Annotated in this window: 40 protein-coding genes; 16 read left to right on the top strand and 24 right to left on the bottom strand. The window is 46.7% G+C overall.

The window, feature by feature from the left end; all coding sequences use genetic code 11:
• Both H164_RS14525 and H164_RS14520 read left to right on the top strand, forming a co-directional pair.
• Positions 1–578, top strand: a 578-nt coding sequence (locus H164_RS14525) for an IS4 family transposase (RefSeq protein ID WP_019968497.1), incomplete at its 5' end; no start/stop codon positions are given.
• A 24-nt stretch (positions 579–602) separates the two neighbouring features.
• Positions 603–1,304 (top strand): CPBP family intramembrane glutamic endopeptidase, encoded by a 702-nt coding sequence (locus H164_RS14520; protein ID WP_019968496.1) that lies wholly within the window; start codon positions 603–605, stop codon positions 1,302–1,304.
• A 212-nt stretch (positions 1,305–1,516) separates the two neighbouring features.
• On the opposite strand, the gene H164_RS0110010 is transcribed toward H164_RS14520, so the two are convergent.
• From H164_RS0110010 to H164_RS0109950, 12 genes are all read right to left on the bottom strand, one after another.
• Entirely contained in the window at positions 1,517–2,572 is a 1,056-nt protein-coding gene (locus H164_RS0110010) for an IS5 family transposase (protein WP_019968495.1), read from the bottom strand.
• A gap of 350 nt (positions 2,573–2,922) precedes the next feature.
• Positions 2,923–3,513 (bottom strand): P-loop NTPase family protein, encoded by a 591-nt coding sequence (locus tag H164_RS0110005; protein ID WP_019968494.1) that lies wholly within the window; start codon positions 3,511–3,513, stop codon positions 2,923–2,925.
• A complete protein-coding gene (locus tag H164_RS0110000) occupies positions 3,507–4,205 on the bottom strand; it encodes a DUF6291 domain-containing protein (RefSeq protein WP_019968493.1) in 699 nt (232 codons plus the stop codon). The genes H164_RS0110005 and H164_RS0110000 overlap by 7 nt, the downstream gene beginning before the upstream one ends.
• Before the next feature lie 6 nt (positions 4,206–4,211).
• Positions 4,212–4,523, bottom strand: coding sequence for a helix-turn-helix transcriptional regulator (locus tag H164_RS14515; protein ID WP_154652141.1), 312 nt, complete (start codon positions 4,521–4,523; stop codon positions 4,212–4,214).
• A gap of 304 nt (positions 4,524–4,827) precedes the next feature.
• Positions 4,828–5,499, bottom strand: a complete 672-nt coding sequence (locus H164_RS0109990) for a hypothetical protein (RefSeq protein ID WP_019968491.1) — start codon at positions 5,497–5,499, stop codon at positions 4,828–4,830.
• 307 nt (positions 5,500–5,806) lie between these two features.
• Positions 5,807–7,381, bottom strand: coding sequence for an RNA-binding domain-containing protein (locus H164_RS0109980; RefSeq protein ID WP_019968490.1), 1,575 nt, complete (start codon positions 7,379–7,381; stop codon positions 5,807–5,809).
• A gap of 80 nt (positions 7,382–7,461) precedes the next feature.
• On the bottom strand, positions 7,462–8,910 hold the full coding sequence (locus H164_RS0109975) for a tyrosine-type recombinase/integrase (RefSeq protein WP_026356337.1): 1,449 nt from the start codon (positions 8,908–8,910) through the stop codon (positions 7,462–7,464).
• 423 nt (positions 8,911–9,333) lie between these two features.
• Positions 9,334–9,903, bottom strand: a complete 570-nt coding sequence (locus tag H164_RS0109970; RefSeq protein WP_019968488.1) for a metallophosphatase domain-containing protein — start codon at positions 9,901–9,903, stop codon at positions 9,334–9,336.
• Positions 9,900–10,709 (bottom strand): PGN_0703 family putative restriction endonuclease, encoded by an 810-nt coding sequence (locus H164_RS0109965; RefSeq protein WP_019968487.1) that lies wholly within the window; start codon positions 10,707–10,709, stop codon positions 9,900–9,902. Before H164_RS0109965 ends, H164_RS0109970 begins: the two co-directional genes overlap by 4 nt.
• Positions 10,710–10,715: 6 nt before the next feature.
• A complete protein-coding gene (locus H164_RS0109960; RefSeq protein WP_026356336.1) occupies positions 10,716–11,972 on the bottom strand; it encodes an MBL fold metallo-hydrolase in 1,257 nt (418 codons plus the stop codon).
• Between the two features lie 2 nt (positions 11,973–11,974).
• Positions 11,975–12,694, bottom strand: a complete 720-nt coding sequence (locus H164_RS0109955) for a hypothetical protein (RefSeq protein WP_019968485.1) — start codon at positions 12,692–12,694, stop codon at positions 11,975–11,977.
• Positions 12,695–12,700: 6 nt separating this feature from the next.
• Positions 12,701–13,600 (bottom strand): helix-turn-helix transcriptional regulator, encoded by a 900-nt coding sequence (locus H164_RS0109950; RefSeq protein ID WP_019968484.1) that lies wholly within the window; start codon positions 13,598–13,600, stop codon positions 12,701–12,703.
• A gap of 207 nt (positions 13,601–13,807) precedes the next feature.
• Here H164_RS0109950 and H164_RS0109945 point away from each other — a divergent pair, with 207 nt between their 5' ends.
• On the top strand, positions 13,808–14,323 hold the full coding sequence (locus tag H164_RS0109945; protein ID WP_019968483.1) for a hypothetical protein: 516 nt from the start codon (positions 13,808–13,810) through the stop codon (positions 14,321–14,323).
• Between the two features lie 293 nt (positions 14,324–14,616).
• Here the strand turns inward: H164_RS0109945 and H164_RS15795 are convergent, their stop codons facing one another.
• The 9 genes from H164_RS15795 to H164_RS0109895 form a co-directional block, all read right to left on the bottom strand.
• The gene (locus H164_RS15795; RefSeq protein WP_019968482.1) at positions 14,617–16,038 is read right to left on the bottom strand and encodes a hypothetical protein; all 1,422 of its coding nucleotides are present in this window, start codon (positions 16,036–16,038) and stop codon (positions 14,617–14,619) included.
• 256 nt (positions 16,039–16,294) lie between these two features.
• The gene (locus H164_RS0109935; RefSeq protein ID WP_019968481.1) at positions 16,295–17,014 is read right to left on the bottom strand and encodes a DUF6371 domain-containing protein; all 720 of its coding nucleotides are present in this window, start codon (positions 17,012–17,014) and stop codon (positions 16,295–16,297) included.
• Positions 17,015–17,071: 57 nt separating this feature from the next.
• A complete protein-coding gene (locus H164_RS0109930; RefSeq protein WP_019968480.1) occupies positions 17,072–18,016 on the bottom strand; it encodes an AAA family ATPase in 945 nt (314 codons plus the stop codon).
• 10 nt (positions 18,017–18,026) lie between these two features.
• Positions 18,027–18,323: a helix-turn-helix transcriptional regulator gene (locus tag H164_RS0109925; RefSeq protein ID WP_019968479.1), complete on the bottom strand. Its 297-nt coding sequence runs from the start codon at positions 18,321–18,323 to the stop codon at positions 18,027–18,029.
• Between the two features lie 193 nt (positions 18,324–18,516).
• Positions 18,517–19,341: a DUF6043 family protein gene (locus tag H164_RS0109920; RefSeq protein ID WP_019968478.1), complete on the bottom strand. Its 825-nt coding sequence runs from the start codon at positions 19,339–19,341 to the stop codon at positions 18,517–18,519.
• A 3-nt stretch (positions 19,342–19,344) separates the two neighbouring features.
• A complete protein-coding gene (locus tag H164_RS0109915; protein ID WP_019968477.1) occupies positions 19,345–20,598 on the bottom strand; it encodes an ATP-binding protein in 1,254 nt (417 codons plus the stop codon).
• Positions 20,599–20,722: 124 nt separating this feature from the next.
• A complete protein-coding gene (locus tag H164_RS0109910; RefSeq protein WP_019968476.1) occupies positions 20,723–22,318 on the bottom strand; it encodes a phage integrase SAM-like domain-containing protein in 1,596 nt (531 codons plus the stop codon).
• Positions 22,319–22,365: 47 nt separating this feature from the next.
• On the bottom strand, positions 22,366–22,560 hold the full coding sequence (locus tag H164_RS0109905; RefSeq protein WP_019968475.1) for a hypothetical protein: 195 nt from the start codon (positions 22,558–22,560) through the stop codon (positions 22,366–22,368).
• 397 nt (positions 22,561–22,957) lie between these two features.
• On the bottom strand, positions 22,958–25,078 hold the full coding sequence (locus tag H164_RS0109895; RefSeq protein ID WP_019968473.1) for a glycoside hydrolase family 3 N-terminal domain-containing protein: 2,121 nt from the start codon (positions 25,076–25,078) through the stop codon (positions 22,958–22,960).
• Positions 25,079–25,293: 215 nt separating this feature from the next.
• Here H164_RS0109895 and H164_RS0109890 point away from each other — a divergent pair, with 215 nt between their 5' ends.
• From H164_RS0109890 to H164_RS0109835, 11 genes are all read left to right on the top strand, one after another.
• Positions 25,294–26,067: a glycerophosphodiester phosphodiesterase gene (locus tag H164_RS0109890; RefSeq protein WP_019968472.1), complete on the top strand. Its 774-nt coding sequence runs from the start codon at positions 25,294–25,296 to the stop codon at positions 26,065–26,067.
• A 219-nt stretch (positions 26,068–26,286) separates the two neighbouring features.
• The gene (locus tag H164_RS0109880; RefSeq protein ID WP_019968470.1) at positions 26,287–27,174 is read left to right on the top strand and encodes a DMT family transporter; all 888 of its coding nucleotides are present in this window, start codon (positions 26,287–26,289) and stop codon (positions 27,172–27,174) included.
• Positions 27,175–27,327: 153 nt separating this feature from the next.
• Positions 27,328–28,029 carry an SIMPL domain-containing protein gene (locus H164_RS0109875; protein ID WP_008564265.1) on the top strand — a complete coding sequence of 234 codons (702 nt, stop codon included), beginning with the start codon at positions 27,328–27,330 and terminating at the stop codon, positions 28,027–28,029.
• Positions 28,030–28,126: 97 nt separating this feature from the next.
• Positions 28,127–30,262, top strand: coding sequence for a cation:proton antiporter (locus H164_RS0109870; protein WP_026356334.1), 2,136 nt, complete (start codon positions 28,127–28,129; stop codon positions 30,260–30,262).
• Between the two features lie 4 nt (positions 30,263–30,266).
• Positions 30,267–30,980 carry an ABC transporter ATP-binding protein gene (locus H164_RS0109865; RefSeq protein WP_008564263.1) on the top strand — a complete coding sequence of 238 codons (714 nt, stop codon included), beginning with the start codon at positions 30,267–30,269 and terminating at the stop codon, positions 30,978–30,980.
• A 281-nt stretch (positions 30,981–31,261) separates the two neighbouring features.
• Positions 31,262–32,605: an adenylosuccinate lyase gene (gene purB, locus H164_RS0109860; protein WP_019968468.1), complete on the top strand. Its 1,344-nt coding sequence runs from the start codon at positions 31,262–31,264 to the stop codon at positions 32,603–32,605.
• Positions 32,606–32,792: 187 nt separating this feature from the next.
• Positions 32,793–34,259 carry a pseudouridine synthase gene (locus H164_RS0109855; RefSeq protein WP_019968467.1) on the top strand — a complete coding sequence of 489 codons (1,467 nt, stop codon included), beginning with the start codon at positions 32,793–32,795 and terminating at the stop codon, positions 34,257–34,259.
• Between the two features lie 14 nt (positions 34,260–34,273).
• Positions 34,274–35,662 (top strand): asparagine--tRNA ligase, encoded by a 1,389-nt coding sequence (gene asnS / locus H164_RS0109850; RefSeq protein ID WP_019968466.1) that lies wholly within the window; start codon positions 34,274–34,276, stop codon positions 35,660–35,662.
• A 1-nt stretch (position 35,663) separates the two neighbouring features.
• Positions 35,664–36,749 carry a tryptophan--tRNA ligase gene (gene trpS / locus H164_RS0109845; protein WP_019968465.1) on the top strand — a complete coding sequence of 362 codons (1,086 nt, stop codon included), beginning with the start codon at positions 35,664–35,666 and terminating at the stop codon, positions 36,747–36,749.
• A gap of 1,031 nt (positions 36,750–37,780) precedes the next feature.
• Positions 37,781–38,710: a hypothetical protein gene (locus tag H164_RS0109840; RefSeq protein ID WP_019968464.1), complete on the top strand. Its 930-nt coding sequence runs from the start codon at positions 37,781–37,783 to the stop codon at positions 38,708–38,710.
• Positions 38,685–40,814 (top strand): hypothetical protein, encoded by a 2,130-nt coding sequence (locus tag H164_RS0109835; RefSeq protein ID WP_019968463.1) that lies wholly within the window; start codon positions 38,685–38,687, stop codon positions 40,812–40,814. Before H164_RS0109840 ends, H164_RS0109835 begins: the two co-directional genes overlap by 26 nt.
• On the opposite strand, the gene H164_RS0109830 is transcribed toward H164_RS0109835, so the two are convergent.
• The 3 genes from H164_RS0109830 to H164_RS0109820 are packed head-to-tail and all read right to left on the bottom strand — an operon-like array spanning position 40,802 to position 43,426.
• On the bottom strand, positions 40,802–41,560 hold the full coding sequence (locus tag H164_RS0109830; protein ID WP_019968462.1) for a sigma-70 family RNA polymerase sigma factor: 759 nt from the start codon (positions 41,558–41,560) through the stop codon (positions 40,802–40,804). The two genes, H164_RS0109835 and H164_RS0109830, sit on opposite strands and share 13 nt — an antisense overlap.
• A gap of 15 nt (positions 41,561–41,575) precedes the next feature.
• Positions 41,576–42,601: a DUF4435 domain-containing protein gene (locus tag H164_RS0109825; RefSeq protein ID WP_019968461.1), complete on the bottom strand. Its 1,026-nt coding sequence runs from the start codon at positions 42,599–42,601 to the stop codon at positions 41,576–41,578.
• 15 nt (positions 42,602–42,616) lie between these two features.
• A complete protein-coding gene (locus H164_RS0109820) occupies positions 42,617–43,426 on the bottom strand; it encodes an AAA family ATPase (protein WP_026356333.1) in 810 nt (269 codons plus the stop codon).
• Positions 43,427–43,611: 185 nt separating this feature from the next.
• Between H164_RS0109820 and H164_RS0109815 the strand changes: the two genes are divergently transcribed.
• Complete coding sequence (locus H164_RS0109815; RefSeq protein ID WP_025829911.1) at positions 43,612–44,901, top strand: O-acetylhomoserine aminocarboxypropyltransferase/cysteine synthase family protein; 1,290 nt, start codon at positions 43,612–43,614, stop codon at positions 44,899–44,901.
• A gap of 38 nt (positions 44,902–44,939) precedes the next feature.
• Positions 44,940–45,887 (top strand): cysteine synthase A, encoded by a 948-nt coding sequence (cysK, locus tag H164_RS0109810; RefSeq protein ID WP_019968458.1) that lies wholly within the window; start codon positions 44,940–44,942, stop codon positions 45,885–45,887.
• Positions 45,888–46,989: the final 1,102 nt, after the last annotated feature.

Here is a 46,989-nt window from a genome sequence, read left to right as displayed (position 1 = left end):
GATATGTCGATTTTGATCGGCTGTTCCGAATCTTTCAACAACAACATGCATACTTTGTTACCCGAGCAAAGGATAATATGAAGTACAATGTTTTCGAGACAAGAGTGGTTGATAGGCAGACTGGTGTCATCTCTGATGAAACTATCAGTCTCACTGGTCTCTTGACTGCCAAGAAATATCCAGACGTGTTGCGATTGGTTACATATGAAGACTATGCTCAGAACGTTGTGTATCGATTCTTGACGAATGACTTCATCCTTCCAGCAATTACCATTGCAGAACTCTACCGAGAGCGTTGGACTATCGAGACGTTCTTCAAATGGATCAAGCAGCACTTGCATATCAAGTCATTCTATGGAACAACCCAGAATGCAGTCTTTACGCAAATATGGATAGCTATCTGCGATTATCTGCTTCTTATTATTGCTTTGAAGATGTATCATATTAAGCAAAATCTTTACATATTCTCTAACGTCATCGGACAAGTTCTCTTTGAGAGGACTCCGTTGAATGAACTATTTGATAAAACAATTATTAATCAAAACCCAGAAAATGACCGCCAACTTTCGCTTTGGTGAAATTTAACCGGACAGTAGTGCAAAATGAATACAAAAACACCAGGAATCAAATGGAAGGCAATCGCTTTATTCTATGTAATTGCAGTACTCATCCGAGCAATTGTGTTGAGGTATTGGGACTTTGTTGCCAGCCCTTTTATTGGCTGGCTTCGGGTGTGGGCACAAGGCATCGGGCCTTGTCTGGGAGCCCTGGTAGCTGTATTGATATTCAAGCGCAAATTATATTGCACCCTCACGGGCAAGTCGGTCATAAAGTCTGTCTTCACGTTTGCCATTCCCCTCGTCATATGCTTCTTGCTTGACCGAAACCTGAGCCTTATTCTGATGGGTACGCTCATTTATTCGCTGCTTGAAGAAGTCGGATGGAGAGGTTATCTGCAAGGAGAACTGATGGACATGAACCGCGTCTCAAGCAATTTTCTCATTGCCACCATGTGGTTTTTCTGGCACATTGCCATAAGGTTCGATATAGGAGGCCTAATCTTCTTCGGCGTGTTGCTTCTCGGAGCTTGGGGTATTGGCAATATTGCCCGCGACACAAGAAGCCTAACGGCCTGTGCGTGTTTCCATACCCTGTTCAATTTTTCAAACCAAGGTTATTTCAGTTTCTCTCCAGACATTATTGCCATTTATGTAGTGGTGTTTGTCTCCTGGCTCGTCATCTGGTATATACCGTGGAAGGAAACAGTTCTGCGCTTGACACGTTTGAACAATAAGCACTCATAATTATCTTTCTGCGTGATGATGTTAGGACTAACAGTGTTCCCTAAAAAGTTCAGCTATGGCCAGGTAGGAGTGAGTGAAGTCGTTGATTGAGACCTCTGCAATACCTTACCTCATTCTCTATCATTCTTGTTTTTGAGCACTATTGGCTCACCTGCAGTCTATATTTTTGATTTTTAGGCTGTATATGCTCTATTTCATCTCATATTCTCCCCTTATTTGAGAGAATTAGACACAATTATCCCTGGAGTTCGATATAAATTGTAGGCAATAGCCTCCATGATGTGTTGTGCGTGAGTCTTAGCTAAACCTACATATCTGGCTATCCCACCATGAAACCATCTGTGAATAGAACCAAAGGTACGTTCCACTTTGTACCGTGTCTTGCTGATGGCTACATTAACATGCTGCTCTCTTTCCGTTAGCTTACGTCCCCTTACTCCTTTGTGCATGATACGACTCTTGAGTTTCATACGTTTGAGTACATCCTTGTTTGCTGTGGAATCATAACCCTTGTCGGCATAAACAGGTGTAACTTGTGGAAGTTTGGCTTTTTCTAATGGCTTTTCCAAATGTTTGATGTCACTTTCGTTAGCCGGTGTGGTTTCCTCGGCTATCACCAAACCGTTCTCATCTGTAACCGAATGTCGCTTGTAACCGAAGTGTAGCTTCCCCATCTTCTTTACCCAACGTGCTTCACCATCAACATTGGGCTTGACGATCTCTTTAACCATTGCCTTTTCTGCAACATCCCTGCCTGATTCCTCATTGCGATCCTCAACTACTTCGTATTCCTTACGGCCGCGAGGTCGACGAGGACTATCCGTGATACTTGCATCAACGATGGCACCACGCTTAACCAAAACACCAGCCAACTCTAACTGGCGATTTATCTCTTGCAGCACATTGTCGTAAAGGTCGGCTTCAACCAAAATATTACGGAAACGGCATACGGTTGTACTATCTGGAGCACAGTCATCCAATCCTAAACCAACAAAGCGACTGAAGGACAGACGGTCATTTACCTGCTCTTCGACCTCGCCGTCACTCAAGCCATACCATGTACGAAGAAGCTCGGTCTTGAACAACACAAGGCTGTCATAGCTTGGACGACCAGTGGGACGGTTGCCTTTGGTGTAAGCAATTTCAATAAGTCCACGAATGGGATTCCAGTCGATTATCTGATCAATTTGAAAGAAAAAGGTCTGTTTAACCTTACGATGACCAACTATTAGGTCAGCAAAACTCGGAGAAGAAGGACATTGTTTCATACTATAAAGGTACAAAAATATGATGAAATGAGCAAATCTTGAACAATGAGTTTTGCAGAGGTCTCGGATTTTGATAATACGAGTTGCGAGCATTATCCTCCAGCAGGAACGGCTGGCAAGTCACTTTTGCAGGATAGGGCGTTTCCCAGAAACGATTTGTCCGCACAAAAGTACAACTTGCTAATCAAATTCTGTAAGAGTAACATGCTCCTCAGTATGTAAAAATCGTGATTTTACAAAATAGTGATTTACTAATCTTTATTTCACTAAATCTTTATTTCACTAAATCTTTATTTCACTAAATCGGTATTTCACTATCTTTCGGACTTGTGAATTCTCGTCTTAGTAACTTACCGACGTAGGCTTTCACCCTCAAAGTGCACGACACGTGTAATAGCTTTTAAACGGTCGAGCGTCCTTGCACCATACTTTGCCGACAGTTCCGCCGTAGTGGGATTGGTAGTAGTCAGCAATAACTTACCTTTCTTCTCTGCCAAGTCAACCAATTCTGCAAATGGCACTTTCCGCTCACCATACCTGATAGCCTCATTTTCCACGCCAACATCATCAATGCAAAGGATATGGCGTTGTTTCAACTCCTCATGTTTTGTATTGAATTCGGTGGCATCTGCCACATTAACTATCAGATGGCAGTAGTAATTGAGGATCACTGGAAGAATTTTAGCACAGATTACCGTTTTTCCACGTCCTACATGGCCAATGCAAAGCAATCCTCTGCCATGATTATCTGACAGCCAATCAGCTATCAAATCGTATTCTGGCAACCATTGTGGATTTGCAACAAAACGTTTTAATCCAATAGCCAATGCCTGCTTTGCCTCTGGGATATGGAGATACACGTTTGAGGCATCCGGGCTGAATCCCGTATTGCGTAGCTTTTCCACTGTTGCGTTAAAAGTATCTGTATTCATTGTTACCATGATTCATCGTTTTCGTATTTATTGGGGGCATTGTCTTGCAGCACAATACCCACTTTTATGTTAGCATTTCGGATAGGCTCGGTTTCCCATATTCTTTGGGAGAGAAAGTTCTCAAAGTTCTTGCGGTATTGCACTTCTGGGCGGGAAGCTACATACTGCGGGATATACTGCATGATTTTCGTCCTGTCTTCATCAGTTAGCAGCATCCACTTTTCCCTCAAGGTCACAATGTTTCCCACAGGCTTACCATACATCTTCCAAATCATCTTAAACGAGTCCATCATATCACCAACATTGATGACAGAAGTGATAGCTTCTTCATCAATGTTATTCTTATCCTTACTCTTAGTCTTATTCTTATCCTGCGACGGATTGCCATCGCTAACGATGGCCGACGATAGTTGTGTTTGGTTCTCTACCTTACTTGTAACCCGTCGAGATGCCTGACGTTTCAGGGCATTGGCCCTATTCGCCCGACATCTCTTCTCGTATGAGCTTTGGCTACGATCAATCTGGATACGAAGCATGCAAAAGAGGGACATCAAAGCCTTGTCCTCAAACGTTGGTCTATCCCCACTGGCAGCATAGCCATAAAGAGCCTTGAAGAGGATTCCTGCCTCTGCATCGTCCAAACAGCAGATGGCCTCCTTTTGGTCTGTAAACAGCATAAAGCCCTTGATTTCCTTCTCCATACTGTATTATTTAGAATCGTTCAATAGAGACAGGACCTCTGCGTAGTTGTACATCACTCTGCGGGGGCCTACTTTTCTTGCGCATAACACCTTTGTCTTGTTCCACCGCCACAAAGTACTCAAATCCACATGAAGAAGTCGGGAGGCTTCCTCACGTGTAATAAAGCGTTCCTCATTGGGTATAGCAGGTTTTTCTGCACCGTTGCTATCAGAAGAGGAGTCTTCCGTTTTGTACGCAGCCTTATGAATTAACTCGTCTAAATCTGATTTTGTCATCACGATGAGCTGGGTACCAATAATCGAATTATGATCTTCCATTGTTCTATCATTGAATAGTTTGACATGACCAACCTCACTGCTACCTTCCATAGCATATGTTGGCTTTGCATTTCAGGTTACGGTGGAAGGTTCCGTCCCTTAAAGCACAATGCAAAATTATGCTATCCAATGACACAAAGGCTAAGAATAAAGGCTATAAATCAACTATTCACAATAAGGTTCTTAGACATACCATCATGTTCTGCAAGATGTACCATATCGTCCCAAGCAGTTCTCCCTGATTCAATCAAAAAACTCCAGCAGAACTAACTGTTGGAGGTTATTTTTCTTATCTTCTGTAGTCTTACGCTTGCTCTTGTAAGTCTGCCAATATCTTTTTCATCAATAGCTTCATGGCCCTTATTTCTGATAGTTTCTTATCATCAAGATTTCCAGGGGTGAAATTACCTTTCTGCACACTATAATTATTCTTGCTGCCAACTGTCTCTTCCCCGAATATCCTAACAGCTTCGGCATGGGTCGGGATAGATATTAACCAGTTCATATTTGTATCTGCACCGCAATAGAAAGCCAGGACAACATTTTTTCCTCCGTTCTTTTCCTTAAACAACTCCTGATAGGTTTCAAAAACAGGCTGATTAACATAATCCTTATTGACAAATTGCCGAACAAAGTATGATTTCAAGGGATTCTCTTCCTGAATCTTCTCACTGGTTGAAATCTTTTGATCTTCTATTTCTTTCTTGTCTAAGGCAGCTTGAACTTCTGAAGTGTAATGATGGTTTCTTATTTTATTCGCCAGTCTATCTATTGGTAAGAAATCACATAAAATCCGAATCAAAGCCATAACCATTATGATTAAGGAAACCAAAGCTACCAACCACAACCAGAACTTAGCCTCTGTAGATATATGATATCCGGCAAGCAGCATGCCAAGCGTCACCACCAGAATAGGACAGGCCACACCAAACCCTGAATATACAAACACTTTAAAGGCTTTGTCGCTTATCTTCATAACTTTTATTGCTTTATTTCTTGGTTACTTTCCTTATTATCTTGATTGCCTACTTGGTTACTTTTTGAGAGTTACTTGGTTACTTTTAATTGCATCTTGGTTACTTTCCGCCCATCCTCGATCACTTCTTCAACATCTTGGTTACTTTTAAGCATGAACTATATGGGCTTTAGTATCCTACCGAACAACGCATAAAGCCACTATCTTGCTAAAGAATTTATAATCACTAATTATCAGCTAATTGCTAACAGGCGTTGCTGAATTTTTGCTAAAAATCTGCTGAATTTTTGATGAAAGCTTGCTGAATTTATAAACATTCAGCAATGGGCAAAGTGGGATTGTCGCCAGACCTTATCTTACGATACTTTTGATTCTTATCGTTCGGGTGTTCTGGAATGGTCATTTCCAGCATCCCCATCTCCAAGAGGGGATTGATATGCTTCTTTCTATTCCTAGTTTGATTGGTAATTCGCAGCCTGTCCATTATTTCCTGAGCTGTACGAGGTACGCTGCAAAAGTTGAGTAAATCAATTTGTTTCTTGGTTAGTTTTCCATAACTCCTTTGAACTGAATGAGCGGCTTCTTGGTTACCATCTTGGTTACTTTCCGCCTCATCTTGGTTACTTTTATCTGTTTCTTGGCTACTTTCCAGATTAGTATGACGATAAATTGTGACCAAGAACTCCCGTGATTTCTCATTATTCTCAAACTGCACATCAAGTCCCGTTTCCAAAGAACGCTGAATACCACTACCAACACCTGTGTAGGGTAGTAAGTAATTCGCATTATTAAAAAGGAAGACGTTTCGAGGCATAGAGGTACCTGCTTTGATGTCATCTACAGTCAGCCCATCAGGAAGTGTTCCAGGACTATGGATTTCCAATCTGTCATCAAAGATAAAGATACGGATAGGAGCTCTCCAGTTAAGTGAACGGTGTACCAGAGCATTAACGGTAAATTCTACAAGACTAACATAAGGAATTTCCAGTTCACCTTTAGAATTAAACTCATCATTAGTTTGTACTGTGCGGAGATTACGTGTATAGAATGCCATGATGGTATCAAACTGATGGAGCAAGTTTCCTTCCATATCAGCATCATCTACCTTGTCACGAAACTGTGTTCCACCAACAGTATTGCCTACGAAACAGATACATTTTGCTGTTATCACTGGCAACCATCGTTGAGTATATGAGGCAAACAGAAGAACTGCAGCTACCGTAAGCCTACCGGTAGGCAGTATAAAATGTAGATTACGCAGCAACTGACTAATATCATGATTTTTGGCTATGGCATTAGCTATCTCATCGAGCGAGGCCTTCTTGTATTTATCACCAACAAATCCTTTCAGACCTAACACTTTTGTAAAACGGTTCTGAAGATAAATCTTCAGCGTCCTCTCGTCAAGGTCTTCAACGGTTATATCATTGACAGCTGCCACATCGGGAAAGAATGCTCCACAACCAGTCATCATCTCTGCAATTTCAGCATTATCAAAGATCTTTCGCTTATCGGTACCATTCTTTACCCAAATAACCCCTTTGTTATCATGGTAGGGCTTATTCTTTCCTTCAGGGATTGTAGCCACGACAACAGCACCGCCTTTTACCGGGACATTCTCTATATCAATGAGTATGCCAGGGAGAACATTCTCTGAAGCCATACTGGTCAACATATTTGTTGTCTCCTGAAGTTCCTTGTAAGACAAAGCATTGATATTGCCCGTCTTATCATTGATACCAATGACCAATCGACCACCATGGCTATTGCTAAAAGCAACAAGTTCGCAGCCTATATCGTATTTATCATTGATTCGCTCCTTAAACTGGGCACTTCCAACCTCAGCCAGATCACGCAATGCAATCACGTCTTGTTCTGTCATAACCTTTAATATTGATGCTACAAATTTAGTAAAAAAGAAAGAATTTCATTTGTTCTTGAAGAATATTCGCATTAGCTGTACTATCTCTGTCCTAATATTGCCTTCAGCATCTCCTTTGCTTGCTCTGACGTCATACTATCAACATCAACAGCCTGAGGACTCGGTACAAGATTCAGCAACTTTGAGTTATTCTCGAATCTGGTCTCCAATGGATACATATCCTGATACCCGGCCGTAATATTATTACCCATAGAATGTCCCATGCTCTCCGATATGTATAACTCTTCCACTCCCGCCAACTTGAGATTCGTGGCAAAAGAATGCCTCGCCCATGTTCCCGAAGGCTCTTTGTCCCACTTCAACACTTCCTTGCAAACTCTGATTACCCGATCTTTAATATTTGAATTCTCTTGTACTGTGAGCTTTCTTCGTTTCAACTCATCCTCTTCACCTTGAAATATCTGTGGAAACACATAGGCATCTTTCTTAGGCTTGGCTGCTATCTCGTCCAAGATGAATTGCAAAGGCTGAATAATAGGCACTACTACCACCGACATACTATTACTTCTTGCCGATGTTTTCTTTCGCATAAATTCAAAAGCCCTACCGCCCTCAGCAAAATAGGTTCGATTATAAGTTAGTCTACCTGCGTCGGCAAGATTGAAGCCATTGCACAAATATTGCGCAAGAAACAATCCCAAGGAATCGTGTACACGTTTCGTATATTCTTTGTCCCACATTTCTGGGTATCGTTTCTCCTCAAAGACATGATAGAGTTCTGTCATTTCAGCGATTGACAAGTAGGATTGTTGTCTTCTTTTCCCTCTTGGAATGGAAATGAGGTCATTGTCTTTATTTGAGAATGGGTATTTGTCAGCCGGAAGAAAGCCTCGTTTAATACATTCATTCCAAACAACACGACAAGTTCTTAAATACATTCCCCGTGTTGCATCAGCTATTTTCCCAACCAGCATACCATCAATCATTATGCCGTTCTTCATTCCATCATTCCACTTGGCTATAACATCCTTGTCCACCTTGAAGCCTTCTGTCCGACCAACTATCTTCAGAAAAGAGTTAAGAGCCCACTGGTAATTTTCGGCACAGCCCACTCTATTATCATCCCGATACCTTGCAATAAGCCCTTCCCACATGCCAACAAACGACAAAGAATGCTCGTCTTGATATTCCACTCCAGAAAGCATTGTCTTAATCAGCCCAATAGTCAGTTCATGCGACTTACTAAGTTTCACGACCTTGTCTCTAAACTCCTCTAAGATTTCCTGCCAACCTTTATAAACATCCATCAGGTTACTACGAGAACTTGTTACACTACAAACACTATTGAAGTATTTTTCCGGTTGAAATGGCATATCGGTCAGCTTATGATAGTACCGCTTTCGTTCTATGGTGAAGCAGATAGCCATTGGATATTCCATCGTCTCTTTATTAGTACGCTTATCCAACACAAGAGTAAGAGAACAGTTACCCACCCGATTACAGTTGATTGATGTTTTTACAGTCTTCATTTTTCCTCAGCTATTTCATGTAATCTTGCGAACATTTTGCGAACACCGTGCGAACACCGCGCGAACACCAACGCTTATTTTATGCCATTTCGCAAGATTTCATATTTTTGATGCAAATATAGTAAATCATTGAATACCAAGAAAATATATTGAAAACAAAAATTTTATAAAATCTTATAAAACCATATTTCAACAGACTCATAATCTGGAGGTCCCAGGTTCAAGCCCTGGCTGGTCCACAACTGAAAATCAAGCACTTGCGAATTTATTGCAAGTGCTTTTTCTTTTAAAGGTGACCTTTAGGTGACCTTTTTAAAAGAAAACTCTTCATCCGTGCCCTTTTGAAATTTCGGGAAATGATATATGAATGACAGAGATTTCATGACGAAGCTTTTCTGCTATTACAACGAAATAACGCTCGTATTATTTGTACATAAATAACTTGGGCTTACGGACCATTGTATATGAGTTGTCAAGAGATGATCCGTTTGAGAAAATAATCCCGTCCCTATTTTCTGTGCCGTAGCTTTCATGAGCATGACCAAACAGATGATAGCGTGGTTTGATTTCCAACACTTTGTTGCGAAGAGACATGTTGCCCCAATGAGTATTGCTGCTTTCGTCAAGTATCATTGCTGGCGGTTCGTGGGTAACAAGTACATCCACATTATAAGGTATCAGGCTTTCGGGATGATTGTAGCCTAATCCGAAGAATTTTATACCCCCAATTTCGCACCCTCTGTCTTGGAGGAAGTGAACGCTGTCAGGTAGGCCTTCTATATCGTCTGCTTCCCATAAACAGAGATCATGGTTGCCGGTAACAAATATCTTATGAGGGTAAGGCAGCTCTATGAACCAGTTAAGGAATTCAAGTACCTCATCTTCGGTTCCCATATCAGTAAAATCACCACAATGCACAATGACATCAGCACCTGGTAGGTTTATCAGTTGTTGGTGTCGGTTGTGGGTATCTGAGATTTGAAGGATTTTCATTTAATAAAGTATCTTTTTTTGAAACCTTCGTGGTTATCAATCAAATCTATAACATTGTTGTACCTTGAGGTCTCAAATAAAAGGGTAAGATTATTGGGGATAGCATCAGAGATATAATCCTCAATAATTTTTTGGAACATATCCTTAACTATGAGTTCCTCTTCTTTTAATATCTTGAATCGCTTAATAACATAACTCTTTGATCTACTTGTCAATTTCAGAAGATCTATGAATTCATTTTCCATTTCCCATGAGATGCTATTGAGTTCAACGATAGAAACGTTCTCATACTCATCTTTATTATGAATTATATGATTGACAATAGCAAGCAAATGCCGGAACAACTGAGAAGCGTTATAATAAGTAAGCGACTGAAAGCTTCTTAATATATCAGTCAGCTTGTCTTCTGTGAATTTCCAGTGATCATAATAGTTCTCTATCATAAAGTACGATTCCGTAAAACGAGAATTGCTCATATAATATGGTTCAAGGAATTTTGACTCATAGTAAATGACTTTCTTACCTTTATCAACTTTAACGTCAAGATTCGATTTGCCACCGACCTTCAACGGTGAACTCTTGTCCCATTCAAACATGACAGTTGCTTCTGGATGTAATTTCTCATAAAGAAGAAAGAAATTAACACCTAAAGCGGTTGAAGAGTCAATAAAGTGACATTCTTTTAATGCATTCCCACTTCCATTTTCAAGTTCATCATAATGTTGTTTAGACAAACTGACCAATAAGTCCACATCTCGTCTTCCGTTTACACCTATTAACGCTTCCTTTAGAATATTTCTGTCCATATATACTTATAGTTTAGCACCTGCCTCTTTATGAATGCAGATAACCTTCTTTGGTTTGATAGTTTCTATAACCTTCTTTATTGTTGTTTTGTCCGCATGGCCAGAGGTGTGAATGTCCACAACATTGCGGAACAGTTCACGAAACTCCTTGTATTTCGGGTTAGCTTTCACTTGTTCAGGAATCTTGTAATATCCATCCCAAGATGAGAATATCAACAAGGTCTCCTCCTGCGGAAGTTTGCCGATAAGGCCTTTGACTCTATCTATTTGTGATGTTCCAACAATCATGGTAAAGCCTCTGCGCTTCAACTTGCCGTAAAGTCTTTCACTATAGAATAGAGGGTTAAAGGAAAACAAACCTCGCAAGCGTTTTGATTCCTTTTCCGTAAAGAGTTCCATCGTTCTTTTCATGAACAAAGACCAGATGCACAAAGGCTTCTGTGCGCTTATTGCTGCTCCTTTTATTGCTGCCAGTCGTTCTATATCTGTAGCTGATGCCAAGACAAAGACGTATTTGAACGCCTGCATCACGCTTGCCATCTTCCTTGACACCTCACGTTCATGGATACATCTGCCCTCATGCTTCAGCATCGTGCCTTCAGTGATTAGCACGTCAATATTTGTGGCATATTTCTTCAGTGTCGGGAAAAGTCCCTTGCCCAGATAGCCGTGCTCGCGATAGTCTCCTGTATGCCAGATGCGTTTGCCATCAGCCTCTATAAGAAACATGTAGGAATCATAAATGCTATGACAATTGTAGAACGGAGTAACCTTTATGTCACCTATTATTATGGATGCAGGAGCCTTCTTTACTTCTGTTCGCGTCCATGTTTTAAATTCTCTCACTTCATCTGCATGAGCAACTGCAGAGACATATTTCATTTCAAGCATGATTCTCTTGTGAAAATCACATTCTGGCTGCTGGCTGTACTGTTCTTTCTCTTTTTTAATGGCCTCTTCGAGTATCCTATACTTAATTAGCAGCAGTTCTTTGCTTCCTTCTCCAATATACTGATCAATAGGGATATACCAGAACAAGCCGACATGATCTTCGTGGGCATGGGTGTAGAACACAGCTTCGTGTTGTTTCATGTTTTTATCAATAATATCAATGACCATACCAAAGTCTTGCTCTGAAGTTGTTGATTCACCATTACCTGGAAGATTCTGCCCAAAATCGATGAAGACCCTGGATGTATTTGTCCATATTTCAGTTATGCAACCACCTATTTGGTTGAGACCTCTGTGTACCTTGATGTTCACGTTTATCTCCTTTCTCTATGGTTATTTAAGATTTGTGATTTCTTTGCCTCATTATAATCAAGTGTAGGTACAACATAGCCCTTTAGAATATCATTTTCCTTAATGTCTTCCCAATATACAAGATGTATATCAAATCCACAACTATCATTTCCATTTTTGAATACCATAGACACCGGGTTTTCTTGGTAATCCTCTTGCTTTGGGATGACAGCAATGTATCTGCTGTTCTGCCAATCAGACTTTATGTCTTTGTAAAACTTGCGCACAATTTCATGGTCTCCAAGTTTTCTTCGGCGGTCAATGATTTTTATTCGTAAATCATTGTTTGGGCCATACTTCAACAAAAGAAACTTTTCTTTGAGTTGAAAGAACAAATTCGAGGAATGGCCATCAGCATATTTCGTATGATCTTTGATGTATTCTTCATGGCGACGTTTTTCTTCTTTTAGATTGTAAAGTTTACAGGCACTTGCTTTTGCTTCAATGAAAAAGACAAAGGTCTCGCCCGATTGGTTCTCAGCCGTGATGACAAAATCTGGGTCACCGAATTCTGACAATGAGAATTCAGAATACAGTTTGAAGTTATGAAATATTTCTGTTTCGCCTGCCATTCTCAGAAATACATTCATTGCTGCGTTTGCAGCCTTCTCGTCCCTATTCAAAGCAATACCATAGAACAGAGCATTCATTGCCCCTCTTTCTGAATAACCAACAATTTCCATCTTCAATTATCTATATCTTGTTAAACATTCTTCTAATCTTCTTTTTATCTCAACCCGCAAACCATGAGGTTTGAGCACCTCCACCTTTTCGCCCATTGACAATATCTTTGTGGTCAGTTCTGGTGTAAGACAAAGCCAATACAGGAAGTCGCTATACTCCCCATCGCTGGTCTTGATTTCCTCTTGCGAGGAATGAAGGGGAAGCGAGCGCATATATTCAACATGCACCCCATATACTCGCAGAACCACTTTCTTAGGCTTCAGTTCTTCATTCACAAAGATGCCAACCGTATTGGCATAGTATTCCTCTGCGTCAAAATCCTTTGGCACCACAAAGGATTTATCAGTCAGTTCCATTTCTATCGTTCGGTCAAGAGCAACGTTACGTAGGCCTTCGTACTCGTTCAGATAACCGACAATGTACCACCTTTGGTTATAGACCTTCATAGCATAAGGTTGAAGATGGTAGGTTGCACGCTGCCCGTCGAAAGGCTGATAGACTATCTGCAATTCTTTTCCTCGCTGCATAGCATCAATGACCGTCTGGAGGTATTCTGTCCCATGAGGGATATCCTCAAACAAAATCCTGTCTTTCATATTGCGACCAGCCTCAATCATATTGGATATGGTGAAGGAGTTGAGCAACCACTCGCGAGTTCTGTCACTTCGCAACTCATTCGGTGATGAGATGTAATATTCGTATGTAGCGGAATCGCATTTCACCTCAACCCCAAATAATTCCGCTATTGCCTCCCTGTGTACATGAAATGTACGCAGAGCAAGGGGCTTCCCATCGCCAAGATAACTGTCCTTCCATCGATAGCTTATCTCTTCAAAGGTAAGTCGTCGCTGTTGCAGCAACGTGTTAAGAAGCCAGATGTATCGGTTGAATGTCTTGCTGATCATCTTTATTTCATTCCTTATTCGTATTATATAGTATGATAAGTAGTGGAACTTTGTCCGTAAACTACAATGCAAAGATACTCATCGTATCTGCAACATCACTGCATACCTCTTAAAAACTTTATAAAACATATTATTTCTTTTGTTCTATGCAGCACTTTTGCATACTCTGATGATAATTTTATATCCAAATTCTAAAATAGATAAGTTATGACAAAGAAAAGAAAACAGAATCGCAAGAATGAGCTTTCTGAGAAGAGAGCCGTTGAGTCTATCAGATTTCAAACACACTTTGGACTCAAACAAATAGGGCATAAGGATACCGATATGTTCCATCGGCTTGCAGATGCAGAAATAAATGTTATTGCAGAATTAGATCTCACCGATGATATTCTTGGCATAAAAAATCTTGTAGAAGGTGTAAGAAGAGAGCTGAATGTAGAGCCAGCATTGGAAAAAGGCGACTTCTGTACCAGCATAGTAGCAATAGCCCTCGGCATTTCCAAGATTCCTGTATTGGATGATATGCAGATGCCTGTTGTGAACTGGCCAGACCAAATCAACAAGAAGCTTCTGACACTTTATTATCCAGAGGAATCTCGAAACGCAGTTGCTGAATGGGCAAAAGCTAACGACTATAATACTTCCACTTACCTCGGACGACCTGTGGTCAAATTCAAACAGTTGTTTATAACCATAGAAAGAACACGCACGTGGACTGAATAGCTGAAAGAAGGCTGGGCAAATGCTCGCCTTATCGTTTCCAGCGATGGTTTAGCCAGAGATTCTTCTTGACGATGAAAAACCTCTTCCATATTAATAATCTCGAAGAGGTATTATTGGCTATCGTCAATGAGTTATATGATGCTAACACCAATGTAGTCGTAGCTTGTGCGGTGCTGGGAGTCAAATTCAGATATAATACATCTCCCAGAAGTATATTGAAGCATTAAAGTATTAGAAGTGGCAGACGACCTAATAGCAATTTTTTCACGACTAAACGAAGATACTTTTTCTTTTCATGTTTTCATTCCATGTGATAGTCGGATGTTCCTTCTTTGCTTTTCCTTTTCAACCCTTTCATACTCTGAAAAGTTGTTGACTACATTCTGCATCTCCAGTCCCCCTTTGGCATGTTCTTTTTCTGTGAGAAAGGGACGGGACAAAACAGACAAGGTGTAGGCAGCATGTTGCCTGTCTGTATTTGTATCAAGAAACTCATTGACGGCGCAGGCCTGCTCAAATGTAAACCGTCTGGCAATTGGCTTTTTGGCAAAGTCGATGACGGCTTTCAGAGCTTTGCGGCATACAGTGTCCAACAACTCTATTGCCTTCTGAAAAGCGTATATAAGGTTGGTTATGATGCAATTCTTCTGTGAGAGAGCTGTCTCATACGATTTCTTATCGCTTTGCGACTTCTTCAATAACCGATTATAACTTTGCGTGAGCTTATTGTATTCTTCCAAGCGAAGCTCCGCAATCAACCTTTCCCTTTCACAGGCCTTTTCAAGTTCAGCCGTCCGCTCTACAACTCCCTGCGCTATCTTCTCGGGTAGCAATGCCACCTGTTGCTTTATAGCGATGTTCTCTGATTCCAGCTGGGCATACTTGCCCTTTCCTGCAAGGTTGGCCAACCCCGACAGGATGGCGCTGCCGTTCTCCCGATTGGCTTTCGCCTGCTTGTCGTGGATTTCCTTATCCAACTTTTCACAGACGAGAGCTTTCTGCTCGTTTTCCTTTGCCAGCTTCTCCGCTTGTTTCTTGCTTTCATCCAACTCACGCTTCTGTTTGGCCACGATATAGTCATTCCGTTCTAGATGCAGCTTGCCCGTCTCCAACTTGGAAACGCCGCGCTCCATTTCCAATGCCTCGGCTGCCATGTCCTGCATGAGGCTGATGTCCTCGTTGTCCAGTTTGTAGGACTTACCTGTCTCATGGTCCATCCAGTCCCAGATGACATGGGCGTGATAGTTAGGCTTCCATGTAGATGTGTCATTCGGATTAAGACAATGCCCCTCGTCACGATGAAGGTGTATCTGTATGGCCGTAATGCCGAAACGCTGCCGACAAAGGTCGGCGAAATGTTGCAACTGCTCCATGGTGGTGTCTGCCTTGCACACCACTACGCCCTCACGCAAGGGAGTACAGTCGGCTATCTTGGTTACCTTGCCCGTCTTCTTGTTGATTCGCTCCCGTTCCTTGGTCTGCATGGCCCTGCCCGTCTTTTCCTTCACCATTCTGCCAATGGCATCGTAATACTGCCGCAAGGTCATATCGCCTTGCAGTTCCGATATCCACGATTGGTCCTCAGGTATCAGGTCTTTCCTGATATAAAGCTTCTCGGCATTGATGTGGTCGAGATATGCCTTTGTCCGTTGGTTGTGTGCCTCACTTTGCCCGATATTGCAGGGCTTGATGTGTACCGATGTCATTTGTGTCATAACAAAAGGGAATTAAATGATTGTTGGTTTTTCTTTTCATAAGGTTCTTAGGGAGGCTCCCTAAGCGGAGAGTCCAGAGAGGGGGTCACGCTCTGGTCAGGGGTCTTGGGGGCAGATGCCACCGAGTGGAGGGTGCAGGGGGAGAGTCATCCCCGCCGGTTCTCCAAGGCTGGCCTTGGGCCCACAACTACGAAAGCGCAGCGGGTAGTTATAGTGGGCTATAACAAGGGCAGAGCCCTGTTCTTCCCCCCCGAGTTCAAGGACTGCCACGACCTCTGATTCTGTCAATCAGGTATCGGTTAATGTCCCGATGGACAAAGCCACGGTCCACCTTGAACCTTGCCCCGAACTGCTCTTCCCAATAATCACAGCTTATATCATCAGGGAAAAGGACCACCCGCTTGCCAGCCAGTTTACTCATCATGTTATTGGTGAGATTGTAGCCTTCTCCAACCGCCAACCAGTCAACGGCCGGTTCCGCCAGTGTACCCAGCAAGGCTGTTTTTTCCTCCTGCACAATGGCGACAGGCTTGTTTGAAAGCAGATGCTCGCCAAAGAAGACCTCATCGTCCGTGTAATAGTCACAGCAGTACCAGCTATAAAGATGTTCCACCAAGGGCTCTCTTTGCAGGATTGATCCACTGTCCGTATCAAAGTACTGCACACTTCCTCCTACGACCTTGTTGTTCCGGTTAATCCGAGGCAACACCGTGCCACAGTGTCCGTTCACCAGTTTGGTGACGGCACCCAAATGAAATCCCATCATCAAGCGATCAATGCCCGACAACAGTTTGGAATCATAACCAGCCATCTTATCCAGATAATCCGTAAGGGAAGAATAATGGCATCCTATATCCTGCTTGGATATCTCTATCAACATCCGATCATTGGGCGCGGCCTTGCTCGCCGACATTCTCTTTAAGTCCTGATTTTCCATTTTTGCTATGCGTTTTATGCAGTCTATGCACTTATGCATATTGCATAAACTGCATAAAGTGAATAATCAACAGTTCAAGAGCCTTGACACCTTACTTTAGGTGATACCGCATTCCCTGGCTATGTCCTGCTGCTTCATGCCCTGCAAGGACAATTCCCTGACCCTTGATTTCAGTTCCTCACGCCCGCTGGTACCTGTTGTTTCCAGATGGGCGGCCTCCGTGTCATAGCCGCGAAAGGTAAAGCAAAGATTGCCGTCCTTGTTCTTGGCTCGCTCATACAGAGCCACATTGTCGGCATCGAGCACAACTTCGCCGTTGCACCACTTGCACTGCTTCACATAGACCAACGACTTGTCACGGACTGACAGCCCCAGTCCCACAGCATCGTCTATCAACTGGTTGAGTTTGGCGGAGCCTTGTATGGCCGACAGGGAAAGAGGGACTGAACCGGAGAACATCTTGGGAACATGGTTGAGGACGACCAGCGTCCAGTTGTATTTTCGTTTCAAGGCGTTCAGCGAAGCCATGAGCGAGCCAGCGTCAGAGCTTTTATCGAGCGACTGGCTGAGGGCGGTGATGTTGTCGATGAACACCACTTCCGCAAGATTCGCCACGGCTGCTTTTTCTATTCCTTTCAATACATCATCAACGAGATTGTCCCTGTCCATCTCCGCACGGAAGAAGGTAGGAGGGAAGTTCGAAACCTCGTACCGCAGGGCCAGCTGACGCAGTGTCATCTCAAAGTCGGCATAGAGCACGCGCTTCCCCTGTGCGGCAATATCCCTTGCCACCTGCATGGCGAAGATAGTTTTGCCGATGCCTGACTGTCCGAAGATGATGCAAAGATCACCTTCGAGGACAATGTTCGGATAGAGAACCACAAGAGGCGGCAAAGATTTGGCCGCCTTCAAGCAATCATTCATGGAAGACACATGAAAACCACCGGTATCAACAGCTTGCTGTTCCTGCAACTCACGAAAGGAGGACAGAATGTAATCCACATCTGCCGGTTTAGGAATGGTCTTGATAAGTTCATCCATAGTAAAAGACTCATTGGTTCGTAGAATTTGCAGGAATGCTCTTAGAAATCAGTGCGTCCACTTCCTGCTTAGAATACAGGTTGCGTCTGCCTATCTTATGCGCCTGAATATCCCCACGCTTCTCCATTCGCCAGAGCGTGGTATAGGTGATATGCAGACGTGTGCACAACTCGTCACGGGTGTAATACTCGGTGGATGCTGCAGAAACAGGTTCTTTCAGCAGATTCTTGCCCACCATTGTCTCCAATACTTCTGCAATGACCTCCTTGAGGTCTTCCTTTTGCAGCATGATGAAATTTCCTTGCATGTCTCTTGGTCTTAAAAGTTTGCCGCAAAAGTATCATGGAATTACATGGCATTATGCCCATATAGGTACCACATGGTGCCTACATGGATATATGTGTATCCTTCCCAAATGGGATTGGTATGCTTGTATAGTAAGGAAAATGGATAAAAAAGCCCATGCAAGGCTGACTTACACGGGCTATGGGTTTCTTCCTTTAGTGGAATATAGATTCCACAATTTCATGGTCTGTGGGCAGCTTGCCCGTCTTGTTGATATAGGTGTTCTTGTAATTGGCCAGCCCAGATACACCAAACAAGGTTTCAAAGGGTTTCCAAAATGTTTTCTTCTTTCCGTCCTGTTCTGCTTTTGACAGATTCAAGTGCTCACAGGCACAATCGGAGAAGTAAGCCAACAGGGTATTGGTCTTTTGCCATGTATAGTTTTCATCGCATAAGCCCAATGAAATCGCCTTGTCAAGAATCAGTCGGGCTGCTTCCGTTTGAAGTTCGGTTGGGATGGGAACAGGTTTGTTCTCAATATCACCTTTGTCATCTGGTGTAATCTCCAAGCCAAAGAATCGATTCCAATCATCCTGAGTCTTGATGCCATTTCGCATACTGGTCTCAACTAATTGCTGCTGTAAATCGGAATAGGCGTTCTTCTCTAATCGTTCACGGGCTTCATCAGTCTTGACGATGATTTTTGAGACAAGCGTTTCGTACAGGTTGTCACCGACAAGCCAGTATTTTAAAGTGTTCTTTATCCTGTTTAGACGAATAAAACTCATGTTTCCTTCACTGAGCAGAAATACTATCGCTGTTACAATGGTGTCACCAACTCTCGTGTAATTGTTGGAAAACAGAATGAGGAAGTCCCTCTGACTCACAATATATTCCAGTTTCAATGATTTGGCGGTATAGGCATAGAGGTGCATTACCGCTTCAAACGACTGCTTCTTCAGGTCATTGATAATGCGGTCTGCCGCTATCTTGTTGGTTTGATACCATGTTAGAAAATCTACTTTGCATTCTGGTTCCATAAGTTACAGTTTTAAGCTGTCCTTATCCAACAGAAAATCGAGTAAGCCTATGGTTACGATCCCTTGTTCGTCCCGTTTAGGCTTAATATCATCTTTCACGACGATAATTTTCTTGAAGGAGTCATTGATAAATGAAAAAGAAGTCTTTTCCTGACGCTCCTTTTCAATGTTTGGCATGGCAAAAGCAGACTGTATATAGTACCTGTCGCTTCCCTCATTCACCACGAAATCAACTTCATATTGCTGGCGGATGCTTTTCCCGTCAATTTTTCTCTTAACATCTACCATGCCGACATCTACATTATAACCTCTCATTCGCAACTCATTATAGAGAACATTCTCCATAATATGATTTTCTTCTTGTTGACGGAAATTCAAAATGGAATTTCTTACTCCTAAATCGCAAAAATAGTATTTGGACAAGGATCCAATGTATTTACGTCCCTTGATGTCATAACGTTCTGCTTCTTCTATCAGAAAGGAGTCTTTTAGATAGGAAATGTACTTTACTACTGTGGGATAGGACAAATCAACATTCACTTTACTCTTAAAGGTGTTAGTCAATTTGTTCGGATTACAGGATGAACCTATAAAAGAAGACAGCATCTTTGCCAATTCCTCAAATTCATGCTCTTTAATCTCATGTCGTTCTTTTATGTCAGTCAGATAGGTTTTGCGATAAACATTATAAAGGTAGCCACTTTTCTTCTTATCACTTACTAAAGTCAATACGTGAGGTAACCCGCCGTAGGTATAATAGTCTTTCCATGCTCCCTGCTTATCTCCGCCTACGGCTGCATAATACTCAGAGAAAGAGAATGGATACATGTGTATTTCATCGCTTCTATCCCGAAACTCTGTTACGATGTCATTCGAGAGAAAATGAGAATTGCTACCTGTTACATAGACATCCACATTCTCAATATGCAACAAGCTGTTTAGAACATCCATAAACTCATCTACCATCTGTATTTCATCCATAAGTATAAAATGCAACTGGTTATCCTTGACTTGCTGGCGAATATATACCAGTAAAACGTCAGGATTTCTTAGCTTTTGATTGATACGGTCATCCAAAGCAATAGAGATGATGTGGTCAGCAGGTATGTTCTGTTTCAACAAATAATCACGAAAAAGAACTTGTAAAAGTGTGGACTTGCCACACCTTCGCATACCTGTTATTACTTTAATAAAACCATTTTCTCGGCCGTCAATAAGCTGCTTCAAATAGATGTCTCTTGGAATCGTTTTTCTCATATTTTAAATTTATGCCCCAAGGGGCGCTTTTTTCAATGACAAAGGTACAGTTTTTATTTTAAAACTATACGTGTAATTTGAAAAAAGTGCCACCTGTGGCATGTTTTTCAAATCAACTCGTTCGTTACAAAGATGCGAGCAATTCTTTTCTATCCTTTTCACTCATTTTTTTCAATAGCTCCAAGACCATTTGCTTATCAGTAGCTTTGTTTTGTCTTTCTTCGTTCAAAAGGTACCAATTATATTCCAATATCTTATCCAAAGGATAGGCACCAATATAGTTGGATGTTATATCTCCATTGCCGCTGTGTCCCATACTATCACTAATATATTTGTATGGTACTAGGCCAGAATTATTCAGATTGGTGGCGAAACTATGTCGAGCCCAAGTGGATGATGGGCGCTGTTCCATGCCAAGCAGCTCTGCCACCTTCACCATATGCTCACGAATATAGCGATTATATCGTTGGATTACCCATACTTCTTGTTCTGGAGTTATCCACTCACTCATAATCGGGAACACACGCTTGTCAAGTTTAGGCTCATTACCATACTTGTCTATAATCTTTGGTAGTTCTGGAGTAATGGGAAAGATGACCTCGCTAGCACTCTCGTTTCTGTCTCTCGTTTTATGACGCAAGAATCGGAGTTGCTTTCCATGTGTAGCAAAATACCAACCATCATAAGTCAGTCGCAAGGTGTCAGCCAAATTTTGTCCGTCACCCAGATACATAAATAGGAACAGCCCTAAATCACGAAAGACAGCGTGTTTCTCTTTTGGAAAGAATAACTCCTTGCCTTTTTCGTCTTTGGCTTCGTCTCTTTCCCAAAAGTCATAAAGCATCTTCATGGTAGGAACATCAAGGAACTCATGCTTACGACTACACACCTTATTGTAGCCCGTGTCTTTGAACATTTCTTTGGTGCTTCCTTTAATCAAGCCACGGTCAATGCAGATATTTACAATGGTGCGGAATGTACGCAATGATATTCCAATGGATGTTGTACTAAGCTCATTTTTCTTCATTACCTTTACCCAATCCAGAATAAAGTTGTGACTTATATCACTTAAAGATACATCTTTTCCCATATCCCGTACAAACCTCTTTAATATATCCTCACTACACCGAGCTGTTCCTGCCTTGCCATCGTCGCGCTTAGATACTATAAAAGATTTCCAAATGGGATAGATTGTACTATCGTCATCCTTCTTCCCTTGGTGTCGTTCCTGGAGCTTTTTCAAAGAAAAGTTCCCTTCATCGATGAGCTGATTTACAAGAGTAGCCACTTTCTCCATCTGTTTTTTTAATTCCTTTCGTTCTGAGGCTTTCTTGTTTCGGGATAATTTCTCACATTCACATAGCTTTATCCAATCTGTTCCAATATATGATTTTCCTATCCGCAGAAAAACTTTCTTACTAGCATATGCTACACGAATAGCTACAGGAGCCATTTGGGAATAATCACCATCCATTCTTCTGGGATCCAACATAAGTGTACCTGTAACTTTCCCGTTGGAAGATACAAACTTTTCCAGTGAGGTTTCCCCTCTCTTTCGATACTTTTGAGACGCATTCCCCGTTTCCGTGAACTTTCTGAATGAAAACTGCTGCGAATTTAAGATATTCCCTGAAATAACCAAAAGGTATAACTCGTTTATTTGCTGATATTTTCTTTTTATAGATAAGATGAGACGGCTGCAGAACGCTTGTTTTTCCATTCTTTTTATTTCACTATTTTCAGCATCTTTGCTTCATGAAACGGCAATCAACCATGATAGGATTTGCCGAGTTGTTCCTTGGCCGGCGTGAAGTTGGGCCATCGTTTCCCTGTAATTGAGGATTTTTTTTGCTGGGCGGAGACGGCAATAAAGGGGAGGTTGTTGGATTTCCAACCGTTCTCGCCACTTTTTGCTGCGGAAGGAATAGCGTTATCACCGTGGAGATAGAATCTTATCACCATGGAGATAAATGTTTATCACCATGGTGATAAAGTCTTATCTCCATGGTGATAAGCGCATGAGAATAGGAGGAAAAGGGACGGAATGCCTATGGAAAGATTGTTTCCCTCTGATGCAAGAACGTTTCTTTCTGACGCAAGCAACGTTTCCCTCTGATGCAAGCAACATTTCTCTCTGACGGAAGCGATGTTTCCTTCTGATGCAAGCAACATTTCTCTCTGACGGAAGCGATGTTTCCTTCTGATACAAGCAAGTTTTTCTCTGATGGAAGCAACGTTTCCTTCTGAAGAAAACGACGTTTTGTTCTAATGAAAAGGGTGTGTTCTCCTTGCTTTATGATTTGCCCGACGCTTACAGAAAGGGCCCAAATCATAAAGTTCAATGTTCAAAGTTCAATGTTCAAAGGTGGAAGGCGGTTGTTGTCGTGCTTATGCCCAATGCTTTCGTGCGCTCGCCGGGGGCAGCTCCGCCGACAGTTATGGTGTAGTTGCCTTTCAAGAGCTGTGCAGTTCCGTCTTCCTGAACGGTGAGTAGTCGGTCGAAAGGAATGTCGAAACGGACCAACTGTTGTTCGCCGGGCTGCAGACCGATGCGTTTGAAGGCTACAAGTGAAGCCAAAGCGGCCGTCGTTCCGGCTCCCGGAGCGGAGAGATATACCTGTGCCACCTCGTCGACGGCCTTGCTTCCGGTGTTCTTCAGCACTGCACTGACGGTCATGCCCCGGCCTTTCTGCGGCATCGTTTCGACCTTTACATGGGCATAAGTGACGGTGGTGTAGGAGAGTCCGTAGCCAAACGGATATTGAATGTGGGCCGTTTGGTATTTATAGGTGCGCCCTTTCATCGCGTAATCCTCGAAGGGTGGCAGTGCATCTGTGCTTTCGGGGAAGGTCACGGGCAGCCGTCCACTGAAGTTCTCGTCGCCGAATAGCAAGTCGGCCAAGGCGTAACCGCCCTCTTGTCCGGGGTACCATGCCATGACAACAGCGTCGGCCAAGCGACTGATTTCACGCACGTCGATGGGGCTTCCGCCTGTCAATACGACCACGATGCCGCTTTTTCGGGCCCTTAAGTCGCGGAGGAACTTCATTTGTGACGCTGGTAAACGCATTGAAACGCGGTCTCCGCGGGTCTCAGAAGCGATGGATTCGCCCTCTTCTCCCTCAAGATTTCCGTTGTTTCCCATGACAACTATGGTCTTTTCTGCAGCGACAGCCTCGTCCAATGCCCAGTTGATGGTGTTCTTGGTGGGCGTGCTTTCCCCGAAAGCGGGGCGGAAATTGACGGCCGTTCCGCTGCTTACTTTGTCGGCAATGCCTTGAAGATAGGTGCAATAACGGTTGGAAATGCCGAAGTAATTGCCCATGAGCCAGAAGGAATCCGACGCTCCCGGGCCGGCAACAAAGAGGGTGTGGAGGTTCTTATCAAGCGGAAGTATGCCGTTGTTCTTGAGGAGTACCATGCTTTCCGCAGCTGCCTTGCGGGCCAAGGCGATATGCGCCGGGCTGCAAATTTCGGTTTCCTTGACTTCGTTGTAGGGGCATTCTGCGTCGTATTCTAATATACCTAACTTCAGTCTTGTCATCATTAAAGGCAGCAATGCACGGTCGATTTCCGGCTCAGTCAGCAGCTTTTGCGCCACAGCCTGCTTCATTGCTTCGAACGTGTGCCCGCATTCTATGTTCAAACCTGCCTTGATTGCGATGGCACAAGCCTCTGCTTCGGTCTTCACTATCTTGTGTCCTGCATGGATATCTGCCAAGGCATCGCAGTCGGAAACAATGTGTCCGCGGAACCCCCACTGCTTTCTGAGCACGTCGGTCAGCAGATATTTGCTGCCCGAACAGGCTTCGCCGTAGACGCGGTTGTAGGCTCCCATGATGGCTTCTACATGACCTTGCTGCACAAGCATCTTGAAAGCAGGCAGATAAGTCTCGAAAAGGTCGCGCTTGGTGGGCGAGACATTGGCCTCATGGCGCGTGGCTTCGGGGCCCGAATGCACTGCATAATGCTTTCCGCAGGCTGCCACTTTCAGATAGAACGGGTCGCTTCCCTGCATTCCCTGCACGTAGGCGGTGCCCAATGTGCCTGTGAGAAACGGGTCTTCTCCGTAAGTTTCCATGCCCCGACCCCATCTTGGGTCGCGGAAGATGTTGATGTTTGGCGACCAAAATGTAAGCCCTGTGTAGCGAGCATAGTTATTGTTGCGTTGCGCAACGTTATATTTTGCGCGGCCTTCTGTGGCAATTGCGTCGCCAATCTGCCTGATTAAAGCCGGATTAAACGTGGCACCCATGCCGATAGGTTGGGGGAAAACGGTGGCCCGTCCGTCTCTTCCAACGCCGTGAAGTCCCTCATTCCACCAGTCATAAGGCTTGATTCCGAGGCGCGGAATGCCTGGCGTTTCGTTCATCATCTGGCTGATTTTCTCGTCGAGCGTCATCATATTGATGAGGCGACGCGCCTTTTGTTGCATCTGTTTCTCCTTGGTCTGTGCCATGCTTGTCATAGAAGTCATCATTAAAATCGTTAAAAGGATTGTCCTTATGTGCCTGAAAGGTTAGCGATATGACGCTACAAAGATAATAAAAACGATGATAATCCATGCCAAGCGGGCCGCAAATGTCGTCGTACATCGGCAAAGAGAGCGGCCGACACGCTTTTTCCTGCCCGATTATTTTGTTTTTCTTGTGAATAACTTTACCTTTGCAGCGTTTATTTTAATTCTGATATACAATGAAAAAGAAACCGATCATGCTGCTGGCGGCATTCATGTTGGCCTTGAATGTAGGCGCCCAAACCCGAGTGATTGCCCATAGAGGATATTGGGACAAGGAGGGTGCGGCGCAAAACTCACGGGCTTCGCTTCAGAATGCCCTCGAATTGAACATCTATGGCTCTGAAACTGATATTTGGATCACTGCCGATGGCCATCTGATGGTGAACCATGACCCGTCGTTTGGGGGCGTCACCATTCAAACCTCCACTTATGCGCAATGCAAAAAACTGGTTTTGGCGAACGGAGAGCGCATGCCCGAACTGAAAACCTTCTTGAAAATGATGAAGAAAACCAAGAGCTCCACGAAGCTGATCATCGAAATCAAGAAGCATGCCGAGCGGAATGCCAATCTTGCTGCGGCGCAAGCGGCGGTGAAAGCCGTAGAGAAATACGGCGTGGCCGGCAAAGTGGAGTATATTTCTTTCAGTCTTGACGTGTGTAAAGAGCTGGTGAGATGCGCTCCCAAGGCTCGCGTGGCCTACTTGAACGGCGACATTGCACCCGAAACGCTCGCCCGAGACGGCATCACAGGCATAGACTACCAGCTGAAAGTGCTGCGCAAGCACCCTGATTGGGTGGCCGAGGCCCACAGATTGAACATGGACGTGAACGTTTGGACGGTAAACAAGGTCGAAGACATGCGGGCGATGAAGCAACTTGGCGTGGATTTCATCACGACCAACAAGCCTCTTGAGGCCATGAGCGTGTGCGATGAGCAACCGTCTTTCTGACCCTGAGAATCGTTTTAGCTCCTATTGCGATCTAATCTCTGCCATTTTGCCGCGCAATTTCAGCCATATTACACGGTAAAATGGCTGAGATTGCACGGCAATATGGGCCATATTACAACACCGGCGGCACGGTGTTGGCAAGCAAAAGTGCAGACGGTGTTGCGGAAACGAAAGAAAAAGGCTAACTTTGCAAACGGAAAAACGAGAAGAAACGGGGAAATGAATGAAAGGAAATCAATCGGGGCGCATGTCGTTGGCATTGTTACCGTGCTCTGTTGGGGCGGAACTTTCATCAATACGAAGTATCTTATCTTGGGTGGACTGCAACCTCAAGAGATTTTCCTGCTGCGCTTTCTGATTGCCTACGCCTGCATTTGGTTTATCTCTCCCAAGCGTTTGTTCAGCAACACCTGGAAAGACGAGGCCTTGATGGCCCTCCTTGGCATCACGGGTGGCTCACTTTACTTCCTTTCCGAGAACATGGCGGTGGGCATTAGCTATGTCACTAACGTGTCATTCATTGTCTGTACGGCTCCTCTTCTCACCACCTGCATGGCTATTGCCATGGTGAAAAGCGTCAAGGCCGACCCTCGGCTCATCGCAGGATCATTGATTGCGCTGGCCGGTGTGGGCGTCGTCATCTTCAACGGCCACTTCGTGCTCCATCTTAATCCCCTTGGTGACCTCCTTGCCTTGGCCGCTGCTGTGGCATGGGCCATATATAGCTTGCTGATGAAACGGGCATCGGCACGCTATGGAGCTGTATTTATTACCCGAAAGGTCTTCTTTTACGGGCTGCTCACCATATTGCCAGTGTTCGTTTTCAAGCCGTGGACATTCCCGCGGGGCGATTTTCTCAGACTGGACATCTGGACTAACCTGCTGTTCTTGGGCTTCGTGGCATCGTTCGTCTGTTTTGTGCTTTGGAGTTGGGTTATCCGCAAAATCGGAGCCATGAAAGCTTCGAACTATATCTACCTGAATCCGGTCACGACCGTCATTGCCGGAGCGCTGTTCCTCAATGAACCTATGACGCTCATGGCCTATATTGGCAGCGCACTGATACTCTTTGGCGTCTATATTGCCAACCAAGCCAAAGGAATATGAGGGATGTGGCGTTATGAAAAGGCCGAAAGAGGAAACGAATCATTATTTTATCATGTGCAAGTCTGCCAAAACATACTAAAAGGGATGGCTTCAACGTTTTAAAAGCGAAACCAAATCATGTTCTAATTTCCAAACCTTAAAGTTATTCATCGTATGAAAGAAAGAATCTTGTCAGCAGCTATCATCGCCATAGGCATTATGGCTTTGGGCCTTTTCATCAAAGGTGGTATCGACAACTACGCCAACAAAGACCGCAAGGTGAGTGTGAAGGGATTGGCCGAACGGGAAGTTGCGGCCGACAAAGTGACGTGGCCCATCGTGGCTAAGGAAGTTGGCGACGAACTTCCCCTGCTTTACGACCGCATTGCCGTGAAACAGCAGAAGATTAGAGCCTTCCTCATCAAGAACGGCATTCAACCCAGCGAGATTAGCATCAATGCTCCGAAAGTAACTGATGTGAAAGCTGAGCAATATTCGTCTAACGACCGGGAATATCGCTATTATGCCACGCTTGTTATCACGGTTACCTCGCGCAAGGTGGACCTCGTGAGGAGCATTATTGCCCGCCAAGGCGAGTTACTAAAGCAGGGCATCGCCATCGTTGCGGGTGACTATGACACGAACATCGAATACGAATATGTTTCGTTCAAGGCCATGAAGCCCCGCATGATGCAGGAAGCCATTGCCAACGCCGAGACCACAGCCCAACAGTTTGCCAAGAATAGCCACTCGAAACTCGACAAAATCGTGAGTGCCGACCAAGGACAATTCAGCATCGAAGACCGCGACTCGAACACACCCTACATCAAAAAGGTAAGGGTTGTGACGACGGTGACATATTCGTTGAAGGATTGAGCGCGGTCACGGCAGCGCACCAGCGTGACATTTTATTTCATTTTGCATGGCGACAATAGTCATTTTTCGGCATTTTATGTGTAACTTTGTGCCGGATATGCTACTGTTTGCCCGCTATTTTCCCATCACAGACCCCACGCTTGTCTTCTTTGTGGTGTTGCTGATAATCCTTCTTGCACCGATTATCATGGGGAAATTGCGCATTCCACACATCATCGGAATGGTGTTGGCTGGCGTAGTTGTGGGGCGATACGGGCTGAACATACTCGTCCGCGACGACTCTTTCGAACTCTTCGGGCGCGTAGGTCTCTACTATATCATGTTTCTTGCGGCCCTCGAAATGGATATGGAGAGCGTGCGGAAAAACAAGAACCGCCTGATTATTTTTGGGCTGTTGACGTTCAGTGTGCCCTTTTTGCTCACCTATTTTGCCGGCATTCGGTTGCTCGGATACAGCATTACGTCCGCCTTGTTGCTGGGTTGTATCATGGCAAGCAACACACTTGTGGCCTATCCCATCGTCAGTCGATACGGCTTGCAGCGTAAACCTGGTGTCACGTTGAGCGTAGGTTCGAGCATGATTTCTTTCCTTTTCGCCCTCATCTTCCTTGCGGCCATCGTGGCATCCAGCAGCGGTGAGGGCGGCATCATGTTCTGGTTGACCTTCGCAGTGAAGTTCATTGTCTACTGCACCGGCGTGATTTTCTTACTACCGCGGCTCACCCGGTGGTTCCTCCGCCGCTATAGTGACGCCGTGATGCAGTTCATCTTCGTGCTTGCTATGCTGTTTTTGTGTGCCGCTTTGAGTGGAGCTATCGGCTTAGAAGGCATCTTTGGCGCCTTCCTTTCGGGTTTGATTATGAACCGATATATCCCATCTGTGTCGCCGTTGAAGAACAGATTAGAGTTCATCGGCAATGCCGTTTTCATTCCATATTTCCTCATTGGCGTGGGAATGCTCATCAATGTGCGTCTGCTTTTCGCGGGCGGTGGCATTCTGTGGGCCGTGGTTTGCATTGTTTTCTTCGGCACATTGGGCAAAGCCTTGGCCGCTTATGCGTCGTGTATCGGCTTCCGTTTGCCCCTGAGTTCAGGTCACATGATGTTCGGACTGACCTCCGCTCACGCCGCAGGTGCCATCGCCATGGTGATGATTGGCATGAAACTGCCGGCCATAGATGGCTCTCCTGTCGTCGATGCACAGCTGCTCAATGCCGTAATCATCATGATTTTGTTCACCTGTATCATATCAAGTGTCATCACAGAACAGGCGGCCCGACGCATCATTCTGCGTGATAAAGAGATGCCATCTGAGTCGAATCGCGAGACAGATGAGAAGATTCTCGTCCCAGTGAAGTATCCCGAGTATGCCGAACGCCTGATGAACATGGCCATTCTCATGCAGAATCGCAGGCTGAACCGCGGGCTTGTGGCCCTCAATGTGGTCTATGATGACGCGCAGATGGAGCGAAATATCGAGCGAGGCAAGCGGCTTTTGGAGCAAATGACACGCTATTGTGCCGGCTCAGATGTGCGTGTTCAGACGCAAACTCGCGTGGCTGCCAACATTGCCAACGGCATAAAGCATGCCTTTAAAGAGTTCCAAGCCTCTGAAATTCTCATCGGAATGCACACCCATAAAGAGGTTTCTTCAAGGTTTTGGGGCGAGTTTCACCAGAGTCTCTTCAACGGATTGAACCGCCAAATCATGATGGCAAGACTTCAACAACCGCTGAATACCATCCGAAGAATACAGGTTGCGGTGCCCTCACGCGCCGAGTTTGAACCCGGATTCTACCGTTGGTTGGAACGCTTGGCCCGCTTGGCTGGCAACTTGGAGTGCCGCATTCAGTTCCATGGACGCACCGACACGCTCTCCCATGTCAATGAATTTATCCGCAACCGCCACCCACAAGTGCGCGCCGAATACACCGAAATGCCTCATTGGAACGCCCTTCCACAGTTGGCAACCAGCATCGCTGGCGACCATCTGCTGGTCATTGTGACGGCCCGAAAGGGCACCGTTTCCTACAAGAACGCGCTGGAATACCTGCCCGATGAAATCAAACGCTACTTCAACGGCCGCAACCTGCTCATCATATTCCCCGACCAATACGGCAATCAAGAGGAGATGACGTACTCCCAATCGCAGCATACAGAGGAGCATAGTGCGTGGGAATCGCTCGCAAGATGGGTGGAACGGCGACGCAGAAAGCAATCTCAAAACACATAGAATTATGATAGACATCAAGCATATCACCAAGAGTTTCGGCAGTCTTCAGGTGCTGAAAGGCATCGATTTGCACATCGACAAGGGCGAAATCGTCAGCATCGTGGGGCCTTCGGGGGCCGGAAAAACCACCTTGTTGCAGATTATCGGCACGCTCGATAAGCCTGATACGGGTTCAATCACTATCGATGGCATCGACGTGCGCAGCCTTTCAACGCGCAAACTCAGCGACTTCCGTAACCGTCACATCGGCTTTGTGTTTCAGTTCCACCAGCTTTTGCCCGAGTTCACTGCCCTTGAAAACATCATGATTCCGGCCTACATCGCCGGCAAGAACACAGCCGAGGCCCGGCAACGTGCCTTGGAACTGCTCGCTTTCATGGGCCTTTCCGACCGCGCAGGCCATAAGCCTGCCGAGCTTTCGGGCGGAGAAAAGCAGCGTGTGGCAGTGGCCCGGGCTCTCGTAAACAGCCCTGCTGTCATCTTAGCCGACGAACCTTCGGGCAGTCTCGACAGCAGAAACAAGGCCGAACTGCACCAACTCTTCTTTGAACTGCGCGAGAAATTCGGTCAAACCTTCGTCATTGTGACCCACGACGAGGGTCTTGCTGCCATCACCGACCGCACCATTCACATGAAAGACGGGGAAATCGAGACCCCTTCCGCCCCACCGATTGCCACCACCCTCAACTCCTCCGAGGAAGAAGAGCCAACACTTTGAAAACCAATCGTTTGGAGATGGCGTTCCAATCTCACCCATTTTGCACGGCAAAATAGGTCATATTAGCCGCTAATCTCAGCCATATTACGCGGTAAAATGGCTGAGATTATAAACCATTCGAGTGCATGTAGGGACGCACGGTCCGTGCGTCCGTTCCGGCAATGGGCCTGTTTCGGTTCGCTATCCCGCGAATTTAATGTTATTTATTATTCTGTTTCGCTCCTATTCCGGCCGAAATCGCTATCTTTGCAACATCATATTATCATATTGCATCTATCATAATGAATCTTGATGAACTGACTGCCGTTTCGCCGATTGATGGCCGTTACAGGGGAAAGACCGCGCCGCTTGCCGACTATTTCTCTGAATATGCGCTGATACGTTACCGCATTCGCGTCGAAATAGAGTATTTCATCACGCTTTGCGAACTCCCTTTGCCGCAGCTGAAAGGCTTTGATCACAAGCTATTCGAGCCGTTGCGCGACATCTATCGCCGCTTTGACGAGACGCAGGCAGCCCGTGTCAAGGAGATAGAACGCACCACCAATCACGACGTAAAGGCCGTGGAATACTTCATCAAGGAGCAGTTTGACAACATCGGAGGGCCTGAAGTGTGCAAGGAATTCATTCATTTTGGGCTCACGTCTCAAGACATCAATAACACGGCCGTGCCGCTTTCGGTCAAAGAAGTCCTGCAAACGGTGTACTATCCGCAAGTGGAAGAACTCATCAATCAGCTCAAGCAATATGCCGAGGCATGGAAAGACGTGCCGATGTTGGCCAAGACTCACGGCCAACCTGCCTCTCCTACACGACTTGGAAAGGAAGTCATGGTGTATGTTTACCGCCTGACAGAGCAGTTGAATACACTGAAAGGTTGCAAGATAACAGCCAAATTCGGTGGTGCAACGGGCAATTTCAACGCGCATCATGTGGCCTATCCGCAATATGATTGGCGCACTTTCGGCAACCGTTTCATCGAAAAACTCGGATTGGAACGCGAACAATGGACCACACAGATCAGCAATTACGACCATCTGGGCACGCTTTTCGATGCCGTTCGTCGCATTAATACAATCATGATTGACCTCAATCGCGACTTTTGGATGTACATTTCGATGGATTATTTCAAGCAGAAAATCAAGCCGGGTGAGGTGGGTTCGAGCGCAATGCCCCACAAGGTGAATCCCATCGACTATGAGAACAGCGAGGGAAACCTCGGCATTGCCAATGCCATGCTGCAATTCTTGGCCCGCAAACTGCCTGTGAGTCGCTTGCAACGCGACCTCACCGACAGCACAGTCTTGCGAAACATAGGAGTCCCATTCGGCCATAGTGTCATCGCTATTCAGAGCACTTTGAAAGGTCTTCACAAGCTTATTCTGAACGAAGAGAAGCTACATAGCGACCTTGAAGCCACGTGGGCGGTGGTCGCAGAGGCCATTCAAACCGTCCTTCGTCGCGAGGCTTACCCGCATCCCTACGAGGCTTTGAAGGCCTTGACACGTACGAATGCGAAGATGAATGAGGAAACTATTCACGCATTCATCAAGGAATTGGAGGTCAGCGACAGCGTGAAAGCCGAGCTGATGGCCATTACTCCGTGGAATTATACGGGGATTTAAGACCCCATCTCGGCCAAAAAGGGAGAGCCTCTCCCGGCTCCTCCAAAGGAAGGGAGGCCGAATTGCGAAAAAAGATGATGATAATTAATGTAGAAAAATATAGTACGAATAAACGAATCACATCATATTTTTGAATGAAATAAAAAGTATTAACCCGGCCGCGAGGCTGAAATAAATTAAAACAAACATGGATTCAGAATTAGAAAACAAAGCTCAGGACCTGTCAACAGAACAGAATGAAAGCACCCGTGAGGGCTACTCACGTCCCACAGGAGGTTACACCAACAACTATCAAGGCAGCGGTCGCCCACAACGCCCGCGCATTCACAACCAACGTGCCTACACCACAGATCACAACGACAGCGAAAACGAAGGCGGGTTCCGCCCCGAAGGCTTCGGTTCGGCACTGCAAAACGGCGACCGTCCGCAGCGTCCTTACCAGCCACGTCAAGGCGGTTACGGCCGTCCGCAGCCGAGTGGCTACAATAATCACCGTGGCGGGGGCTTCGGAAGGCCGCAACAAGGTGGCTATCGCCCGCGTTTCAACAATAATCCCGACGACATGCAGGCCGGCGGCTACCAACCTCGCATGCAAGGTGGCTACGGAAGGCCGCAACAAGGAGGCTATCGGCCTCGCTTCAACAGCAATCCCGACGACCCACAAGGTGGCTATCAGCCCCGTCTGCAAGGCGGTTACGGTCGTCCGCAAGGCGGTTACAACAACTATCGCGGCGGCTACAACAACAACCGTGGCGGTTATGGCCAGCAAGGTGGCTACAACAACCGCGGAGGTTACAACAATCGTGGCGGTTATGGGCGTCCGCAAGGCGGCTATAACAACAACTATGGCTACAACAATCGGCCGGGCTACGACCCAAATGCGAAATATAGCCTCAAAAAACGCATTGAATACAAAGAAGAGCACATTGATCCTAACGAGCCGATACGCTTGAATAAGTACTTAGCTAACGCAGGTGTGTGCTCACGTCGCGAGGCTGACGAGTTCATTCAGGCCGGAGTGGTCAGCGTAAACGGCAACGTTGTCACCGAACTGGGTACGAAGGTGCTCCGTTCCGATGAAATCAAGTTCCATGATCAGCCGGTTTCGCTCGAAAAGAAGGTCTATGTGCTGCTAAACAAGCCCAAAGATTACGTGACAACCAGTGACGATCCGCAGCAACGCAAGATAGTTATGGACCTTGTAAAGGACGCTTGCCCCGAAAGAATCTATCCTGTGGGTCGCTTGGACCGCAATACGACGGGCGTACTCCTGCTGACTAACGACGGAGATTTGGCCAGCAAGCTCACACATCCCAAGTTCTTGAAGAAGAAGGTCTATCATGTTCGGCTCGATAAGGTTATTCCTGAAGACGACCTGCAGAAGATTGCCGCCGGAATTGAGCTGGAAGACGGTGAAATCCACGCCGATGCGATTGAATATGCCGATGAGAACGACAAGAAACAGATTGGAATCGAGATACATAGTGGCAAGAACCGCATCGTTCGCCGCATCTTTGAACACCTCGGTTACCGTGTTACACGCCTCGACCGCGTGCAGTTTGCCGGCCTGACCAAGAAGAATCTGCGCCGAGGCGACTGGCGTTTCCTGACGGAAAAGGAGGTCGACATGCTCCGCAGCGGTATGTTTGAATAATAGGGACATTGAAAATGGAAAGAACAAAAGTTGTCGATGCACTCCAATGCACCGAATATGGCACGGCTATCAACGTGAAAGGGTGGGTCCGTTCCCACCGAAATAGCAAGGCGGTTGACTTTATTGCACTCAATGATGGGTCGACTATCAACAACATTCAGGTTGTCGTTGACCCCGAAACCATTGATGCCGAGACGCTGAAAAGCATCACAACGGGTGCTTGTATCAGCGTTATAGGAACATTGGTGCAAAGCCAAGGGGCCGGACAAACGGTCGAAGTGCAAAGCAAGGAGATTGAAATCTACGGGCTGTGTCCGTCGGATTACCCCATGCAAAAGAAGGGACAGAGCTTCGAATACATGCGGAAATACGCGCATCTTCGCCTCCGTACCAACACATTCGGGGCCGTTTTCCGCATTCGTCACAACATGGCTATTGCCATACATCAGTACTTTCACGAGCATGGGTTCCATTATTTCCACACTCCGATCATTACGGCAAGCGACGCAGAAGGCGCAGGTGAGATGTTCCAAGTGACCACTTTGGACTTGGAACGCACGGGGAAAGGGCCCGTTCCCTACGAGAAAGACTTCTTCGGAAAGAAGACCAGCCTCACGGTTTCGGGTCAATTGGAAGGTGAACTGGGCGCAACGGCCCTCGGAGCCATCTACACTTTCGGCCCAACCTTCCGTGCCGAGAACAGCAATACGCCCCGACATCTGGCTGAATTCTGGATGATTGAGCCCGAAGTTGCCTTCTTAGACAAGGAAGAACTCATGGACCTGGAGGAGGATTTCATCAAATATTGCGTGCAATGGGCCCTCGACAACTGTAAAGATGACCTCGCTTTCCTCAACAAGATGATTGACAAGACGCTCATCGAGACCTTGGAATCCGTTGTAAAAGAACGCTTCGTGCGCCTCACTTACGCCGAAGGCATCGACATTCTCGAAGCGGCTGTCAAGCAAGGTCACCGGTTTGAGTTCCCGATTACAGGCTGGGGAATGGACTTCAGCAGCGAACATGAACGCTATCTTGTGGAAGAACACTTCAAACGTCCAGTCATAATGACCGACTATCCCAGCGAGATTAAGGCCTTTTACATGAAGAAAAACCCCGATGGAAAGACCATGCAAGGAACCGATGTCCTGTTTCCTCGCATCGGAGAAATCATCGGTGGATCGGTCAGAGAAGAGGATTATGGTAAGCTTGTCCATGAGATTGAGGCGCGAGGAATGGAAAAAGAGAGTTACAATTGGTACCTCGATACGCGCAAATATGGCTCATGTCCGCACGCAGGATTTGGCTTGGGCTTCGAGCGTCTCATTCTTTTTGTGACGGGAATGCAGAACATTCGCGACGTGATTCCATTCCCACGAACTCCTAAAACAGCTGAATTCTGACATGAAAAAAATCATTCTTACAGGCGACCGCCCCACAGGTAAGCTCCATTTGGGACACTATGTGGGCAGCCTTCGCCGCCGTGTGCAGTTGCAAAACGAGGGCGATTACGACCGAATGTTCGTCTTCATGGCCGACGTTCAGGCCCTGACAGACAATGCAGACAACCCGGAAAAGATTAGACAGAACATCATCGAGGTGGCTCTCGACTATCTTTCTGCGGGCTTGGATCCAGCGCGTTGCACGCTGTATATCCAAAGTCAGATACCCGAACTGGCCGAACTGACCACCTATCTGATGAACCTTGTCACCGTGTCGCGTGTGCAACGCAACCCAACAGTCAAGACCGAAATCCGAATGCGCAACTTCGAAGCCAACATTCCCGTTGGTTTCTTCTGCTATCCTGTGTCACAAGCGGCCGATATTGCAGCCTTCAAGGCCACCACAATCCCTGTAGGTGAAGACCAAGAGCCGATGATTGAGCTTACACGCGAGCTGGTTCGGCGCTTCAATCAGGTGTATCGTGAGGTGCTGGTTGAGCCAAACATCATGCTTCCGGAGAACACAACGGCCCGCCGTTTGCCCGGAACTGACGGCAAAGAGAAGATGAGTAAGAGCCTCGGCAACTGCATCTACCTGAGCGATGACGCCGAAACGGTGTGGCAAAAGGTCAAGGGCATGTACACCGACCCGCTGCATATCAACCTCAACGACCCCGGTCATGTGGAGGGAAATGCCGTGTTTACTTATCTTGATGCGTTCGCTACGGACCAAGACTTTGCTGATTTCTGGCCCGAATTCAAGACGCTCGACGAGCTGAAAGCAGCCTATACGCACGGTGGCATCGGCGATATGAAGTGCAAAAAGCTCTTGAACAGCGTCATTAATCGCATGCTTGAGCCTATCCGAGAGCGTCGCCATGCGTTCGAACAAGACGTTCCCGAGATATTCAATATCCTTAGGAAAGGGAGCGAGGACGCCCGCGAAGCCGCCTCACAGACCATGGACGAGGTGCGAAAAGCCATGCAAATAGACTACTTCAACGATGCCGCGCTCATTCAACAGCAGGCAGAGAAGTTTAAGAAATAGGTGGGAAAGGGGAGCCTCCCCCAGCCCCTCCGAAGGAGGGGAGCCCGCGTTTGCGTGCAATATGGCCGAGAAGGGAATGTAGGGACTTTGACTTTGAACTTTGACCATTGAACATTGACCTTTATGATTAGCTGCCGCTGAACTTTGAACATTGAATTTTGACCTTTAGGATTGGCCAACTGGTGAGATGATTTGCAGGCAAGAGGCATGTAGGGACGCACGGTTCGTGCGTCCGCTCCATTCATATTAAAAGGTATATACACATGGCTTATTGAACGGACGCACGGGCCGTGCGTCCCTACATCATTTTGATTGATAATCAACGACTTGCATCTTGCGTTTCAATCTCAGCCATTTTAGCGTGCAATATGGCTGGGATTGCACGGTAAAATGGGTGAGATTACATGGTGAAATGGGCCATGTTGCAAACCAAGGTCATTCAAAATGTGAAATCCATACACTCATATGCAATGTTTATAGAAAGAAAACGCAACACCGATGGCGTTGCTTTCGCATCACTCGCCCCATGACAGTGTTGGCATTGCATGCCAACACTGCCCTATAAACAACGAAACCGCGATGCGGTTTTAGTAGATTCATTAACGAAATCAACACACAGAGCAAGTGCAAACAACGAGACCGCGATGCGGTTTATGGGTTGTGGGGACTTGTTTTCCAGCCATTAAATGCCGATTTGAGTTGAATTGAAAGTATATAAACATGGTTGTTGGAGCGGACGCACGAGCCGTGCGTCCCTACATGCCTCTTGTCAACAATCCATTTTACCATTCGGACTAATCATAAAGGTCAAAGTTCAATGTTCAAAGTCCAAAGGTAGCTAATCCTAAAGGTCAAAGTTCAATGGTCAAAGTTCAAAGGCAAGGTCCCTACATGCCGTGCAATAGGCAACTTGTTCACTTGTTTACCGTCGACTTGTCAACCGTTTTCTTTTTCTATTCCTTTATTTTTAGCTTTCATTGCACCGACTTTCACCGAAAATATTTATTTTTGTAGTATGAAACCTGCATGACATGAGGCCGAAACATCAACTGAAATGGCTCCTTATGCTGCTCTTGGCGGTCGGTTGCCAACGGCAGAATACCCCACGAACAACGCTGCGGAGCGCCTATTACTGGAGTACCGAGTGGCGTTCGGAGCCTCGTGTCATGGAACAAACCAAGGGACTTGACAGGCTCTACCTGCGCTTTTTCGACGTCGTTCTCGACCGTAATGGTGAGCCAATGCCCAATGCCACACTGCGCTTTTCGGCCAAACTGCCTCGCAAGGTGGAGGTCGTTCCCGTGGTGTTCATCGTGAACGACGTGATGAAAAACGTCAAAAACACGGACGAACTGGCTGGAAAAGTGCTTAGACGCATCTTGCAAATCTGCGAAACACACGATATTGAAGTGAAAGAAGTGCAGATTGACTGCGATTGGACACTGACCTCGCGCCGCAATTACCGTGCTTTTCTCTCACAACTGCGCCGACTTGCCGCTGCAAAACAGCTGGCTTTGTCTGCCACGATACGCCTACATCAGCTCTCACAGCCCGTTCCTCCCGTCGACAAAGGCGTGCTGATGATGTACAATACGGGCGACTTTACCGACCTGCGGTGCGAACATCCCATTCTCGACCTGCGCGATGTTGTTCCCTATCTGAAGTATCTCAGCGGCTACCGCCTGCCACTTTCGCCGGCCTACCCGCTCTTTTCCTATCGCCTTTTGTTCCGTAACGGGCACTATAAAGGCGTGCTTCATGCGGATAACGACCTGCCCGTGCTGCCCGGCGACAGCGTGATTGAACGCAAGGTAAGCATGGGAGAGGTGCTCAAAGTGAAGCAAACCATCGAGGAAATACGTCCGGATCTGAAGAGAGAAACCATCATCTATGATTTCAGTCCCAATCATATTGCAAATTATAAACCCCGTGATTATGAAGAAATTTATCGTTCTCATTAGTTTGTTAGGGCTGCCGTTGGCCACTTGGGCCTGCGCTGTGTTCCCCATTGTGCACAATTATTACATGATGAATGTCATCAATACCGAACAAACGGAGCCTGAAAGTCCCGACTTCCAGACGTCTTTGGCAAGCTATTGGCAGGCCTACACGGGGGTGAAAGAGGGCTTTTTCGACGACGATTGCGCTTTGCTCATAGAGGCAGCCAAGCTGAAAAAAGACGCTGAAATGCTGGCCTACGTGCGTCACATTGCCAAATATCAGCACATCTGTGAGCGCCGTAAAGAGCAATGGGACTATCCGTCGAAGGACGAATTGGCCCTGCAAAAGGCACAAATCCAGCTGATGCGCAAGGCTGCATTGAACTATTCGGGGCAGCGACTGGCTGCACAATACACGTTGTTGCTGATGCGCAGCTATCTGTTGGACGCCAATGCGAAGGGCATTCTGGTGGCTTGGACGATGCGGGCGAGCCGGCTTCCGACAAGCATCTACAAGGAAATGTGTCGCAACATCTATGCCTATGCGCTGCTGAACAGTGGCCGCAGGGAGGAAGCCTTGGCCATCTATGTGAGCCAAGGCGACGCTGCCAGCATTCAATGGGCCACGAAAAGCTTTGAAGACTACGACGGAATCCGGTCTTTCTACCATGAAAATCCCAACTCGCCTGCCCTGCGTTGGCTCGTTCAGAACTTCGTTAACAACATGCAAGAGGCCGTAGATGACGAGCCATATATGGAGCCTGGCGATAAAGAAAACGCTTTCAAGCGCGAGGCTTCGAACTTTGTTGCGTTTGCAGAACGCGTGGTTCGCGATGGGAAAAGCTACGAACCGGCACTCTGGAAGACTGCTTCAGCGATGATCAGCTATTTGAACGGCGACCTGAAAAAGGCCGAAGAGAAGAGCCGTATGGCCATGACGATGAGCGGAACACTGCGCGAACGCGACAATGCCCGCGCCATTCATCTGCTTACCGTGACGGCTTTGATGCGCGAAGGACAGCCGTTTGATGCCGATTTCGTGGCGAAAGAGCTGCGCTTCTTGGACGGAAAATGCAATCCAAAGAGCTTCGAGCTGAACTATTACGGCCGTGTTTTAGACCGTATTATGACGCAGAACATCATCGGATATTATGCAAAACGCCACAACATCAACATGGCTGTGGCGAGCAGAGGCATGTGCGAAAGGTTTCATTCTCCGGCAGATGACGACGAATTCCAGTATAGTCCGGGCAATGCAAGATATTTGATTTACGAGGAATACTTCTGCGATTTGGACTCCATGACGGCCGACCAGCTGCGCGATTACATGGCTTTCATTAACAAAAAACACTATGATGACGCCTTGGAAGCGTATATACTGACGAAGAACAGCTTCCGCGATGCCAACTATTTCAACGACCTTTTGGGTACCAAACTCATTGCCGAAGGTCGCTTTGCTGAGGCAATTCCCGTGCTGAAAAAGGTGCCGTTGGACTATGTAGACCATCAAGGTATCTCTTTTTATATGGTACGTCGCGATTATAAAAAGCCGCGCTGGCTGGTCAAGCAACCTGTCGATGACGAATGGGACGACTACGGTGAAAGGTCGTCTGAGGACATTCCGTTGACGAGCAACCAGAAGATTGCGTTCTGTGAAGAGATGAACAGTCTTGAACAACGCTACAAACTGGCGAATAATGCCACGCGTTCTGAATTGGCAATGCAGCTTGCTGTGCGTTATTATCAGGCTTCATGCTACGGCGATTGCTGGTATTTGACACACTATGACAAGCTTTATGGTGACAGTGCAAGGGCTTGGGAGAAGGATTATGCACGGCAGGCAATGGCCTATCTTGACGTAGCCAAGCAAGACAAACGGCTGCGCCAAGAGGCCCTCTACGCCCGTGCTTTCGTGCAGAATAGCCTTTTTCTGAATGGATTTTGGGTGACCTATGACGTGGGAGAAGACTATCCTTTAACCATAAGTGACGAGGCTTGGCGGCTGGCCTACGACGAATTGCTGGCCTATATCCGCAAGAATCCGACGCAGGTTGCCGACTATGTGACGAAATGCGACGTCGTTAGGAAAGAGATGAGGCTTGCCGGCATGGCCTATTCAAGGTAGGCTTTGAGCATGTCGGAGGTGGTGTTGCGGCTGAGTTTGCGCACTGCTGTGTTGCGAATTTGGCGCACACGCTCGCGCTTCAGCCCCATTTTCTCACCGATTTCGGCAAAGGTGAGGTGGGGTTGTTCGATGCCATAGAAGGCTTCGACGACGTTTCTCTCGCGCTCGTTGAGCACTGTCATCGCTTCAAGGAGCTCTTCTTTGACCGAAGTTTCAAGCACCTTTTTGTCTGGACGGGTTGCCGCGGGGTCGGCAAGTACGCTGAGCAGACTCACATTTTTGCCGTTCTGGAGCGGTGCATCCACTGAAAAAGCATGGCTGCCGGCCCGCTCTTCGGGGCTTCGTTCACCCTTTGGGAGTCGGAAAATGCCGCTCTGTGCGTTGACAGCTGCCTCGATTGCCTTGCGAACAAAGGGCTCGGCATAGGCCACAAAGCGTAAGCCTCGGTTGCCATCAAAGCTTAGTGCGGCCTTCATCAGGCCGATGTTGCCCTCGCTGATGAGGTCGAGAATGGCCACACCGCGGTCGGTATATCGCTTGGCCACAGACACCACAAAGCGCAAGTTGGCCGAGGTGAGCTTGTTCATCGCACGGTCTGCCGCCGCTCCGCCGGCCAAAATCTGCTGTGAGAGCAGCTTTTCTTCGTCGTCGGAAAGAAGGGTTTCCCGGCCGATTTCATTGAGATAGAGGTTCAACGACTCACTTTCGCGCTCCGAGAGCGGTTTTCCTGTCTTGATTTTCTTCATTGATGGATTTGCATTTTAAGGATTGTTCGAATGTAGTGGGGCCGGGGAAGTCGCCGGCCAAGCGGCATTCAAGGCCTCGACAATCTGCTCGTATTGAGGCGAGAACGCATAGCCCATATTGCGTTTCAGCATGGATTTCACGTCGCCCACACTGTTTTTGTAAGACGACATCTCTGTCTGATACTGCATGTTGTGCCGTGCCTGACGGCCGATTTCACGCTCGCGCTCGCGCAAGAGTCTGCTGCAAACGCGCTCAAGCAAAGGCAATACAATGTGATCGAAGAGCTGATGACCTTGTATATATAAATAGGTATTGTGGGCATTCACGCCCAATCGCTTCATATCTTCCTTCACTTGCTGATAGCTTTCGCGTGCATCGGGGTTCTTACGGCGTAGGTTTTCGACGGCCCGTCCCACCTTTTTGCGCAGTCGTTCCAATGCGATTTCGGGGTGATCGATGTTGATGTCGCCCGTTTCGATGATGTGATTAAAGTCGGTCATGGTGAATTCTCCGTAGTGTGTTGACCGATAATACCAAATATTCCATATGAAAAGTGGATAGATAGCTTCGGAATATTGGCGCAGGAAATCATTGAAATCGAAGATGGAATGGTCGTTGAGTACGACGGCAACTGCCACATTATGCAATGAAGGGGCATAGCATTGAAGGTTCTCAATGGCGTAAGCAAAGGTGTGAAAAACATAGGGATTGTCGAGCAATATGCGCGATCCGGGCGACGCACCTTGCATGAGATAGTCGTAATCGGCGTCCACACAAGCAATCATATCCTGCCCCACTCCGTCAAGAAGATTGCTGATTGCCGCCTTCTTTCCACGTTCCAAATGAGCCATTCGCGACGGAAGCATCACCTCGAAATAGCGGTTGGGCGTTTCAAAACGGCTGAGAATGGTGCGCCAGAAAAAGACATCCTCGTAGCTTTCCACGTAGGCTATGACCTTGTGGCGGGCGTGTTTCGAGGCCAATTTGTTGGCCGCTTCAACATAACGTGAGGTGATGTTGTCTTTCAGTCGGTGTCCCATAGCTTGCAATCGGGCCTACAACGTGATGTCGGTCACCTCGGTCACGTGGTCCATCCAGCCGTTCATGATGACGGCCGGACTGTGGGTTGCGAGAATGAGTTGCACGTTCGGGTTGAGTTTCAGAATGAGTTCGATGAGCCGTTTCTGCCATTCAAAGTGCAGACTTACCTCGGGTTCGTCCATGAAAAGCACGTAGGGCAGGCGGTCTTCTACCAAGACGGTCAGCAAAATGGCCAGCATTTGCTTTTCACCGCTCGACAGTTGGTAAGGCCGAAGCACCTCTCCAAGCTGCGAAAAGCGTATCTCGTTCTCGGTCCGAATAATGGTTTTGCCCGTCTCTTTGAACAGATCGTCGATGATATCTTGGAACATCTTCTTTCCTTCGGAGATGCTTTGAGCTTGCAAGGCAGCGTCTTTAGCACCGCTTTGAAGCACTTCAATGATGCGGTTCCCCACGTTTACTTGGTAGTCAAGATACTTCCGTTGCAACAGGAAAAGCTGCCAATCGAGTTCTGTTATCAGGTTTTCTATCTGGGAAAGTGAGTCGGTATTGACCAGTGGACGGTCGAAAGAGCGAATCACATCATACCGGATCCATTTCGCATCTTCGGGCTTCACCTTCAGATGTACGCCCTTTAAGAGGTGGCTCGGAAACTCTCCACCCTGTGCAAAACCGCGGATAACCTTCGACAGAATGGTGCTTTTGCCCACGCCGTTGATGCCGCTTAGGATATTCACCTTGCGGTCAAGGTTCCACAAAATGTGTTTGGTGCCGCTCCAAAGCGACTCGATTTCAATCTGTTCGATATAGTCTGCGTACTTCATAGCCATGGTTTCTATACCGCAAATATACGAAATAATATATAAGCAGCGGCGTTGCGAGAAGATTTTTTTCATGAATACCACGTTTATGGTAGTCAATATGCCCCGAATGTGCGATTGCGCGGCACGCCTTTTCGTTGTACCTTTGCAAACAGTATTCACCATAAACAAACAGAAAGGATTTGACGATGAGCAACGAGAAAAAACTACACTTCGAGACACTTCAGCTTCATGTAGGGCAAGAACAGGCAGACCCGGCAACCGATGCGCGCGCCGTTCCAATCTACCAGACCACCTCTTACGTTTTCCACGACGCGCAGCACGCCGCCGACCGCTTTGCGTTGAAGGACGCCGGAAATATCTACGGGAGGCTCACCAACACGACGCAGGCCGTCTTCGAAGAGCGTATGGCTGCGCTCGAGAGCGGAGTGGGCGCGCTGGCCGTGGCTTCGGGAGCCGCCGCAGTGACGTACTCCATCACCAACATCGCCTACGCGGGCGACCACGTCGTGGCCAGCAAAAACATCTATGGCGGCACTTACAATCTCCTTGCACACACGCTGAAGCGCCAGGGGATCAGCACAACGTTCGTCGATCCTGACGATTACGACGCACTGGAAGCCGCAATCCAACCCAATACCAAACTTATTTTCATCGAGACGTTGGGAAATCCTCATTCCAACATCTCCGACATCGAGCGAACGGCAGCCATTGCCCACAGCCACGGATTGCCCTTGGTTATCGACAACACCTTTGGCACGCCCTACCTCATTCGCCCCATAGAACATGGCGCCGACATCGTGGTCCACTCGGCAACGAAGTTTATCGGAGGCCACGGCACGACGCTCGGCGGAGTCATCGTCGACGGAGGCCGCTTCGACTGGAAAGCCCAAGGAAACCGCTTCCCCGGCTTCAATACACCCGACGTTTCCTATCACGGCATCAAATTTTCAGACATCCCAGCGCCGTTTGTGACCAGAATCCGCGCCACACTCCTGCGCGACCAAGGTGCGGCCATTTCGCCCTTCAACGCTTTTATCCTGCTGCAAGGGCTCGAGACGCTGAGCCTGCGGGTCGAAAGACACGTGTTCAACGCGCTGAAAGTCATCGACTACCTCAAGCAACAGCCGCAGGTTCTGAAAATCAACCACCCCTCACTGCCCGCACACCCCAACCACGCGCTCTACAACCGCTATTTCCCCGCAGGCGCAGGGAGCATCTTCACGTTCGAGATAGACGGCGACCAGCAGAAAGCGTTCGCCTTCATCGACCACCTGAAAATCTTCTCCCTACTCGCTAACGTGGCCGACGTGAAGAGCCTCGTCATCCATCCGCTCTCCACCACGCACTCCGAACTGAGCCGAGAAGAGGCCGCCGACCAAGGCATCTTCGAAAGCACAATCCGTCTGTCCATCGGCACCGAGCACTACCAAGACATCATCGACGACCTCGAGCAGGCGTTCGTGGCCGTAAAATAACATGAACTTACAGAACAAAAACAATTAAAAACAGAACAATGACTAAGATTTATCAACAGATAACCGACCTGATCGGAAGAACGCCGCTCGTCGAACTGCACAAATACTCAACGTTCCGCGGAGCAACACGCCCCGTCGTCGCCAAAATAGAGTTTTTCAATCCCGGCGGCAGCGTGAAAGACCGCATCGCCCGTGCCATGATCGAAGAAGCTGAGCGAACAGGGCAACTCAAGCCCGGTGCCACAATCATCGAGCCCACCAGCGGCAACACAGGTGTCGGGCTGGCCCTCGTCGCAGCCGTAAAAGGCTACCCACTCATTCTTACCATGCCCGAGACGATGAGCATCGAGCGCCGCTCCTTGGTGCAGGCTTACGGCGCAAACGTAAAGCTCACCAGCGGGAAAGACGGCATGAAAGGCGCCATCAAAGCAGCCGAAGAACTGCGCGACAGCATCTCGGGCAGCGTTATCCTCAGCCAGTTCACCAATCCCGCCAATCCGCATATCCATTATTTGACCACCGGACCCGAAATCTGGCAAGACACCGACGGCGACGTCGACATCTTCGTAGCGGGCGTCGGGACGGGCGGAACGGTCAGCGGAATCGGCAAATATCTCAAAGAGCACAACCCGAATATCAAGGTCATAGCCGTAGAGCCTACCGATTCGCCCGTGCTGAGCGGCGGCAGCAGCGGCCCGCACAAAATCCAAGGCATCGGCGCAGGCTTCATACCCGAGACCTACGATGCAGCCCAAGTCGACGAGGTCTTCACCGTAACGAACGACCAAGCCATTCTTGCCGGCCGTCAGCTGGCCCGACAGGAAGGACTTCTGGTCGGAATTTCGTCCGGCGCAGCCGCTTTTGCCGCCACCGAAATCGCCCGACGGCCGGAAAATAAGAACAAGCGCATCGTCACGCTGTTCCCCGACACCGGCGAGCGCTATCTCTCAACTGCGCTCTACGCTTTCGACGAGTATCCGCTGTAGAGCCTCCGCTCGTCCTGATGAATTGTGGGAAACTCCCATTCTTCTACTGAAAATTCGGAGCCTCCCCCGGCCCCTATAAAGGAGGTGAGTAGAAACGGGGAGCCTCCCCTAGCCCCTCCGAAGGAGGGGAGCAGAAACAGGAGCAGATTAGCTTGCACGCAGTTCGTGCTCCCCTCCTTCGGAGGGGTCGGGGGAGGCTCCCGTTTCTGCTCTCTTCCTTTGGAGGGGCTGGGGGGAGGCTCCCCTTTTTCTGTTCAGAAACGCATGTTTTTCATCAGAAATTGCTGTATTCTGTTCAGAAACGCGTGTTTTTCATCAGAAATTGCTGTATTCTGTTCAGAAACGCGCGTTTTTCATCAGAAATTGCTGTATTCTGTTCAGAAACGCATGTTTTTCATCAAAAATCGCCGTATTTTGTTCAGAAACGCATGTTTTTCATCAGAAATTGCTGTATTCTGTTCAGAAGCGCGTGTTTTTCATCAGAAATTTCTGTTTTCTGTCCAGAAACGTGCGTTTTTCATCAAAAATCGCTGTATTCTGTTCAGAAACGCGCGTTTTTCATCAAAAATTTCTGTTTTCTATTCAGAAACGCGCGTTTTTCATCAGAATTAGCCGTATTTTACCAAAAAACTGCAGTTTTTCGTCAGAAATCGCCGTATTTTATTCAGAAACTGCAGTTTTTCATCATATTTTTTCATTTTCTGCTAAAAAACTGCAGTTTTTCATCATATTTTTTCGTTTTCTGCTAAAAAACTCGAGTTTTTCATCATATTTTCTCGTTTTCTATCAAGAAACTGCAGTTTTTCGTTAGAAATTGCTGTATTCTATCAAAAATCTGCAAATTCCGAGCAGAAAATGAGAATTTTTATCAAGAATTTCGGAATTCTGGGCAGAATTTCCCGTTTTCTACAAAAAATTTTCGAATTCTTTGCAAAATTTTCTGTTTTCTGCTCGGAATTCGCAAATTCTTGACAAAATACAGCGATTTCTGCTTAGAATTCCGAAATTCTTGACACAAATTGCTGTTGGCTGTTCAGAATTTCAAAATTCTTTATACAAATTGTTGTTGGTTGTTCAGAAATCCGAGTTTCCGAGTGGAAAT

This window comes from Segatella maculosa DSM 19339 = JCM 15638, from assembly GCF_000382385.1.
Classification (GTDB): domain Bacteria; phylum Bacteroidota; class Bacteroidia; order Bacteroidales; family Bacteroidaceae; genus Prevotella; species Prevotella maculosa.
This window is presented reverse-complemented; position numbering and strand designations above follow the sequence as displayed.

Excerpts from the sequence above, each read along its gene's own strand:
- H164_RS14520 (WP_019968496.1), top strand. The coding sequence starts at position 603 with ATGAATACAAAAACACCAGGAATCAAATGGAAGGCAATCGCTTTATTC.
- H164_RS0109825 (WP_019968461.1), bottom strand. The coding sequence starts at position 42,601 with ATGGGACACCGACTGAAAGACAACATCACCTCACGTTATGTTGAAGCG.
- H164_RS15795 (WP_019968482.1), bottom strand. The coding sequence starts at position 16,038 with ATGACACAAATGACATCGGTACACATCAAGCCCTGCAATATCGGGCAA.
- H164_RS0109935 (WP_019968481.1), bottom strand. The coding sequence starts at position 17,014 with ATGCATAAGTGCATAGACTGCATAAAACGCATAGCAAAAATGGAAAAT.
- H164_RS0110010 (WP_019968495.1), bottom strand. The coding sequence starts at position 2,572 with ATGAAACAATGTCCTTCTTCTCCGAGTTTTGCTGACCTAATAGTTGGT.
- H164_RS0109905 (WP_019968475.1), bottom strand. The coding sequence starts at position 22,560 with ATGGTGATAAGATTCTATCTCCACGGTGATAACGCTATTCCTTCCGCA.
- H164_RS0109980 (WP_019968490.1), bottom strand. The coding sequence starts at position 7,381 with ATGACAGAACAAGACGTGATTGCATTGCGTGATCTGGCTGAGGTTGGA.
- H164_RS0109970 (WP_019968488.1), bottom strand. The coding sequence starts at position 9,903 with ATGAAAATCCTTCAAATCTCAGATACCCACAACCGACACCAACAACTG.
- H164_RS0110000 (WP_019968493.1), bottom strand. The coding sequence starts at position 4,205 with ATGGAGAAGGAAATCAAGGGCTTTATGCTGTTTACAGACCAAAAGGAG.
- H164_RS0109950 (WP_019968484.1), bottom strand. The coding sequence starts at position 13,600 with ATGATCAGCAAGACATTCAACCGATACATCTGGCTTCTTAACACGTTG.
- H164_RS0109855 (WP_019968467.1), top strand. The coding sequence starts at position 32,793 with ATGGATTCAGAATTAGAAAACAAAGCTCAGGACCTGTCAACAGAACAG.
- H164_RS0109875 (WP_008564265.1), top strand. The coding sequence starts at position 27,328 with ATGAAAGAAAGAATCTTGTCAGCAGCTATCATCGCCATAGGCATTATG.
- H164_RS14515 (WP_154652141.1), bottom strand. The coding sequence starts at position 4,523 with ATGGAAGATCATAATTCGATTATTGGTACCCAGCTCATCGTGATGACA.
- H164_RS0109870 (WP_026356334.1), top strand. The coding sequence starts at position 28,127 with ATGCTACTGTTTGCCCGCTATTTTCCCATCACAGACCCCACGCTTGTC.
- H164_RS0109840 (WP_019968464.1), top strand. The coding sequence starts at position 37,781 with ATGAGGCCGAAACATCAACTGAAATGGCTCCTTATGCTGCTCTTGGCG.
- cysK (WP_019968458.1), top strand. The coding sequence starts at position 44,940 with ATGACTAAGATTTATCAACAGATAACCGACCTGATCGGAAGAACGCCG.
- H164_RS0109990 (WP_019968491.1), bottom strand. The coding sequence starts at position 5,499 with ATGAAGATAAGCGACAAAGCCTTTAAAGTGTTTGTATATTCAGGGTTT.
- purB (WP_019968468.1), top strand. The coding sequence starts at position 31,262 with ATGAATCTTGATGAACTGACTGCCGTTTCGCCGATTGATGGCCGTTAC.
- H164_RS0109835 (WP_019968463.1), top strand. The coding sequence starts at position 38,685 with ATGAAGAAATTTATCGTTCTCATTAGTTTGTTAGGGCTGCCGTTGGCC.
- H164_RS0109865 (WP_008564263.1), top strand. The coding sequence starts at position 30,267 with ATGATAGACATCAAGCATATCACCAAGAGTTTCGGCAGTCTTCAGGTG.
- H164_RS0109925 (WP_019968479.1), bottom strand. The coding sequence starts at position 18,323 with ATGCAAGGAAATTTCATCATGCTGCAAAAGGAAGACCTCAAGGAGGTC.
- asnS (WP_019968466.1), top strand. The coding sequence starts at position 34,274 with ATGGAAAGAACAAAAGTTGTCGATGCACTCCAATGCACCGAATATGGC.
- H164_RS0109910 (WP_019968476.1), bottom strand. The coding sequence starts at position 22,318 with ATGGAAAAACAAGCGTTCTGCAGCCGTCTCATCTTATCTATAAAAAGA.
- H164_RS0109930 (WP_019968480.1), bottom strand. The coding sequence starts at position 18,016 with ATGGATGAACTTATCAAGACCATTCCTAAACCGGCAGATGTGGATTAC.
- H164_RS0109815 (WP_025829911.1), top strand. The coding sequence starts at position 43,612 with ATGAGCAACGAGAAAAAACTACACTTCGAGACACTTCAGCTTCATGTA.
- H164_RS0109920 (WP_019968478.1), bottom strand. The coding sequence starts at position 19,341 with ATGGAACCAGAATGCAAAGTAGATTTTCTAACATGGTATCAAACCAAC.
- H164_RS0109880 (WP_019968470.1), top strand. The coding sequence starts at position 26,287 with ATGAATGAAAGGAAATCAATCGGGGCGCATGTCGTTGGCATTGTTACC.
- H164_RS0109915 (WP_019968477.1), bottom strand. The coding sequence starts at position 20,598 with ATGAGAAAAACGATTCCAAGAGACATCTATTTGAAGCAGCTTATTGAC.
- H164_RS0110005 (WP_019968494.1), bottom strand. The coding sequence starts at position 3,513 with ATGGTAACAATGAATACAGATACTTTTAACGCAACAGTGGAAAAGCTA.
- H164_RS0109945 (WP_019968483.1), top strand. The coding sequence starts at position 13,808 with ATGACAAAGAAAAGAAAACAGAATCGCAAGAATGAGCTTTCTGAGAAG.
- H164_RS0109965 (WP_019968487.1), bottom strand. The coding sequence starts at position 10,709 with ATGGACAGAAATATTCTAAAGGAAGCGTTAATAGGTGTAAACGGAAGA.
- H164_RS0109890 (WP_019968472.1), top strand. The coding sequence starts at position 25,294 with ATGAAAAAGAAACCGATCATGCTGCTGGCGGCATTCATGTTGGCCTTG.
- H164_RS0109820 (WP_026356333.1), bottom strand. The coding sequence starts at position 43,426 with ATGAAGTACGCAGACTATATCGAACAGATTGAAATCGAGTCGCTTTGG.
- trpS (WP_019968465.1), top strand. The coding sequence starts at position 35,664 with ATGAAAAAAATCATTCTTACAGGCGACCGCCCCACAGGTAAGCTCCAT.
- H164_RS0109830 (WP_019968462.1), bottom strand. The coding sequence starts at position 41,560 with ATGAAGAAAATCAAGACAGGAAAACCGCTCTCGGAGCGCGAAAGTGAG.
- H164_RS0109955 (WP_019968485.1), bottom strand. The coding sequence starts at position 12,694 with ATGGAAATTGTTGGTTATTCAGAAAGAGGGGCAATGAATGCTCTGTTC.
- H164_RS0109975 (WP_026356337.1), bottom strand. The coding sequence starts at position 8,910 with ATGAAGACTGTAAAAACATCAATCAACTGTAATCGGGTGGGTAACTGT.
- H164_RS0109895 (WP_019968473.1), bottom strand. The coding sequence starts at position 25,078 with ATGATGACTTCTATGACAAGCATGGCACAGACCAAGGAGAAACAGATG.